Source organism: Streptomyces sp. NPDC057682 (assembly GCF_042799575.1).
Classification (GTDB): Bacteria; Actinomycetota; Actinomycetes; order Streptomycetales; family Streptomycetaceae; genus Streptomyces.
This window is the reverse complement of sequence record NZ_JBHVIN010000005.1, coordinates 54,639-109,129: the sequence shown is the minus strand read 5'-3', so window position 1 is coordinate 109,129 and position 54,491 is coordinate 54,639. Positions and strand designations below refer to the sequence as shown.

Here is a 54,491-nt window from a genome sequence, read left to right as displayed (position 1 = left end):
CGCTCTCGGTCAAGGCGGCCATGCTCAGCGTAGCCGCGCACGGCCAGGAGCTCCTGGTGGGGCGGGACGCGCACAAGTCCGTGATCTCGGGGCTCATCCTGTCCGGCATCCGCCCCGTATGGGTCGAACCGCGGTGGGACGAGGACCGGCATCTCGCGCACCCGCCGACCGCCGACGCCTACGACCGCGCGTTCGCCGCGCATCCGGACGCGCGGGGCGCGCTGATCACCAGCCCGACGCCCTACGGGGTGGCGGCGGATCTGCGTGCCGTCGCCGAGGTGTGCCACCGCCGCTCGCGCCCGCTCGTCGTCGACGAGGCGTGGGGAGCGCATCTGCCGTTCCATCCGGCCTTGCCGACCTGGGCGATGGACGCCGGCGCGGACGTCTGCGTCACGAGCGTCCACAAGATGGGCAGCGGACTGGAGCAGGGTTCGGTGTTCCATCTGCGGGGCGATCTGATCGATCACGACACGCTGGCCTCCCGCGCGGACCTGCTGGGGACGACCAGCCCGTCCGTGCTGCTCTACGCGGGCATCGACGGCTGGCGGCGCCAGATGGTCCTGGAGGGGCACACCCTGATGTCGCGCGCCCTCGCGCTGGCCGCCGCCGTACGCGAGGAGATCGAGGCCGTCGACGGCATGCACGTCAACGACCGTGCCGACTTCTGCGGGCCGGACGCCGGCTGCGAGTTCGATCCGCTGCCGGTCGTCATCGACATCCGGGACCTCGGGATCTCCGGGTACCGCGCGGCGGACTGGCTCCGCGAGCACCACCACATCGACATGCATCTCATGGACCACCGGCGTATCACCGCCCAACTCACCCACGCCGACGACGCGGAGACGGCCGACCGTCTGCTCGCGGGGCTGCGGGACCTCGCCCACCGGGCGCCCGCGCTGCCGCGCGGCCCGGAGGTGTCCGTTCCCGCCCCGGCCGAACTGCGCATGGAGCAGGAGTGGCTGCCGCGCGACGCCTACTTCACCCCCACCGAGGACGTCCCGGTGGAGCGGGCCGCCGGGCGGATCGCCGCGGAGATGATCACCCCCTATCCCCCGGGCATTCCCGTCGTCCTGCCCGGGGAGCGGCTCACCGAACCCGTGCTCCGCTATCTGGTGACCGGTCTCGCGGCCGGCATGAACCTTCCCGACCCGGCCGACCCGAAGCTGCGCACCGTCAGGGTCTGTGCCGGCGACCAGGGTTGACGCCCCGGCTCATGAGGAGGACCCGGGCGGGTGCGTCACCGCTCCCGGACACCGAGCTGGTGCGCCGCGGCCTGCACGGTCTGCGCGAGGAGGACGGCGATCGTCATCGGTCCGACGCCGCCGGGCACCGGGGTGATCAGCCCCGCCCGCTCGCGCGCGGTGTCGAAGTCCACGTCCCCCACGTTGCCCGCGTTGTACCCGGCGTCGATCACCACCGCCCCGGGCTTGACGTCCTCGCCCCGGATCAGCCGGGGCCGCCCCACCGCCGCGACCACGATGTCCGCCTCCCGCACGTGCGCCGACAGGTCCGCCGTCCGCGCATGGCAGTACGTCACCGTCGCGTCCCTCGCAAGAAGGAGCATCCCGGCCGGCCGTCCGAGAATCGCGCTCCGGCCCACCACCACGGCGTGCTTCCCGGCCGGGTCCACGTCGTACTCCTCCAGGAGCCGCATGATCCCGCCGGGGGTGCAGGAGACGAATCCCGGCAGCCCGAAGCCCATCGCGGCGAAGGAACGCATCGTGACCCCGTCGACGTCCTTCGCCGCATCGATCGCCTCGAACGCGGCCCGCTCGTCGATGTGCGGCCCGCACGGATGCTGGAGCAGGATGCCGTGGACGTCCGGATCGGCGGACAGCCCCGCCAGGGTGCCGATCAGTTCGGCGGTCGTGGTCGCGGCCGGCAGAGCGATGTGCCGGGAGCGGATTCCGGCCTTCTGGCACCGCGCCCGCTTCATGCGCACATAGGTGACCGACGCGGGGTCCTCCCCCACCAGCACCGTCGCCAGACACGGCGCGGTGCCCGTACGCCGGGTGATCTCCGCCGCCGCTGCCGCCGTCTCCCCGAGCATGCGTCGGGCGGGAGCGGTGCCGTCCATGAGCCGGGCCGTACGAATCGAAGACATCTGCGCCCTCCAGGCGTGGTCAACCACTCGCCCAGGCGCACGGCAACGACATCTCGTCGGACCGCTCCCCGGTGGTACTCCACCTCAGCGCCAGTCACGGCCCGCTCGTCACCCTAGGGCAAACCGTCGTGTCGCGGGGCCGGATCGCGGTCCGCAGGGTCCCGTTCCGTGCCGGCCGACGGCCTCCCCGCCATGGCACGGCGCAGTCCCGGGCGGTTGCCCGGTTCGCCCGTGCGGCAGAGAGTGGAGGGGAGGGACAAGGGCTCGCCCCGGTGTCGGCCGGAGCGGCCGGAAAGCCTCCATCGAAGGGCGCCCGTATGAGCACCGACGACGTGAGCAAACGGAAAGTACTGGTGATCGTCACCAACTACGGTGTCGAGCAGGACGAGCTGCTCGTCCCCCAGCGGCATCTGGAGGGCTGGGGCGCGGAGGTGACGCTCGCCGCGGTGTCCAAGGACGAGATCCGGACCCTGGTGGGCGACGAGAAACCCGGCAGAACGGCCCGGCCGACGCTCACGCTGAGCGAGGCGGACCCGGAGGGCTACGATCTGCTGCTGATTCCGGGCGGCACCCTGAACGCCGACGCGTTGCGCCAGCAGTCGGACACCGTGCGCATCGTCCGCTCCTTTACCTCGTCGGGCCGGCCGGTCGCCGCGATCTGCCACGGGCCGTGGGCCCTGGTGGAGGCGGACGTCGTGGCGGACAAGAAGCTGACGTCCTACCCGTCGTTGAAGACGGACATCCGCAACGCGGGCGGCGAATGGACCGATGCCGCGGTCGTCACGGACGACGAGAACGGTTGGCGTCTGATCACCTCGCGCACCCCCGGGGACCTGGACGACTTCCTGCGTGCGGTGGACACCGCCCTCACGGTGGACACCCCGTGAGAACGAACGCGGCCCGGACCCCCTGAGCGCCGTCCTGCCCGGACTGCCGCCGGAAGGAACACCATGGTACGGACGGTCGGTGTGGAGGAGGAGCTGCTGCTGGTCGATCCGCGCACCGGGGAGCCCCGGGCACGGTCGACGGCGGTTCTGGCCGTCGCGGAGCGCAGATCGGCGGGGCCTTCGGCCTTCGAGGAGGAACTGCAGCACGAGCAGCTGGAGTTCGCCACGACTCCGCACACGCGGATGCGGGATCTCGCGGAGGAGATCCGCCGCACGCGCGCCGAGGCCGCCCAAAGCGCGGCGGCCGCCGGTGCCGCCGTCGTCGCGCTCGCGACCTCGCCGGTGCTCGTCCAGCCCTCGCTCGGCGACGGGGAACGGCACACCTGGCTGGCCGACCGGTTCGGTGAGACCACCCAGGAGCAACTGACCTGCGGGTGCCATGTGCACGTCTCGGTGGAGTCGGACGAGGAAGGCGTCGGCGTCCTGGACCGCGTGCGCGTGTGGCTGCCGGTGCTGCTCGCGCTGAGCGCGAACTCGCCGTTCTGGCAGGGCCGCGACACCGCGTACGACAGCTATCGCAGCAGGGTGTGGGGGCGTTGGCCGTCCGCCGGGCCCGTCGAGGTGTTCGGGTCGGCGCGAGGCTACCACGACCAGGTGCGGGCGCTCATGGAGACGGAGGTGCTGCGCGACCCGGGGATGCTGTACTTCGACGCGCGGCTCTCGCACCGGTATCCGACGGTCGAGGTCAGGGTCGCGGACGTCTGTCTGGACCCCGACGACACCGTGCTCCTGGCCACGCTGGTGCGCGGCCTGGTCGAGACCGCGGCGCGCGCGTGGCGCGCGGGCGATCCGCCGGACGCCACCGGGGTGAGCCTGCTGCGCATGGCGGCCTGGCAGGCGGGCCGTTGCGGACTGGGCGGGGATCTGCTCCATCCCGCCACCATGCGGCCGGAGCCCGCCCGTGCCGTCCTGGACGCCCTGCTCGCCCACACCGCCGATGCCCTGGAGGATTCCGCCGACCGCCGGGCCGCCGAGAAGGCGCTCTCCGCCGTATGCGAGCGGGGAACGGGGGCGCGCACCCAGCGCGAGGTGTTCGCGCACACCGGCGGTCTGGGCTCCATGGTGGCCGAATGCGTGAGCCTGACACGGGGCTGATCCCGGCGCCCGGGGGACCGGGATCTTCCCTGTGCCCCGGTTCAGGGAAGCGGCGTGCCCCCGGTCGCGTTCACGATCTCGCCGGGGACGTAACTCGCCTGCTCGGAGGCGAGGACGGACGTCGTGTTGATGATCGAGCCGCCGGCCGGGATGTGCGGCAGGGCCGTCTTGCAGAGCCAGAACATCCCGTACAGGTTGGTCCGCACGACCCGGTCGAACTGTTCCGTGGAGATGGCGGAGACGCCGTCGGGCTGTGCCCTCTGGTACGCGGCGTTGTTCACCAGCACGTCGACGCGGCCGAACTCCCCGACGGCGCGGCCGACCAGTGCGCGGCACTGCTTGTCGTCGCGGATGTCGCATGTCTCGGTCAGGGCCTGCCGGCCGGCTTCCTCGACCAGGCGCGCGGTCACGCGCGCCTCGTCCCGCTCGGCGTCGAGGTGGGTGACAAGGACGTCCGCGCCCTCGCGGGCGAAGGAGAGGGCGACGGCACGGCCGATGCCCGAATCGCCGCCGGTCACCACGGTCTTGCGGTTCAGCAGGAGCCCGTGGCCCCGGTAGGAGTCCTCTCCGTGGTCGGGCGGCGGGTCCATGGGCCCGGTCCAGCCGGGGTGTTCCTGGCTCTGCTCCGGGAACTCCGGGCGGGGAAGCGGTCGGTGGGGTCGGGTGCGGACGCGGGGTCGGTCATGGCGGGCCTCCTTGCGCGGGATGACGGGCCCGCCCCCGCACCGCGCCCTCCTCGCGTCGGGGCGCGGACGCTTCGCGGGCGGTCCCGTGCCCGCGCGGTCCGCGCGGGCACGGGCCGTCACTGGACGCGGGGCCGTTGCGCGGTCTCGTCGTCGTCGGCGTCGTCGCCCGGAACGTGGACGTCGAGCACCCGTATGTTGATCTCGACGACTTCGAGTCCCGTCATCGTCTCCACGGCGTCGGTCACCCGGAACCGGATGTCCTTCGCGGTTTCGAGGATGGAGACGCCGTATTCCACGACGATGTCTACGTCCACGGCGGTCTGCTTCTCGCCGACCTCCACCTTGACGCCGCGACCGGCGTCGCTGGAGCGCGACACCTTGTCCTTCACGGCCCCGAAGGCCCGAGTGGCGCTGCCGCCGAGCGAATAGACGCCGTCGGTCTCGCGTACGGCGATGCCCGCGATCGTCGCGACCACCGAATCCGCGATGGTGGTGGTGCCCCGGGGGCCGCCGTCCGAACCTTCCGTACCCAGTGCTGTTCCGCCGAGCGTTTCGTTCGTCATGAGTGCCTCACACAGAGTTCTCCGGGAGGGGCGGATCGGGGCCGGCGCGGCTTCGTCGGCGCCGGCCCGTGCCCTCTCCCACGGTCCTCCGGATCCCGGGTGCCCGCCATTCGGGTGGCGGTGGGCGGGCCCGGGTTCACTCGCGGTGAGGGGCGCTCACCGTTGCGGGCGTTTCCACTCGAACATCAGGATGGTCGCGTCGTCGCGCAGGCCGGTGGTCTCCGACTCCAGGAGGGAGTGGATGAGCCGGCGCAGCGTCTCGGGCGCCAGTTCTCCGCTCGCGGCGGCGCGCACGACGTAGTCGACGAAGCGTTCGAGGCCGAATTCCGTTCCGTTGCGCATCCGGGACTCGGTCGCGCCGTCGGTGTACATCAGCACCGGGTCCCCCGGCTCCAGGGCGATCCGGTGGACCTGGCGCGGGCCGGGCACGAGGGTGGAGGGGAAGCCCATCGGCGGGTCCGCCTCCTTCTCCATCGCGTGCGGAACGAGCGCCTGGACGCGGATGAGCAGCGGTGCGGGATGACCGCAGTTGCTCCAGCGCAGCAGGCCTGAGGAGACGTCCAGTTGGGCCAGGACGCCCGTGCAGAACTGATCGGGGAGCCACCGTGCCAGGGCCGCATCGACGTCCTCGACGAGCTGGGGGAGATCGGCACCGACGCGCCGTGCGTTGCGGCAGGCGGCCAGGGTGACCGAGGTGGCGAGGCCGGAGGTCAGGTCGTGCCCCATGGAATCGAGGATGGACGCGTGCAGCGTCGTACCGGTCAGCGCGTGGTCGAAGCCGTCCCCGGCGATCTCGTAGGCGGGTTCGAGCACGGCGGTCGAGACGACGTCGGGCGTCCCGATGGTGCGGGGCGGCAGGAACGCCCGGAGCAGTTCGGTGGGCAGCTGCATGGTGTCCGTCCGGGTCCTGCGCACGAACGAGTCCTTGTAGTGCCGCTTCGAGGTGACCATCATCGCCAGCAGGGAGGCGAGGGCCCGCGCACGGCGCAGCAGCACGGCGTCCAGGGCCGGGGCCCGCACCGCCACCACGCCCAGCCGTTCGGCCCCGTCCAGCAGGGGGAGACAGACCAGCGACTGCTGGAGCCCGAGGGCATGGGTGCAGCGCTCCACGGCCGTGGTCATGTCGAGGGCGGCGTTGTGCGGATCGGCCAGGAATGAGCCCAACAGGTCGTCGCCGGTCGCCTGCGTCATCCCGGGACCTTCCACTCCACGCCGGTCTCCCCTTCGTGAGCAGTCTGGCCCCCGGCCGTGCCGTACGCGCGGTGGGACGGCGCACACGCGTGGCGGGAGGCCGGCGGCCTCTCGCCCGCAGGACGGTCACGGGTGACAGGAGGAGTATGGACAAGGGAGGGCACACCGATGCCCTCGGGGCCGGGAGGGCCCGTAGGGGCGGGGCCGGGGCGGTGCGGCGCACGGCCGGCCGGCCGCCGAATCCGAGAACGCACGATCAACGGAGGAGATGACTCATGCGCGCACTGACCTGGCAAGGCAGGCGGGACGTCCGCGTCGAAACCGTTCCCGATCCGGTCATCGAGGATCCGCGCGACATCATCATCGGCGTCACCTCGACCGGCATCTGCGGATCCGATCTGCATCTGTACGAAGTGCTCGGCCCCTATCTCGACGCGGGGGACATTCTGGGGCACGAGGCGATGGGGATCGTCGAGGAGACCGGCCCGGAGGTGACCGCCCTGGCACGCGGTGACCGGGTGGTGGTCCCGTTCAACGTCTCCTGCGGCACCTGCTTCATGTGCGACCAGGGGCTGTACTCGCAGTGCGAGACCACGCAGGTGACGGAGTACGGCACCGGGGCCTCGCTGTTCGGCTACACGAAGCTCTACGGCCAGGTGCCCGGCGGGCAGGCGGAGTTCATGCGCGTCCCGTTCGGCGACACCCTGCCCGTCAAGGTCCCCGAGGGTCCGGAGGACGACCGCTACGTCTATCTGTCGGACGTCCTGCCGACCGCCTGGCAGGCCGTCGAGTACGCCTCGGTGCCGCCCGGGGGCAGCGTCACGGTCCTCGGCCTCGGACCCATCGGCGACATGGCGGCCCGGATCGCGCTGCACCGCGGCGCCGGTCTCGTCGTCGGCGTCGATCTCGTCCCCGAACGGCTGGCCCGCGCGGCGGCGCGCGGCATCCAGGTGATGGACCTGGGCCGGTACGGGAAGGACCTCCCGCAGGCGATCCGCGACCTCACCGGCGGCCGGGGCACGGACGCGGTCATCGACGCCGTCGGCATGGAGGCCCACGGCGCGCCGCTCGGCAGGGCGGGCCAGTGGGCCACCGGGCTGCTCCCGGACGCGGCGGCCCGCAAGGTGATGGAACGGGCGGGCGTCGACCGGCTGACCGCGTTCCTCACGGCCATCGACGTGGTGCGGCGCGGTGGCACGATCTCCGTCTCCGGCGTCTACGGCGGCGCCGTGGACCCGCTCCCCCTGCTCACGCTGTTCGACAAGCAGATCCAGCTCCGGATGGGCCAGGCGAACGTCCGGCGGTGGGTCCCCGACCTCCTGCCGCTGCTCGGCGACGACGATCCGCTGGGCGTGGACGGTTTCGCCACGCACCATCTGCCGCTGGAGGACGCGCCGCAGGCGTACGCCGCCTTCCAGGCGAAGGCCGACGGCATGGTCAAAACCCTGCTGCGGCCCTGAACGGCCCTGAACTGTCAGGGGCAGCGGACAACGGAAGGAATCACGGTGAACGCATCGCATCGGCTGCGCGTCGTCGTCACGGGCGCGACCGGCAATGTGGGCACGAGCCTCGTCCGGGCCCTGTCCCGGGACCCGGACGTGGGATCGGTCCTCGGCCTGGCCCGGCGGCTGCCCGACCTCACGCTGCCCGGCGTCGCCTGGCACCGGGCGGACCTTTCCCTGCCGGACAGCGAACAGGTCCTCGGGGACCTGCTGGCCGGCGCGGACGCCGTCGTCCATCTGGCCTGGCGCTTCCAGCCGACCCACGACCCCGTCGTCACCTGGCGCAGCAACGTCGAGGGGTCGATGCGGGTCTTCGACGCCGTGCGCGCGGCGGGCGTCCCGGCTCTGGTCCACGCCTCGTCCGTGGGCGCGTACTCGCCGGGGCCGAAACAGGAACCGGGAGTGGACGAGGGATGGCCGACCCATGGCTGGCCCGACGCCGCGTACTGCCGGGAGAAGGCGTATCTGGAGCGGGTCCTGGACACGTTCGAACTGCGCAATCCGGGAATCCGGGTGGTGCGCATGAGGCCGGGCTTCCTGTTCAAGGAGACCTCGGCGTCCGAACAGCGCCGCATCTTCGGCGGCACCCATCTGCCCGGGATGCTGATCCGCCCCGACCTGCTGCCCCTCGTACCGGATCTGGACGGCCTGAGGTTCCAGGTGCTGCACACGGACGACGCGGCCGAGGCGTACCGGCTCGCCGTGACGGGCGACGCGCGCGGCCCCTTCAACCTCGCCGCCGACACCGTCACCGACGCCCGCGCGCTCGGCGAACTCCTCGACGCGCGCGTGGTACGGGCACCGGTCCCGGTGGTGCGGGCCGCCCTGGCCACCGCGTGGCACGCCCGCGCGGTCCCCGCCTCGCCCCATCTCTTCGACGCCGTGCTGCGCCTGCCCGTCATGGACTGCACCCGGGCGCGCGAGGTCCTGGGCTGGCGGCCCCGCTACTCGGCGTCCGAGGCGCTGACCGCGTTCCTGAGCGGTGCCGTCCGCGGCAGCGGTGAGCCGACCGCCCCGATGGCCGGCAGCCGGTGGTCCTGATGCCCGATTGGGCGGCGCCCTCTCGGGACGAGCCGCTGCGGGCCAAGTCCCGTACGGCGCTGGTCGTCATCGACATGATCAATCCGTACGACCACGAGGACGCCGACCAGTTGCTGCGCTCGGCCGAGCGGGCCGTGCCCGTCATCGCCCGGATGCTGGAGGCGGCCCGGAGCGGCGGGACACGGGTCGTCTACGCCAACGACAACTTCGGCGACTGGCGCTCGCACCACGGGGAGATCGTCGAGGCGGCCCTGGCCGGAGCCCGTCCGGATCTCGTCGAGCCGCTGCGCCCCGACGAACGGTCGCTCTTCGTGGTCAAGGCCCGGCACTCGATCTTCTACGAGACCCCGCTGCCGTATCTGCTCCACCAACTGGGCATCAACCACCTCGTCCTGACCGGCCAGGTGACGGAGCAGTGCATTCTCTACTCTGCGCTCGACGCCCACATCCGGCATCTGGACCTGACGATCCCCCGGGACGGGGTGGCCCACATCCACGCGGACCTGGCCGAAGCCGCGCTGCGGATGACCGAACGGAACATGGGTGCCCGGGTCTGCGCCGCCGAGGACATAGCGCTGTGACACCGACACCGACACCGACACCGACACCGGCACCGGCACCGGCACCGGCACCGGCACCGAAAGGACACTCATGACACGCGCCGCGCTGTTCGACGTGGACGGGACCCTCGTCGACACCAATTACCTGCACGTGACCACCTGGTGGGAGGCGTTCCGCCAGGCCGGGCACACGGTGGCGATGCCCGCGATCCACCGGGCGATCGGCCTGGGCTCGGACGACCTCGTCGGCCATCTCCTGGGCCCCGGAAGGGACACGAAACAGGACGCCCGGATCAGCGCCGCGCACTCCGCGCTCTACGCGACGTACTTCGACCGGCTGTCGCCGCACGACGGAGCGGCGGAACTGCTGCACACCCTCGCGGAACGCGGGTGGACGGTCGTCCTGGCGACCTCGGCGTCCGGAACCGAACTCGCCGCCCTGCGCCGGGCGCTCGACGCGGACGACGTCATCTCCGGCACGGCCGGTGCGGATGACGTGGAGCAGGGCAAGCCCGCGCCGGACCAGATCCACCACGCGCGGGAGATCGCGGGCGCCGACAGCGAGGAGAGCGTGTACATCGGGGACTCCGTCTGGGACATGAAGGCCGCCACCGGGGCATCCGTGGCCGCGGTGGGCCTGCTGTCGGGCGGCATTCCCCGGGCGGACCTGGAGGCGGCCGGAGCCGTGGAGATCCACGACTCCCCGGCCGCTCTCCTGGCCCGGATCGATTCCGGAGTCATCGGGCGGCTGCACCCCTGAGTCCGCGCGGTCCGCGCCGCCGGGCGGGCGTTCCCCCGGGGGTCCGTCCGGAACGCCGCCGCACATCGGGCTGCCTCAGCCACCGACCGCCTTGCGGAGCTGCTCCTTGTTCATCGTGGAACGGCCCTCGATGTTCTTCTTCTTCGCCTCTTCGTAGAGCTGGTCCTTGGTGCGGCCCTGGGCGCCCTTGTGCGAACGCTCCCCGCCGCGCTGGGAGGCGGACTTGGGGTCGTGGGTGGACGTCCTGCTCGCCGTCTTCGACTCCCCCGCGCGGGCGCGTTCCTTGTTGACGGTGCGGGCGGCGATCTCCTTGGCGCGCTTCTCCGACTCGCCGCGGCTCTTCGCGCTCTCCTTCACATGCTCGTACTGGCGCTCGCGCTTGCGGTTGGACCCTGCCGGCATGACGGTGACCTCCTGGTCGCTCTCGTGGGTGTCGGTCGGCCCGGTTGCCCGGGGTTCATGCGCTCCGCCCCGGTTCGGCGGGGCCGTCTCCGCAACATCGCACCGCCCGTACGGGCCCGCTCACCGGGCCGTGCGCTCGGGTGACGGGGTGGACCGGTGCGGTCCCCGGCCGGGACGCATCCGCGCGAACTCACGCGCTTCCGGCCCGGGACGGCCTTCATGGCCCGCGGTGGACGAGGGTGAAGAGTGCTCCGTCGGGGTCGAGCAGGGTACGGCTGAACCCCTGGGGCGTCCAGGGTTCCGCCGGGGGCCTGGGTCTGCTTCCGCCCGCCGACAGGGCCGTCACCATGGCGCGTTCCACGTCGTCCACGGCGAAGGTCACGAGCCAGCGCGACCGCAGGCGGGGGTCCGGGGCGGCGTGGGCGCCGCCGTCGCGGAGGCACAGGGCGGAGTGCTCGCCGTGCCGGACCCGGATGCGGTCGTTCTCGTAGGTGACGCTGATGTTCCCGCTCTCGCTCCAGCCGAAGACCTCGCCGTAGAACACCGCCGCGTCGAACGCGTTGGGTGACCGCAGATCGAGGCGGACGAGGGCGTCGCCGCCCAGGGCCCAGCACGGCGCGGGCCCCTGCCAGTATCCGAAGGCCGCGCCGTCCCGGTCGGCGGCCAGGCAGGCCCGCCCCCGGCCCAGGGGCACGGGCCCGACGGCGACGGTGGCGCCGCGTTCCTGGACGCGTGCCGTGGTGGCGTCGGCGTCGGACACCGCGAAGTAGGGGGTCCATTCCGGTGCGGGCGCCAGCCCCGGGCGGCTCATGCCGATGCCCGCCACCGGTCTGCCGTCGGCGGAGGCGGTGAGGAATCCGTTGCCCAGGGTGCTGGGTTCGAAGGTCCAGCCCAGGACCGCTGCGTAGAAGGCCCGGGTGACGTGGATGTCGCCGACCATGAGATTGACCCAGCAGGGCATGCCCGGGACAGGTGCCACGGGCTGTGTCCCTTGAGGGGACATGGGGTGCCTTCCGTCGCTTCTCGTTCGTTCCCGCGGCAGGGTTGCGCGCGGGCCGCTCCATGGAGGTTCACAGGCTGGTGAGCACCTGGGGTGACAGCGACTTCAGCATGGTGTTCGTCCATCGCATCTGTCGCAGGGTCCGCGGATGGCAGGACGTGGCCAGATCCAGGAGGCTCGACTCCCCGGACGCCTGCGCGACCTGCCCGAGCATCTCCCACAACAAGGAGTTGCCACAGGCCCCGAGGTGCAGCTCGCGAAGATCGAGCAGCAGGAGAAGCCCCTCTTCCGCAGGGTGCTCCTCCGCCAGGGTGCCTTCCTCGTCGGCCGGGGGCAACCCGCGCGGGCCGGGCTCGGGCGGCGGGTCGAGAGCGAGGCCGTACCGGGCGCCCGCGTCCGCCAGCCGGCGGCCGTGCTCGTTCGACCAACCGAGGAGGATCTGCGCCACGTGCCGGACCTCGTGCTCCGCGCTGTGGCGTGCGGCCGCCTCGGCCCATTGGCCCGCCAGCGCGCACTCACCGTCGTGGAGGGCTTCGAGGGTGTAGACGATCCCTTTCACTGTGCGTCGCCCCCTCGGGTGTCGTGGAAGGGTCCCTCGTCGACCTCGGCCGCTGCTCCCCCCTCGGTCGGACGGACGGCGCCGCCGGTCCTGGCGGGTGCCGAGGCGGCCGTGGTGGGGGCGACCGACGCCTCCGCCGAGCCCCTGGCCACGAGCCGGATGTCCGCCGTCGCGATCTTGAACAACGGCTGTTTGCTCACCGGGTCCCAGTCGGTCACGGTCGTCTCGTTCGCGGCGCGTCCCGGTGTGGTTCCGTCCGGTCCCCGCCCCGCGGGGGTGTCCCAGTAGCCGTAGTGGAACGGCACGAACAGCAGACCGCGCCGGATGCCGGTGAGCCGCAGCCGGCCGCGCAGGGCGCCGCGCGGACCGGTGACCTCCACGAGGTCGCCCTCGCCGAAGTGCAGGGCGTCCGCGTCCTCGGCGTTCATCTCGACCCAGACGTCGGGGGCCGCCGCGTTCAGCTGCGGGGCGCGGGCCGTCTTGGTGCGGGTGTGGAAGTGGTAGACGGTGCGTCCGGTCGTCAGCTGGAACGGGTGGTCGCCGTCCGGCTCCTGGAGGGGCGGCAGGTATGCGGCTCCCTTGAGCATGGCCCTGCCCTCCGGATTGAACGCCCGGTACGCGGTCTCGGACACGGAGGCACCGGTGACGAGGTCCTTGCCGTAGGTCTCGCACATGGACGGATCCGCCCAGGCGGCGCCCGCCGTGCAGAGCCGCTCGGTGCCGCCGGGCGCGTCCGCGGTGACCGGCCACTGGATGCCGCTGCCGCCCCGCAGAGCGGCGTAGGAGAGCCCGGAGTAGTCACAGGGCCGGCCCCTGCTGCACCGCTTCCACGCCTCGAAGGCGGACTCGGGGTCACGCCGGGGGATCAGCGGCGCACCGTCCTTGTCGCGGAAGTCCATCCGGGCGGCGTAGTCCAGGAAGATGTCCAGATCGGCCCGTGCCTCGCCGGGTGGCTCGATCGCCCGGTCCGACAGGTGAACCGTCCGGTCCGCGTTGGTGAACGTGCCGGTCTTCTCGCCCCAGGTCGCGGCCGGCAGGACCACATCGGCGAACCGCGCGGTCTCGGTCAGGAAGAGGTCCTGCACCACGGTGAAGAGCCCCGGCCGGTCCAGGACCGCGCGCACCCTGGGCAGCTCGGGCAGCGACACCGCCGGGTTCGTCCCGCTGATCCAGAGCATCCCGATCGAGCCCTGCTCGGCGTAACGGAAGATCTGCAGGGCGTGCGTCGGCGGGGCGTAGTGCGGAATGGTCGAGGGCTCGACGTTCCACACCCGCGCGAGATCCGCGACATGGGCGTCGTTCTCCCAGTTCCGGAAGCCCGGGAGGTCGCCGTTCGCACCGCACTCACGGGTGTTCTGCGCGGTCGGCTGACCGTTCATCTGGAGGACTCCGGCGCCGGGCCGGCCGAGCATGCCGCGCAGCAGATGGAGGTTGTTGACCTGGACGGCACAGGCCGTGGCCTGATGGGACTGGTAGACGCCCTGAAGGACCGTGGACAGCAGCCGGTCGGCGGTGCCGATCGTCTCGGCGGCCTCCTGGATCGCGGTGCGCGGGACGTCGCAGATCCCGGCCGCCCACGCGGGCGTGCAGTCCTCGACCGTACGCGCCAGCTCCTCGTACCCCACGGTGTGCGTCCGTACGTAGTCCTCGTCCACGCGGCCGGTCCGGATGATCTCGTGGAGCAGGGCGTTGAGCAGCGCCAGGTTCGTGCCGAGGCGGGGGGCTAGATGCACGGTGGAGTGCCGGGCGACGGGGGTCGGGCGTGGATCCACGCACAGCAGACGGGGCGGATCGGCACCCTGCAGCCGGTCGAGGACCCTCATCCACTGGACGGGCTGGGTCTCGGCGATGTTGTGGCCGTAGAACGCGAGGGTGTCGGCATGGTCGATGTCGTCGTAGCTGCCGGGCTGGCCGTCGCAGCCGAAGCTCTCCTTCAGCGCCTCGGCCGCCGTGGAGGTGCACAGACGGGTGTTGCCGTCCAGATGGCTGGTGCCGATCCCGGCGCGGGCCAGAACCGCCAGCGTGTAGTACTCCTCAAGGAACAACTGGCCGGAGGTGTAGAACCCGATCGAGCCGGGCCCCCGGTCCGCCAGCAGTTCCCGGGAGCGCGACACCACCAGCCCCATCGCGGTGTCCCAGTCCGTTTCGGTCAGTTCGCCGTCGCGGCGGACGAGCGGGCGGGTCAGCCGGTCGCCGGAACCGTTGGCCTGCCAGCCGAAGAGGTCCTTCGGGCCGAGCCGCCCCCGGTTGACGCGGTCGACCGCGCACACCGACCAAGGCACCGTCCTTCACCGCCACGTCCATCGCGTCGCCGTCGGAGTGCAGGACGGACGCCGTCTGGACCCACCGGTCCACCGCCTCCGCGTCCACCCCCGGGGCCAGGAACGTGTCCACCCGTTCCGGCCACGGCTCGTGCCGGCCGTAGGAGGTACGGCTCCCCCAGGGCTCCGCGATCCGGTCCACGGACATGCCCATGTGATCCTTTCGTCGGGCGCGGGTGCGCGCCCGGGTCGGCGACCGGTCCGAGTGCCCGGTCCGGTGAGCGGCCGGGCTCCTCCTCAATCGAGTTCCGGCCTCCCCCAGTGCCGGTGGGCGGCCACGGCCGAGGCGAACGTGGTGGCGAAGCCGCCGTCGCCGCCGGTCGCGGTCACCACGCCGAGGTTGTCGACCGGTCCGCGCTCCTCGGACGCCGGACGGTCCGTCACCGTGCCGGGCAGCAGTTCGGCGAGCGCGGTCATGCCGTCCCCGTAGCCGCCGATGGGCTTGGCGTGGCGGTAGGCGTTGCGTACGAAGCGGCGCACGGCGTCCTCGGTGAACCGGGCGCCGTCGGGCAGGAGTACGGCGTCGTAGAGGACGGCCGCCACGGTCGGCAGCGCCCGGTCGACCTCCAGCGTGCCGCCCTGGCCGGTGGTGACGGTGCCGTCCTGCGGGGCCAGGAGTTCCACGATCGCGCCGTCGGCGGTCAGCGGACCCCTGACCGCTTCGATCTGCGTCGCGTCGACGCCGTCCGTGACGAGCACGGCGATCTGGCGGGAGAGGATGGAGCCGTCGCCCCGCAGGTTCTCCAGGCTCAGCGCCGGGGACGGCTGCGGCTCGGGCGTCGAGGACGCCTCGGGGGCGGGGACGCCGATGCCCTCGGCGACGGCGCGCGCGAGCTCCGTGTCCACCTGGCTCAACTGGGCCACGGCGCGGGCCCGTACGTCCTTGGCGGTCACCTTGCCCAGTTCGAAGCGGAAGGCGTCGACGATGTGCGTGCGCTCCCAGTCGGCCATGCTGCGCCAGAACAGGGCGGCTTGCAGGTAGTGGTTCTCGAAGCTGGGGCTGCGTCGGCGGATCGTGCTCCCCTCCACCCGTTCGGTGAGGTGGCGGTAGGCGCCGGACCCGACGTCCGCGAGCACCGGGCAGCCGGCGCCCAGGGTGTTGGGGGTGTAGTTCGTGCCGGTGTGGATCTGTTCCTGGTGGAAGCCGTCGCGCTGGTTGTTGCGTACGGGGACGACGGGGCGGTTGACCGGGATGTGGGCGAAGTTGGGGCCGCCGAGCCGCAGCAATTGCGTGTCGAGGTACGAGAAGTTCCGCACCTGGAGCAGGGGGTCGTTGGTGAAGTCGATCCCCGGCACGACGTTGGCGGTGTGGAAGGCGACCTGTTCCGTCTCGGCGAAGAAGTTGTCGGGGTTGCGGTCGAGGACCATCCGGCCGATGGGGCGGACGGGGACGATCTCCTCGGGGACGATCTTGGTCGCGTCGAGGAGGTCGAAGTCGAAGCTGTGCTCGTCCGTCTCGGGGATGAGCTGGACGCCCAGCTCCCACTCCGGGTACTGACCGGCCTCGATGGCGTCCCAGAGGTCACGCCGGTTGAAGTCGGGATCGCGGCCCTGGACCTCCTGGGCCTCGTCCCAGACCAAGGAGTGCACGCCCAGCTTCGGAGTCCAGTGGAACTTCACGAACGTGCCACGCCCCTCGGCGTCCACGAAGCGGAAGGTGTGGACTCCGAAGCCCTGCATCATCCGGTAGCTGCGCGGAATCGCCCGGTCCGACATCAGCCACATGATCGTGTGCAGGGTTTCGGGCTGGAGGGAGACGAAGTCCCAGAGCGTGTCGTGGGCGGAGGCGCCGGTCGGAATCTCGTTGTGGGGCTCGGGCTTCACCGCGTGCACGAAGTCCGGGAACTTGATGCCGTCCTGGATGAAGAAGACCGGGAAGTTGTTGCCGACCAGGTCGTAGTTGCCCTCGCTCGTGTAGAACTTCGTCGCGAAGCCCCGCACGTCGCGCACCGTGTCCGCCGAACCGCGCGGGCCCTGCACGGTGGAGAACCGGACGAACACCGGCGTGCGGACGCCGGGGTCCTGGAGGAAGGCGGCCCGGGTGAACCGCGCGCACGACTCGTACGGCTCGAAGTATCCGTACGCCCCGGCTCCCCGGGCGTGCACGACCCGTTCCGGGATGCGCTCGTGGTCGAAGCGGGTGATCTTCTCTCGGAGGTGGAAGTCCTCCAGGAGGGTGGGGCCCCGGTCACCGACGGTCAGCGCGTCGTCGGTGTGCTCGACGGCGACCCCCCTGATCCGTGGTCATCGGCCCGTCCGCCGGATCGGCGGCCCGGACGCCGTCACGCTGGATCTGTTTGCCGTCGGTCATCGGATTCTCCCGTGCTCATGAGCGCTCGTGCCGGTCCGCCGGGCGGGCGGCGGCTGCCGGATCCGTCTCCCATGCGGGTAACCGATGCCCACGGGCGGAAACACGGTCCGCCCCGTACTGACTCCAACGGCCCCGGCAATCGGAGCAGCGACGGGGCCATTGGGCCGGTGCACACCGCACACAATTCGTGCCGGCAGGTGCCCTCCTGTGCGCCGGCGGCGCGGAAGGCGAAGTTCCGCCGATTCCGCCGCACGCCACCAAGGAGCGGGCCGGGGCGCCGGGACGGCGCCGTCGGCCTCGCCGGGCGGTGGCCACGCCGAGCCCCAGTCCGGCCCCGGTCCAGTGCGCCGGCTCCACGCACGCCGCACCGCACCCGCGTGCGCACGGGTGACCGGAATCGTTCGGGGCGTGGGCGGCCCCTCCTGACGACGACGGATCCGGGGCACGGCACGGGCCGGGTGGAACGTTCACGCGGGGCCGCACGCGCGAACGGCCGCAGAACGTACCGCAAGAACCGATCCCGCGGCGGTCCGGCGGACAACGGCGTCCCGGGCCGCCGCGGATGCGGGAACGCCCGTTCACGGGGAGCATCGGAGGTGGAAGGTGCCTCACGACGGGCTCGTCCGGGCCCGGTACGGAGGGAAGTACGGGATGCCCGAATCCAGCACCGCGCCGCTGTTGCCCCGTCCCAGGGGCGTGCTGTCGGCGGCGGTGACGGAGGCCCTGCGGGACGGCTCCCCACCGCCCGCTCCTCTTCCGGTGGGTCCGGCCGATCCGTACGGTGACGATCTGCACCTCGCCCTGTACAGCTGTTACGAACTCCATTACCGAGGCTTTCGGGACGTCGATCCGGAGCGCGAATGGGATGCCGCGCTACTGTCGCTGCGGGCCGCCCTGGAGGAGCGCTTCCTCACCGCCCTGCGGCGGGACGTCCCCGCTCCGAGCTCGTTGGACGAGGTTCTGGCGGACCTCCTCGTGCAACCCGTCCACTCCGACGGAGTGCCCCACTTCCTCGCGCGGCGCGGCACCTTGGCACAGGTGCGGGAGTACGCGCGACAGCGTTCGCTGTACCACCTCAAGGAGGCCGATCCGCACGCGTGGGTGCTGCCCCGGCTGAGCGGCCGGGCCAAGGCGGCGATGGCCGCCGTGGAGTTCGACGAGTTCGGCGGCGGCCGAGCGGAGCGCGTGCACGCCCGGCTGTTCGCCGACCTCATGGCGGACCTCGGGCTGGACACCGGATACGGTCACTATCTGGACGACGGGTTCTCCGAGATGCTGGCGCTGGTCAACGCCATGTCGCTGTTCGGGCTGCACCGGAGCATGCGCGGCGCGCTGGTCGGGCACTTCGCGGCCGTCGAGATCACGTCCTCGCCCGCGTCCCGGCAGCTCGCCCGCGCGATGGCCCGCACGGGCGCGGGTCCTGCCGCCACGTTCTTCTACGACGAGCACGTCGAGGCCGACGCGGTGCACGAACAGGTGGTGCGCAAGGAGGTCATCGGCGGGCTGCTCGACGACGCTCCCGAGCTGGAACCGGACGTCGCGTTCGGCGTCGCCGCCACGTCCTTCCTCGAAGACCGCCTCGGCCGACGCCTCCTCGCCCGGTGGGCGGCCTGACAGACCGGCCACGGCCCCGCGGGTGCCCCTGCCCGAAGGAGAAGACCGCATGGTTACCGTCACCGGCGCACGACCGTATGCACAGCCCTTCCTCGTCACCCCTCCCGGGGTCTACGCACCGCAGAGCGACACCCAACTGCTGCTGGCGGCCCTCGAACAGGAACGCACCGGCCCGGACACCTCCGTGCTGGACATCGGCACGGGCAGCGGCGCCCTCGCCGTACGCGCCGCGCAGCTCGGCTGCGAGGTGACGGCCGTGGACATCACGCTCCGCGCCGTCGTCACCGCCCGGCTCAACGCGCTGCTGCACCGCCGTCGCATCACGGCGCACCGCAGCGACCTGACGTCCGCCGTGGCGACGCGTGCGTACGATCTCGTGCTGTGCAACCCGCCCTATGTCCCCGCCCCGGGCGTTCCGCTGCGCGGCGCCTCGCGCGCCTGGGACGCGGGGGTCGACGGCCGGGCCGTCATCGACCGTCTCTGCACGGGGGTGCCGTCCGTGCTGCGGCGCGGCGGCGTCCTGCTCATCGTGCACTCCGGGCTCTGCGACGCCGGCGCCACGCTCGACCGGCTCGGACGCGCGGGGCTGGACGCGGGGGTCAGCAGCCGGGTCCGCATCCCTCTGGGCCCGGTGCTGCGCTCCCGACTTCTCTGGCTGCGCGAACGCCGGCTGATGTGCGCCGAGGACACGAGCGAGGAACTGGTGGTCATCCGTGCCGAACGCCCCTGACTCCCCGTGCCACGTCACACTGACCGCGCAGGGCCCCCTCCTCGTGGAGGGCCCGGTGGAAGTCACCGCACCGGACGGGTCCGTGCACATCTCCGACCGTTTCGTGGTCGCCCTCTGCACCTGCCGGCGCAGCGCCATCTACCCCTGGTGCGATACCAGCCACCGGGCGCGCCCGCGCACATGAAGGAGTGCGAGCGCCATGGCCCGCCCTCCGTGGAGCGGACCGCTGTCCTTCGGTCCGGTCTCCCTTCCCGTCCGGATGTTCACCGCCCCGGAGACCCGCACCTTCCACTTCCGTCAGCTCCAGCGCGGCACGTCCGACCGTGTCCGCAGCAAGCGGGTGAACGAGGGCGACGCGTACGCCCTCGTCGAACAGAACGAACTGGATGAGATCATCCCGAGACGGTCCAGAACGATCGACATCGAAGGCACGCGCTGCTGCGAACGCCGGACCACCTGACGGCCTCGCCCGGCCTTGTGAAGGGGGCCGCGCATGTGCTCGATACGGCCTGTGGCGAGATCCGACTGCTACGTTGACCCCCATGACGGTGGCATTGATCGATTCAGGATGTGGCCTTCTCCCTACCGCCGGCTGGCTTCGGCACCTTGCCCCGGAACTCGATCTGCTTCTGCTTCTGGATCCCGAGGGGGCCCCTTGGGGTCCGAGGACCGCCTCCTTCGTCACGGACCGTCTGCTCAGTGCCGCCCACCTGGCCATTCAGCGGGGCGCGGAGGCCATCGTCGTCCCTTGCAATACCGCCACCGTCACCGCGATCGACGCCCTGCGCGAGAGTTTCGAGCCTCGCATTCCCGTGATCGGAACCGTCCCTGCCGTGAAGCCGGCCGCGGCAACCAGTCAAAACCTCGCCGTATGGGCGACCGTCCGTACCACCACAAGTGACTACCAGGATCGCCTGATCGCGAACTTCGCGAACGGCATGCCGGTCGCACGGGTCGCGTGTCCCGGCCTGGCCGAAGCGATCGACCACGGTGACATGACTGCCGCCGCGGAGGCGATCGCCGATGCGACCGAGCGAACCCCGCGGAATTGCGACGCCGTGGTACTGGGGTGCACGCACTACCCCCTGATGGCTCCACAGATTCTACAGAGCCTGCCTGCCGGAACCATCCTGTACGACAGCGCCGAAGCAGTCGCCCGCCAAGCGCTGCGACGCTTGAACCGCACCAGGGAATCAGGCCTCGCCCCAGGCTCCGTCGACGTGGTGCTCAGTGGTCGCCCCGGCCACCTCCCGGCAGGCGCGCACGCCTATCCGGTGGGCCGTGCGCTGGCCGCCGCGGCGCGAGTGCCTCGCGAAGCCCTCATCTCCGCAACCACTCGGGCCTCGGTGACAGCTCCGGCCGTCTGAGCGAACCCCGTCCGCAACACTCGCCCATCTGCGCGAGCTCTCAGCAACTCGGCGGGTACGAAGAGCCCTCGAGCAACCCCGCGAGGTGGGCCGCGTTGACGGCCAGGGTGCGGGTCGTGGCCGCGACGGCGTCGGGGGTCTCGTCCAGGTCCTGGTAGTCGGTGCCGTGCTGGGCCTCGCCGACCCAGTACGTCACGGCGCCCGGGGCGAGGGTGAAGCCCAGGTCGTTGAGTCCCTGGAACAGATCGGCGCTCACCTTGTGCGCGCCGTCCTCGTTGCCGACGACCGCCACGGCCGCGACCTTGCCGTAGGGCAGTTGGCGGCCCGCGTCATCGGATTCGGAGATGTCGGCGTTCAGCCGTTCCAGGACGCGCTGGCACACACTCGACGGGTGCCCCAGCCAGATGGGCGTGGCCAGAACCAGGATGTCGGAGGCCAGCACCTTCTTCCGGAGCTCCGGCCAGGCGTCGCCCCCGCCCATGTCCTGTGCCACCCCCGCCTTCACCTCGTGGTCGACCACCCGTACGGTCTCGCCCTCCACCCCCAGCCCGGACAGTTCGGCCATGATCTGACCGGCCAGCAGATGACTGCTGGAGTCGTTCGGGGAGGGGGACAGGGTGCAGACGAGTGCGAGTGCGCGTGTCACGTGTACCAACTCCTTGTCGATCCGGGCGCCCGTCGGCCACGCCGGCCCAGGGCGTCGGCGCGGGCCGCGGCTCGCCGGCCCCGTCGTACTCCTAGGTCCGCGCTCAGTCTCTGCCCCTGCCGGTCAGCAGGTCGCGGGAGCGGTCCACGAGGCCGATGCCGGGTCCGAGGAGCTTGTTGCCGGGAGGCGTGTCCGGGGCAGACGGATGCGGGCGTGTGGGCCCTGTCTTCTTCGCGGCCCGCACCTTGTCACCCAGCTCGTCCAGTTCCTCCGGGGTGCACGAGCGCGCGAGAAGCGGGAAGAGCGTCCCCTCCTCCTCCCTTACGTGCGCGGCGACTTCGAGCTTCAATTTCGCCACGAGGTGGTCGAACTGCGAGTCCCCGGCCGAGAGCCCTTCCAGTTCCTTGAGATGCCGCTCCACCGTCGCGTGCTCGGCGATCTCGTTGTCCGCGAGGTCACCGCCGCCGGCGACCCGGTCACGCACCGCCGGATAGAGGTACATCTCCTCCGCCACGGAGTGACGTACCAGTTCGATGGTCAGGTGGTCCACCAGCTCCCGGCGCCGGGCGTCACCGACCGGCTGCACCTCGATCTCCGCGAAGAGTTCGTCCACCTCCCGGTGGTCGGTCGTCAGTTCCGCGATCACGTTGCCGCCGTGCCCCATGGGAGAACCCCTTTCCACGCGCGCCGTATGCGCCGGTGACGACTCACGCTGTCACAGCCGCGGAACCTCGGGTCGGCCAACACGCACAGGGGGGCGTCGACTGGGCGGACTGGCCCAACGACGTCCGGGGGTATCCGTTCCACGTGCGCACAGGCGCCGCTCCGCCGCCGCGAAGGGCGGCCTGGGTCCCGGTCCGCTCCACCGGATACGATTGATCCTGGTCGACGTCCGCTCACGCACCCCCGAGAAGCATCGCGACGGCCGCGCGCGCATGGCGGGCCGGGGCCGGGTCGCCGGTGATGCCGGCGGTGACGATGGCCCCCTCGGCAAGGAGGAGGACCGGCTCGGCCGCCGGCAGTCCCGCGGCCCGGGTCCAGTCCGCGATCTGATCGTGGAACGCCTGTTTGTGCGTACGGACTTCGGTGAGCACCGCCTCGGACGAGGTACCCAGTTCGCCGTGGGCGTTGATCCAGGCGCAGCCGCGGAAGCCGGGTTCCGCGAACCATGCGGCGAGCCAGTCGAAGACCGCGAGAACCCGCTCACGAGGGTCCGGGACCTCCCCCACGTACGCGGCCAGGGCCCCTCTCCACCGCCGGTCACGGCGTTCGAGCACCGCCACCACCAGGTCCTCCTTCGCCGGGAAGAACCGGTAGATCCGCTTCAGGGGCAGGCCGGACGCCGTACGGATCAGGTCCATCCCGACCGCCTGGATGCCTTGCTCGTAGAAGAGCCCCTCCGCGGCGTCGAGCAGCGCCTCACGGTCCAGACGGTGCTGCTCGTCGGTGATCGGGGCGGGCATCCGGGACTCCTTGACATCGAGAACGATCGTTCCCTACCTTAGGCCACCTTGATGGAGAACGTACGTTCTCAATGCGGTCTCCATGCTGTCCCACTGCGTTCTCGACGATGTGGAGGATCCCGTGACCGACGATCGCCCGCCCTTTCCGCCGTTCACCCACGAGACGGCGCTCCGGAAGGTCCAAGCCGCCGAGGACGCCTGGAACACCCGCGACCCCCGCCGCGTGGCCTCCGCGTACACACCGGATTCGGTCTGGCGCAACCGTGACACCTTCCTCCGCGGCCGCGACGAGATCGTCGCCTTTCTGACGCGGAAGTGGGAGCGCGAACAGGCATACGCGCTGCGCAAGAACCTCTGGGCGTTCCACGAGAACCGGATCGCCGTGCGCTTCCAGTACGAGTGGCACGATGCCGAGGGCCAGTGGTGGCGCAGCTACGGCAACGAACTGTGGGAGTTCGACGGACACGGCCTCATGCGGCGCCGCGAGGCGAGCATCAACGACGTCGCCATGTCCGCGTCCGACCGCCGGATCCACGGCCCCCGGCCCGCGGACGAGCGGGGAGTCGAGTTTCCGCTGCAGTAGTACCCGCGCCGCATCGCGAGGGGGCACGCCGTCGGTGTTCGCCGAGGGCACGGGACGCCGGTGACGCGGCGTGCCCCCGAGCGCTCAGGAGAGGAACTCGACGGCGGGGAAGGCCGGTGACGGTCCGTCCAGGAGATGCCCCCGGCGGTGGCGCAGGTGGGCGTCGAAGAAGGCGAGCGGGTACGCCTGCTGGATCCGCACCGCCTGACCGGGATCCAGCGTGCCTATGGCCTCCTGGAGTTGCTGCGCACTCCATCCGAGGATGCCCGCCACCTGCGGGTACAGGGCCTCGTTGTCGCCGTACGAGACGTGGACGGCGCCCTCGGCCCGTATGTCCCGCCGCCACCCCCGCAGAAGCGACCAGAACGCGGCTGCCTCGGGGTCCGTGGCCCGGGTGAACTCGGCGGACATCATCATGAACGGCCGGTCCAGGGCACCGGCGAGCGGCGGCCTCATCTGCATCGGCCCGTCGAGGCTCAGGCCCGCCCGGATCCGGGTGTCCGCGAGCATGGCGCAGGCCGTGGCCGTACCGCCCTTCGACCAGCCGAACGCGCCCATGCGCCGCGGGTCGAGGGAGCCGAGGAGCCCGGCCGGCAGCTCCCGCCGGTCCACGTCCGGATGGTGTCCCGCCGCGATCTGCTCGACGCAGTCGAGGACGAAACGCACGTCGGCCGCGAAGTCCCCGGGCAGCGTCGGTGTGTCGGGGCCCTGGAGCGGGGTGGCGATCCGCCCGTCGGGGAACACCGTGTACGTGTCGTACTGGTGGGCCACCGTCACCACCGCATAGCCATGACTGGCCAGTTCCTGGACCACGACCGTGTGGTCCCCCTGGTGGCTGTGCGCACCGTGGGAGAACACCACGACCGGCAGCCGCCGGCCCAACCGCATCAGCGGGGCCCCCACGTGTCCGGCGGTGACCGGCGCCAGCGGCGCCATCTCCCCGAACCCGGCATCCGTGAGGAACGCCTCCAGGGCACCGGCCGGAATCCAGGGCGCCCGCGGGTGGCCCTCCACGTTCCGGGCCGGATACCACACGGTCGCCATCAGCTCCCGGAAGTGCCCCGGGCCCGCGATCCCGTCCGGCCGTGACCGGTCGACCAGATGCAGCGGGACCGTGCCCACCGGATACGGCCCGGTGGGCTCCGGCAGTGTGAGCCGTCCCGGGGCCGGTCCGCGCCCCTCCGGAACGGCCCACGCGGGACCCACCACCGCGCCGAGCGGTAAGGCGGCCCCCGTGGCCAGCGCGGCTCCCAGCACGCGGCGACGTGTCGGGCTCCGGTGTGCGGTGAACGGCGGGACGGCCACGGGTCCTCCATGTCATGGGTCGTCAATCGTGCCGTCACGGCCGGTCCGTGGGCACAGCACAACGCTGTCACACGCCCTCCCGTCCGACATCGGCCCACGGGTTTACACCCGTGGGTTGATGCGGCGGGCGGTGGCAGCGACCGACGCGCGCACTCCGGGCTCGCTGGGACGTGTGGCCCTGCCGACGCTCGACGCTATGGAAGCGTTGCGCCCGGACCGACGTTCGCCATGATGCTGCGGGCTTCCTCGGGCCAGATGTCATCGGGGACGACGAAGGCCTGCTCCACGGTGCTGTCGGTGGCGTTGCTGAAGTGGTTGGGAACGTCGGAGCAGGTGTTCCGAACGTGGGCGTCGTGCATGGCCGGCGTCCACATCCTGATCCAGTTGGCCCCGTTCACGTACCGGACGACATTGTCGTGGATGTCCCAGTGGGAGCTTCCCTCGTCCGGGTAGAGGCTCTTGTCGGTGGGGGCGGTGCTGCGGTTGCGGATCTCCACGAAGTTGCCGGAGGCGCCCGACCGGCGGGTGCCGCCGCCCTGGCCGCCGAGGGTGTGGATGAAGCCCCGTCGTCCAGTACCCGGAGGATGTCGTGGACGTGGTTCCCGGTGAAGCTGATGTCGGTGCCGCGGCTGATCCGGACCGCGGCGGGGATGCGGGCGGGGTTCAGGGGCCGGGGATCCCAGATCACCCCGCCCTGGCTGTCGACGAGGCCCTCGTCGGAGACGGCGGCCCAGGTGGTACCGGTGAGGGTGAGGCCCTGGAACACCAGGCCTCGCACGGTTCTGAGGGCGGTGGGGACGACCGTGTAGGCGTCCAGGCGCAGGGTCTTCGCCGTCATGTCGGTCACGGTGACCGTGTGGCATCCGCGGGAGGCCCCCGCGTGGTGAACAAAATCTCGCGGGCGAGGCGCGCGGTGCCCAGGGTTGCTGACGGTGACGGGCGGTCCGCCGTCGACGCGGACCTCGATGTCCCCGCCCTCGACCTGTTTCTCGCCCAGGACGTCGACGCCCGTGCCGGTGAAGGCGTAGCCGATGGAGTCGTACGTCCTGGGTGAACGTCCAGGGGGCCCGGTCGCCCGGGAGCTGGGCCGGAAGGCCCCTTGGCCGAACGGTCCATCCGGAACTTCACCACGGGCGGCCCCACCACCCCGCCGGCGCACCACAGGGTTCATGCACCGGCATCGCGCTTCGGGCGATACAGCAGGTGCCGCATGCCGTCAGGAGTGATCTCGCCCGCGCGCCCGGCCAGGGTCCAGCAGCCTTCCTCAGCAGGTCGGACAGCGGGCCCAAGACCAACACCGCGGACCGGCGGCGCGGTTCGCCCCAGGAGAGCCGGCCTCACATCAACCGTCGCACAGGCACTACGCCGCGACCTGGGCGAAGCATCGTCACACCCATTGTCGACTACGGCGACACTCGCTATGTTAATGAGAAATCACATGAATCTAAAGCAGCTCCAAAGAGGATGGCTCACAACTGTCGCTTTGTGAGGGTCAGTTGCATCCGTGGCGACCTCTCGGAAGGCACATAAGTCAATGATGAATCACAGGCGTCTTCAGGGGTCGGCAGTCAACGCGAGGTCTGCCGTCACGAGCGAGTGACGGTGCCGCACCAAACAACGCACACCTCAGGACCGTACGGGCTTCAACACTCCAGACGAGCCTCACCCCATGTGCACGCCGAGTGGGAACCCCCGCATGCCCCCGCGAGGCCTCTGGACTTCGACCGGGTGCGGCAGGGCTCCGCAGAACCTCGGCAACACCTCGACGGACGCAACAACCCACAGCCACAGAGGAGTTCGATCAGATGGACGGGCTGAGCAGACGAAAGATGTTACTGGCCGGCGGAGCCCTCGGCGCCGCCGGAGCGCTGAGCATGGCTTCCCCCGCAGGGGCCCGGCCCCTGTGGACCTGGTCGCCGGCCGGCTCCGTGGCGGGCGCGGGCGCCGGCGTGGATCCCGAATGGGTGTGGGACGACGAAGCCGACCCGGTCCTGGCAGCCGTCATCGACCGGGGCGATGTGGCCAGGGTCAACGCCGCACTCGCCAAGTGGACCCGCAACGACCAGGCCCTCCCCGCAGAACTGCCCTCAGATGTACGGGACTTCATGGAGGAGGCCCGTCGGCTCCCGTCCTGGGCCGACCGTACGAAGCTCGACCGCGGTTCCCGGTTCAGCAAGACGAAGGGGATCTACGTCGGGGCACTGTACGGCCTCGGCAGCGGCATGATGAGTACCGCCATCCCCCGCGAGGCACGCGCGGTGTACTACTCCAAGGGCGGGGCGGACATGAAGGACCGCATCGCCAAGACCGCGAGACTCGGCTACGACATCGGGGACGTGGACGCGTACCAGCCGACGGGCTCGATGATCGTGACGTGCGTGAAGACCCGGATGGTGCACGCCGCCGTACGGCATCTGCTCCCCCAGTCTCCCGGGTGGACGCAGACGAGCGGCGGCCAGACGATCCCCATCAGCCAGGCGGACATCCTCGTCACCTGGCACAGCCTGGCCACGTTCGTGATGCAGAGGCTCAAGGACTGGCGTGTGAGGGTCGGCACCGCCGACTCGGACGCCTATCTGCATGTGTGGCAGGTCAGCGCCGCCATGCTCGGCGTGCGGCAGGAGTACATCCCGGCCACCTGGGACGCGGCCAACGCCCAGTCCGCTCAGGTCCTCGATCCGATCCTGGCCGCGAGTGACGAGGGGGTGGCACTGACCGAAGTCCTCCTCGACATCGTGGCCGAACTCGATCTCGGCCTCACCCGCCCCCTGATCAGCGCGTTCGCCAGGTACACGCTCGGCGACCGGGTCGGGGACATGATCGGGCTGTCCAAGGAGCCCGTCCTGAAGCCCCTGATCGCAGCCGCCTGGCCCCTCCTGGTCGCCTTCCGCGAGGGACTGATCTCCTTTCCCGTCATCCCGTCCGTAGCCTGGACCCTGGAAGAGGCGATCCGCCAGTTCGTCCTGCTCTTCCTCGGCGAGGCCAAGCCGATCGCCATCAGCATCCCGGACACGAACCGTCCGTCCTGACAACCGCACCCCCCGGTGGACGACGTACGGCGGCGCACCCCGGATCAGGAGGGTGCCGGGGCAGCCGGCCGCGCCTGCCCCGGCACTCAGGGTTGGGCATCCACCTCTGCGATGAGCTCCATCGCCGTGGCTCCCGGCTGGACTCGAACATCGAAGTAATATCCCTGATCGCAGAACACCAGCTCGACGGAATCCGGCATCAGCCGGCGAAGCAAGCAGGCGACCTGCGCCGATTCCGCCAGGGGCGCGTCCACGTACAGGCCCGTCCCGCCCTCCGGCAGAAAGACCTCGCCCGGCCCCTCATCCGTGCAGAAGCTCCAACTGAACGCACATACCTCACTGCGTTGCGTCGGATCGGCTTCCACCTCGGCCCAGAGATCCGTGATCCCGGAAGTCACGGCGGCTGAGCTGACCCGCCAGGTGGTGGTCGAACCATCGAAGAACGCCATGAACGCAGCCATGCCGCGTGTCTACCACGCCCGCTCACGCAGCCCCCAACCGCCTCGGGAGGGCCCCCCGGACGAAAGCCATGAACCTGTCTCGATTCTCCGTAACCTGCCCGCACCGTTGTAACGCCCAGCGGCGGGCGCCGAACGCATCGAAGACGCTCTTCGGCGTCTGCGCCTGCGCCGTTCCACATCCGTGATCCAGTCCCTCGGTAACACGGCGCCATGCGCCTTGCCGAGATCGACGACGTGACCGGCATGGATGCCAGTACCACGTTCCAACGGATGAAGCGGCTTCAGAAGGACGGTCTGGTCACCCGCACCGGCTCGCGCTGGGGCGACCCCTATGTCCTGACCGAGGCCGGACAGGCCCTGGGCCCCGTCTACGCGGCCGTCGGCCGTTGGAGCGCCCCGGTCCCGCACCGGGCATCCACATCGGCCGCCCCGCCCGCGCCGACCGCGCACAGGGAAGCGCCGACGAGCGTGGGTCGAACGGCTGCGGCGCTCGGTCGCAGTCCGGCCGCCCCGCCCTCCCTCTTCAGCCACGCACCCCAGCCCCAGCCGCGGGTGCCGCCTCCGTCACCGTGCGTGCGTACAGGGAACGTCTACTGGCGCAGAGCGGTTGTTTCGTTGCTGTTGCATTCCTGTGGGCGCAGTCCCGTCAGTGGTTCGCCGAACTACGTTGTCGGAGAAGCGAATTCATCCACTCGAACCTTGGGCTGGGATCTGAGTACGTGTACTCATGCATCTGGCCCGTACCTCATCGGAAGGTGGGGCAGGGGTGCGGAGATGAAGAGGACCACGGCGGCCCGGCCGCCCCGGAGCTACGGGCGGTGCAAGCTAGCGGGCGGCACCGTGACCTACGCACTCAAGTACCACCGCGCTCGTGGCAAGTACCCGGACGGCACCCTGATGCCTGGGCCAGCGCTCAAAGCCCCTGGGCTCCGGCTCGACTGGGACCGGCCGGACCTGCCACTCCCGAGTCGGGTCGAGGAGCCCGCCCCACGCCCCGAGACCGGGTCCGAGGTGATCTATTGGCGCTGCTCGATCACTCCAGAAGACCGGATGACCGTGGCAGTCGCACGAACCCGCCATGCCACCGTTCTCACCCTCAGTCCTGGCCTGTGGAACTCTTCCGCAGACAACTACTTCACCGTGCTACGCCGAGAATGATCTCGCGAGCGCCGGCGGTGAGTCGACCGTAGAAAGCGCGAGGCCGAGCTCGACCCCACCCCACCAGCGAAAGGACCCCCCTCCATGCCCAACGGCCTTACCTGGATAGGCGCTCACGCCCACACCGCCACGCCCGTCCCCGGAATGCGTGGCGGCATCTCCCTCACCGTCGCCCGAGGCATCGACCCTGACGAGTTCCTCATCAACCTCGGGGCCGACCTCGATGAGCTCGCCGCACGCACCCCGCTGAACGAACTGCGCAGCCAGACCACCCCGCCCGGCCACGACCCCACCCGATACGCCTACGCGATGTACGGCAGCGAGGGTGAGTGGACGTACGTGCTGGAGAACCACCACGCCGCGACCTGGGCAACCGGGTTCCGCCGTGTCCCTTCGATGAGGCCCGGCCCGGGTGACGAGATCCTGTGCGCCAGCCGGAACCTGTACAGCCCGCCCGCCGTGATCCTGCACGTCGAGGGCGACGAGGTGATACGGCGCGCAGAGTTCGGCACCACCACCGGCCACGCGTCGGCGTTGGACGCGGCGCTCACCGCCGCCGGTGCCGTCTTCCCCTCCATCCCCGACGCCACCGCCGACGAGGTGACCGTCTACTACGAACAGCACGGCGCGCGCCTGCCCGCCCTGGTGTTCACCGCGCTGGGCGCGTACACGGGGCTGAGCGTCGACCGGGATGCCGCACAGGCCGGGAATCTCCCCGCCGTCCACCTCCTCACTCCTTGAGCCGCACGCGTTGATCAGGTTCATCCACGTCGCCCCGGCCCGCCGCCCGCCTCCGCCGCCTGTCGAGGCTCTGAAGTACTTCGAATTCGGCCGGGCGTACACCGAGCGCACCGTGGCGGCCAAGGTCGGAGGTAGATCATCGGCCTCCGCTCATCTCCACGCAGGCATACGTGGACCTCTCCCGTGCCTGCCTGCTGCGAGGTGAACTCGACGGCATGGAAGCCGCTCTCGAACCCATGCACCGCACCTCATGAGCACGGCACAGGTGTCCTCGATCGCGCGTAGGGCCGACACGGCCATCGCCAGGCTGCCAACCTCCTGCACCCACCAGCGAGGGACATCGACAGCGGCACTCGACTCATACCTGACAGGAAGTCAGTAAAGTCAGCAAAAGGTCAGCATCCGTCCTGACACACCTGGTCGAACAAGGTCACACATGACCACGCAGCCATACGCGAACGCCCAGGACCAGGCCCCCTCCGTCTCCCCCTGTGGAGGCCCTCCTCCGCCCGCACGTGACCACGGGTGACGAGAACCCCCACCGAAGGGAAAGAGCAGGTCAACGCACCCGACCGCGCGCCTTCAACGGCACCGGCGGCAGGGCGGGCGCGGGGATCGGAGCGCCGTCGTAGCCATGTACGGTGCCGAACCGATCACCGTTCATCCAGGCCACACGCGCCTGCGCGATCTCGTCCTGGGTGCGGCCCACGAAGTTCCACCACATCATGATCTCCTCCTCGAACGGCTCGCCGCCGAGCAGCATCAGCCCCGCGTCGGACTCCGCGCGCAGCGGGAGTTCCGTGCGGCCGCAGCCGAGGTAGAGCATGGAGCCGGGGAGGACGGGGACGCCGTCGACCTCGGCCTCGCCGGACATGGAGAGCACGGCGTACTCGAAGTCGGGGTCCAGGGGGAGCCGGGCCTCGGTTCCGTGGGTGAGGGCGAGGTCGGCGCCGACGATGGGGGTGTAGGCGGTGCCGGGGGAGGTGGCGCCGTCGAGGGTGCCGAGGATGACCGTGGCGGTGAGGCCGGGGGCGACCACGGTGGGCAGGTCCGTGTGGTGCTGGAAGTGGGGTTCGACGTCGCGGTGGGCGTCGGGGAGGGCGACCCAGAGCTGGGCGCCGTGGAGCAGGGCGGCGTGCTGCCGGGGGCTCTCCTCGGAGTGGCTGATCGCGCGGCCGGAGGTCATCAGGCCGAGTTCGCGGGGACGGATCGTCTCCAGGCTGCCGAGGCTGTCGCGGTGGAGGACCTCGCCCTCGTGCAGCCAGCTCACGGTCTGCAGTCCCATGTGCGGGTGGGGCGGCACCTGCATCCCGGGCTCGTCGGCGATGTCGTCGGGGCCGTAGTGGTCGACGAAGGCCCAGGCGCCGACCATGCGGCGGCCCAGGTTCGGCAGCAGTCTGCGGACCTCGGTCGACTCACCGAGCCGGACGTGGCGCGGGGTGAGGAGTTCGCGTACGGGCTCGGCGACGACGAAGCCCCTCCCTCCGCAGACGGAGAGTGCGGCCTGGCGATCGAGATTGCTCATGGCGCTCAACCTATTCCCGTGCGACTCCGGCAGGCTGGAATCCACGCCGAATATTTAGTGGAATGTTAAACCATCTATCGGTGTTGTGGCGTACGGACAGGTACGGGACCGGCCCGGCCGCCGCCTTCGACCGAGGGGGTCACATGAGCGACGCCTACTACGAGTTCGGCACCGCCGCCGAGCGCTGGGAGCGGGCCCTGTTCTTCTTCGAAGCGAAGGAGTACACCACCGCCGCCCGGATCCTGACCGGTCTCGTCGACGAGGTTCCCGAGCAGGTCGCGCCGCGGCTGCTGCTGGCCCGCGCCTACTACCACTCGGCGCGCCTCGTCCGGGCCGAGACGGAACTGCGCGCCGTCCTGGAGCGCGACCCCGTCGAGGAGTACGCCCGGCTGATGCTCGGACGCACGCTGGAGCGCCAGGGCAGGCAGGCCGAGGCCGACACCCATCTGCGGATGGCCGCCGCGCTCGCCGGGGACTTCCCGTCGAAGGGTGACGCCTGAGGTCCCGGGCGTGTCCGGCGCCCCGGCCCCGGCCCGTGACGGGACGCACCTCCGGTGCCGGGCCGGGCCCGCTCCCCCCTTCTATTGGGGTGCGGGCCCGGCCCTGCGCGTGATACGCCACCGGCATGAACGATCTCTCCACCGCGCGTCTGCTGCTCCGTCCGATGACCGTCGCCGACGCCGAGCGGGTGGCGGCGGGCGGCCCCGCCGCCGGGGAACGGTGGGCCCCCGGCTTCCCCTCCCCCGGCGAGCGTGCCGCCGCCACCCGCTTCCTCGCCGACTGCGCGACGAGCGGTGACCCCACACCGTTCGGTTCGTACGCGATACGGCTCCGCGCGGACGGGCTGGTCGTCGGGGGCATCGGCTTCCACGGGGCGCCGGACGGCCGGGGTCACGTCACGGTCGGATACGGGCTCGTCCCCTCCGTACGGGGCAGGGGGTACGCCTCCGAGGCGCTGCGCGCCCTCCTCCGGTTCGCCCGGGAACAGGGCGTCGTCTGCGTGCACGGGGACACCGACCTCGACAACACCGCGTCCCAGCACGTGATGACCGCGGCCGGCATGCGGTTCGTGAAGCAGGACGAGCGGCTGAAGCACTACCGGGTCGACTGGGACGGCCGCGTCGACGACCACGGTTGAGCGGGGCACCCGTCCCGCGCACCCGTCCGACAGATCCGTTCAACGCGCCCGATCAACACACCCGATCAACGGAACGAGCCCGCCGGGAACGGTCCGGCGGGCTCCTTCCGCGTCCGGTCGGGCGTCAGCCGGTCATGGCCGCCGTCCGGTTCGCCTTGCCTTTCCGGGCCGCCTCGCGGTCCGGGGACGGCACGAGCAGCCGTTCCGCCAGAGCGCCGAAGACCAGGCCGAAGGCGGTCCACAGGGTGACCTGGACCGCCAGCGTGGCCAGGCGGAACTCCCAGAGCAGTGAGGCCGGGAAGTCCCCGCCCACCTCGTTGTACGAGGGGAGAAAGGCGTACGCGAGGCCGATGACCAGGACATAGCCGGCGCCCGCGGCGATGCTCGCGTTCCAGTTGCCCAGGCGCGGGGCCAGCCGTCTGCCGATGATGACGGCCGCCGCGGCCAGCAGCACGCTGAGAGCGACCATCAGGAAGAACAGCGTGGTGCGCTCTCCGATGGTGTCGGGGTTGCCGACGGCCGGCGGGTTCGCCGGGTACTTCAGGAACGGCACGACGTACACCGCGAGCAGCGCCGCGCCCGCGATCAGTGCCGCCGTGGCCCTCGGCCCGAACCGGCCGGCGCGGCCGAGCGCGTAGCAGAAGACGAGTGCGGCGATACCGCCCACGGCGACCCCGAAGACGAGGACGCCGGTGGCGAGACCCGCGGTGGACTGGAGGGTGCGGCTGACGAGTTCCTCGCCGCCGCCGTGGTCGTGGCCGTGCGCGTGCGCCTCTTCGAGCGCGATGGCCGCGTCGACCCGCGACTCACCGAGGAAGTAGGCGACCAGCAGGGCGCAGGCACCGGCGATCAGGCCGGCCAGCATGCCGCGGACCAACAGGGCTCGTACGGATATGGAGTTCATGGGTGTCCCCTGGACGGTGCGGCCGGATCAGTGGCAGGGGAAACCGAGGAGGTGGCGTCCGTCGTGGACCCACTCGTGCACGCCCTCGCCGGAGATGAGCGCGGTGGCGCCCTGCTCGGCTCCGACGAAGTAGAGCAGGACCAGCATGAGGATGCCGAAGAAGGCGGCCCAAGGGGCCAGGGCCTTCAGCGAGATGGGGGTGATGGCGGGTGCGCCGGTGGTGGGGGCAGCAGAGTGTGCCATGGCAGAACCTCCTGGGGGAACACGCGTCCCGATCGTGGTGCCTGAGACGAAGGTGCCGGGTCTGACTTCCCGCACGCGTGCGGGTACACAGTGGCGCGACCGTGCCGGATTCCCACCGGACTTCCATCACACCCTCGTCATGTCGTCGCGACGATACAGCCTGTGCGCGGGCACCGCCACGGTGCCCGAAGGGGGTGCCGGGGAGGCCGGATGCCAAGGTGGGCACGGGCGAGTGACCCTTGTTCAGGGAGAGGAGAGCGGTGGAGACGGTACGGGTGATGTTGATCTCACCGGCGATGAACCAGGGGCTGCGCGAGGCGCGTTTCGCCGGGGACGGGCCGCTCGACGCGGCCGGGGTCCGGCAGGCGCGGGCGGCCGCCGCGCAGGTTCCGGACGCCGACCGGTACGTGGCCGGTCCCTCCCGGCGCTGCGCCGCGACCGCCGACGCCCTCGGCATCGACTGCGTCGTCGAACCAGCTCTCCGGGACTGGGAGTTGGGCGGCTGGGCCGGGGAGCGGCTGGACACGGTGGCCGCGCGCGAGCCCGACGCCGTGGCCGACTGGCTCGCGGACCCCGGAGCCGCTCCGCACGGCGGTGAGTCGCTGCTCGCCCTGTGCGCGCGGGCCGGGGCCTGGCTCGACGCCCTGGCCGCCGACGGGGCGGCCGCCCGGGACCGGATGCTGGCGGTCGCGGAACCCGCCGTGGTACGGGCCGCGGCCGTCCACGCGCTCGGCCTACCGGTGGCCGCGTTCTGGCGGCTCGATGTCCCGCCGCTCACCCTGACCGAACTCGGTGGCCGGCCGGGGCGGTGGAACCTGCGCTGCGGGCGGCCCCTCGCACCCCGGTAGACACCGCCGCTCAGCTGTCCCGGTACGTCTCCAGCAGCCGCAGCCAGATCTCACTGATCGTCGGGTACGCGGGCACCGCGTGCCACAGCCGGTCGATGGGAACCTCCCCGGCCACGGCGACCGTGGCCGAGTGCAGCAGCTCGCCGATGCCGGGGCCCACGAACGTGACCCCGCGCAGGATCTCCCGGTCGAGGTCGACGACCATGCGGGCCCGGCCGCGGTAGCCGTCCGCGTACAGCCCGGCTCCGGCGACGTCCGCCAGGTCGTAGTCGACGGCGCGGACGCGGTGGCCGGCCCGTTCCGCCTCGGCCAGCGTGAGGCCGACGGAGGCCGCCTCGGGGTCGGTGAAGACGACCTGGGGCACGGCCGCGTGGTCCGCCGTTGCCGTGTACGGGCCCCAGGGGGACGCGTCGGGGCCCGCGCCCTCCCGGCGCGCCCCGGCGGCGATGGCGGCGCCCGCGATCCTGGCCTGGTACTTGCCCTGGTGCGTCAGCAGGGCGCGGTGGTTGACGTCGCCGACCGCGTAGAGCCAGGGCGTGCCCTCGACGCGGCAGCTGTCGTCGACGGTGAGCCAGGAGCCGGGCTCCAGGCCGATCGTTTCGAGGCCCAGGTCGTCGGTGCGCGGGGCGCGGCCGGTGGCGAAGAGGATCTCGTCGGCCTCGACGGTCTCCCCGTCGTCGAGCGTGACGACAACGGGTCCGTCGGGGGCGGCCCGCCGTACGGAGGTGGCGGAGACACCCGTACGGAGGTCGGCGCCCGCCTCCCTCAGCGCCTCGGCGACCAGCTCTCCGGCGAAGGGCTCCATCCGGGGCAGCAGCCCCCGGCCGCGTACGAGCAGGGTGACCTGGGATCCGAGGGCGCCCCAGACCGTGGCCATCTCGACGCCCACCACTCCCCCGCCGACGACGACCAGGCGGTCCGGCACCGCCTTGGCGCTCGTGGCCTCCCGGCTGGTCCAGGGGCGGACCGTGTCGATGCCGGGCAGGCCGGGGACGACAGCCCGGCTGCCCGTGCAGAGGGCCACGGCGTGCCGGGCGGTGAGCGGGTGCTCCGTGCCGTCGGGGGCCGTGACGGTGACCGCCCTGGGGCCGGTCAGACGGCCGTGTCCGCGGTGGACGACCGCCCCGATCCCCTCCAGCCAGGCGACCTGTCCGTCGTCCTTCCAGTGCGAGGCGTAGGCGTCCCGGTGGGCGAGCACCGCCGCGGTGTCCAGCGGGCCCCGCACCGCTTCTGCGAGGCCGGGGACGCGGCGGGCGTCGGCACGGGCCACGACGGGGCGCAGCAGGGCCTTGCTGGGCATGCAGGCCCAGTAGGAGCACTCACCGCCGACCAGCTCGGACTCCACGACGGCGGTGCTCAGTCCGGCGGCGCGGGCCCGGTCCGCCACGTTCTCACCGACCGGGCCCGCCCCGATGACCACGACGTCGTACGCGAGGGGCTCCACAGCAGAGGCAGATGTCATGGGCCCATTCTGGCCATGGGTGTGCGGGGCGGCCACATGGGCAGGCGGAATACCGGACGCACGGACACCGTTGTGCCGGACACGTCGATACGGACACGGAAAAGAGGGAGCAGAGCATGAGCACGGTTGAGCTCACCAAGGAAAACTTCGATCAGGTGGTCAGTGACAACGAATTCGTCCTGATCGACTTCTGGGCTTCCTGGTGCGGCCCGTGCCGGCAGTTCGCGCCGGTCTACGACGCGGCGTCCGAGCGTCACCAGGACCTCGTGTTCGCGAAGGTCGACACCGAGGCGCAGCAGGAGCTGGCGGCGGCGTTCGAGATCCGGTCCATTCCGACGCTGATGATCGTCCGTGACAACGTGGCCGTGTTCGCCCAGCCCGGCGCGCTGCCGGAGGCGGCCCTGGAGGACGTGATCGGCCAGGCCCGGAAGCTGGACATGGACGAGGTCCGCAAGTCCGTCGAGGAGCAGCAGAAGGGCCAGAAGTAGGCCCCACACCGCCGTAGTGGCCCTGCGCGGGGCGGTTCAGCCCCCGACGCTCCGCTCGGAGAGGCGGACCGAGAGTCCGTAGTCGAGTTCGGCGCCGTCGACCAGCAGGGCCTCGACGGTGTGCGTCGCGGGGTCGATGTCCGCGACCATTCCGTCGCCCGCGTAGCGCGGATAGCCCGACTCGCCGATCTCGCCCGTGGCGGCGACGACCGCCGAGCGGATGGCGGGACCGGGGCCCAGATTGCCCGTGTCCCCTCCGGACACGCGGGTGGCGCCCGTGGGCGTGCCGGAACCACCGGCGGAACCGGTGCCGGACCCGCCGTGCGTCGTCGCACGGGCGGAGCTGTCGGAGCCCTCCGGGCGGGCGGTGGCCTCTGCGGCGCTGCCGGACGCCTTCGCTCCGGAATCCTCCGCCGCGGTCCCGCCGCCGGGCCCCTTCGTTCCGGAATCCTCCGCCGCGGTCCCGCCGCCACCGCCGCCCTCGGGTGCGTCCGTGCCGGTCTCCTGCTCCACCACGGGCCTGCCGTCGGTGAAGGCGGGGACGATCAGGATCTCGTAACTCTGCGGATGGCTCATGGTCACGACGCTAAGCACGAGTGGTCCACCCCGCACGTCGCGCCGTCGGGCGGTCCGGTCAGCTGGATTCCCGGGGGACGGTCCGGGCCCTCAGCAGATCGTGCCGTTCGGGCTCGGTGCCGGGGTGGCGTACGAGGCGGTCGACGAGGTCGGCCAGCGGCTCCACGGTGGCCAGTTCCATCCGTACGCTGCTCAGCCGCGGCCTCAGCAGCCGCCCCAGCACGGAGTCGTCCGCACCGACGAGGGCGGTGTCTCCGGGTACGGAGACTCCGGCGTCCTGCAGGGCGCGCATCAGGAGCATCGCGTAGGTGTCGTCGTACGCGAAGACGCCGTCCAGGCCGAGTACGGGCCAGCGGGCGGCGAGTTCGGCGGCCGATTCCTCCGTGTAGCGCAGGGGGAGGACCTCGACCGCGGCCCCGTCGGCCTCGGCGGCCCGGCGGGCGCCGGCCAGCCGGGGCTCGGCGAAGAGCGCGAGTTCCGGTTCCTCGGGCATCACCACACCGATCCGGCGCCTTCCGCGTCCCAGAAGGTGACGGGTCGCGCTGTCGCCGACCTCGCGCTGGTCCATGATCAGCGCATGGGCTCCGGCGACCGGCTGCGGGCCGAGGGTGAGGATGGCCTTCGCGCCGGAGCGTCGCAGCAGGGCGATGCCGGACGGGGTGAGCGGGACCGAGCCGGGGGCGATGACGGCGACGGGCCGCAGTTCGGCCCATGACCGGGCGGCGTCCTGCGGACCCAGGCCCAGCGATCCGTACTGGACGACGGTGTAGTCGAGACGGCGCAGACCGGCTTCGAGGCCGTGCAGGAAGCGCTGGTGCAGGGGTGCGGACGGGAAGTGCGCCGTCGGCAGGAGCACCATGCGCGAATGTCCGGCACGCAGACTCCGGGCGGCCGCGTGCGGGACGTAGCCGAGTTCGGTGGCCGCCTCCCGCACCCGTCGGCGGGTCGGATCACTGATCCGTACGGCCGTGTTGTTGTTGAGGACGTACGACACGGTGGCCCGGGAGACGCCGGCGAGCCGCGCCACATCGGCGCTGGTCGGAACGGGGCCTTCGGCGGGCTGCTTGGGTAACTGACTCATGGCGTCGGGCAGTCTCCCAGACCGGTGCGACGGGCGGGCGCCCCGGGGCGGGTGTTGGGCCCCGGTTCCACCGGCCGGACCCGGTACGCGCCGGCCGGGGCACGCGTCCTACGGTGTGGCGATGACCTTCCAGCACCGCAGCGACAGCACCGACGACCCGGCCGCCTTCCCCGGCCGTACCGGCTCCTCCGCCACCACCGAGGCCGATCCGCAGGCCGTGGGGCCGGTCCGCACCTCGTACGCCCCCGACCGCGACGGCGACCCCGATCCGGGCGAGATCGTCTGGACCTGGGTGCCGTTCGAGGAGAACGACGGGCGAGGCAAGGACCGGCCGGTGCTCGTCGTCGCCCGCGAGGCCGCGGGCACGCTGCTCGCGGTCCAGCTCTCCAGCAAGCAGCACGACCGGGACCGCGAGTGGGTGGCGCTGGGCGCGGGGCCCTGGGACAGCTCGGGACGGCCGTCCTGGGTCGATCTGGACCGGGTGCTGCGGGTGCACGAGGACGGGATGCGGCGTGAGGCGTGTGCGCTGGACCGGGACAGGTTCGACCTGGTGGCCGGGCGGCTCCGGGAGCGCTACGGCTGGCGCTGACGGCCGAGACGGCCGTACGTCCGCCCCGGGGTGACCGCCGGTCACCGACCCGAACGGCCGAGCGGGGCCGTCCGGGCCGGGGCGGAACGGCGCCCGCCGCGCCGCGCCGTGACCTCGACCTCGACCTCGACTTCAGGGTGAGACTCGCGTCTGCTCCGCGAACGTGCGGGCGAACGCGGCCCGGGTCGGCGAGTCCTCGTTCCGGTCGAGGATGCCGAAGACGATCTGCTCGAAATGGCCCGCGAACCGCCCGCCACCGGTGAGCAGGGCGTGGAAGGCCCCCGCCACCTCGGCCGGGTCGTTGCGGAAGACCCCGCAGCCCCAGGCGCCCAGCACCAGCCGCCGGTAGCCCCGGACCGCCGCGACCTCCAGCACCCGTTCGGCACGCGAGGCGAGCGCGGCCGGGACCCGGTGGGCCTTCTCCGGGGTCTGCGCGCGGATCACCCCCGCGTTGGGCGCGGGCGAGGTGAGGAACCCCGCCGTGTACGGGACGTCGAGGAGCCGGCCCCGGTCGTCGCGGAAGACCGGTACGCCGGGCGAGTGGATGACCCGGTCGGTGTAGAACGCGCTGCGTTCCGCGCGGTGGTGGGCGTAGTAGTCGGGCGCTCTCACCAGCGTCGCGTACAGCGCCGAGCCCCGGCAGAGGGCCTCCTCCTGCGCCTGCGCCCCGTTGAGATAGCCGCCTCCGGGGTTGCGCGCGGACGCGTAGTTCAGCACGGCGACCTTGCCCGGACCTTCCCGGGTCATCCGGGCGGCCGCCGCGAGGCTGCTCTCCCCGGTGACCTCGAAGGCCGGGGTGCGGTCGCGGTCGAGGACCGCGACCGGAACGGGATCCGGGCCGTAGAGCCTGGTTCCGGACAGGGCCGCCGTCAGGGCCCGTTGGATGCTGACCTCGCGGCCGTCGGCGGTGCGATAGCCGCCCTCCGCCACGATGGTCTCGGTCTCGCGCGCGATGCCGCGCAGCCGGGCGCTCACGGCCCGTCCCCCTTATGGTGCATACGGGGCATCGTCGGCCCCCGGGCGGCTCGGCCGCAAACGAATTTCCGTCGCACAGGGGCACCCTTGTGCGATCCCCCGGCAGGGGTTTGGGTAGGACGGACGCACCGGAACAGGAGGCCCGGCATGTCATCCGACACACCCGGCGGCCACGGTCCGCCCGGCCAGAGCACCCCGCTCGGCGAGGGCGAGGCGGAGGATTTACTGCATGGCATCTGCTTCAAGACGGGACCGCCCAGGATCGTGGGCGTCGAACTCGAATGGCTGCTCCACGACCGTGAACAGCCGCGGAAACCCGTTTCGCCCCACCGACTCCGGACAGCCGCAGAGGCCGTCCGGGCGCTTCCCCTCAACGCGGCACTGACCTTCGAACCCGGTGGCCAGCTGGAACTCAGCTCGCGCCCCGCCGCCTCCCTCATGGCGTGCATCGAGGAAACCGCCGCCGATCTCGTCGCCGTCCGCGACACCCTCGACACCTTGGGCCTCGTCCCCGCGGGGCTCGGCGTCGATCCCTGGAATCCGCCGTACCGGACGCTGCGCGAACCCCGGTACGACGCCATGGAGGCCGCCTTCGACCGGTGCGGCCCGTCGGGCCGCGCCATGATGTGCACCAGCGCGTCGGTCCAGGTCTGTCTGGACGCCGGGGAGGAGGAGCCGGGACCGCTCGGGTACGGGCGGCGCTGGCAGCTCGCTCATCTCCTGGGCGCGGTCCTGGTCGCGGCGTTCGCCAACTCGCCCTTCCGGCTGGGGCGGCCGACACCCTGGCGGTCGACGCGCCAGTCGCTGTGGGCCGATCTGGACCCGCTGCGCACCCTGGCGCCCTCCGGGCAGCTGCCGCCGCGCGAGGCCTGGGCGGCCCACGCGCTGGACACCCCGGTGCTGTGCATCCGGGGTGAGAAGGGGCCGTGGGAGGTTCCCGAGGGGCTGACCTTCCGGGACTGGATCCGGTCCGGACACCCCCGGCGCCCGGACCGGGCCGATCTCGACTACCACATGACCACGCTGTTCCCGCCGGTACGGCCGCGCGGGCATCTGGAACTGCGCATGATCGACGCCCAGTCCGGCGACGACGGCTGGCTGGTGCCGCTCGCCGTGACCGCCGCCCTGTTCGACGACCCGGAGGCCGCCGAGACCGTGTACCGCACCGTCAAACCCCTGGCCGAGACGGCGGGCGCGCCGTCCGCCCCGCGCAATCCGCTCTGGGTCGCCGCGGCCCGGGACGGCCTGGCCGATCCGGAGCTGCGCGCGGCGGCCGCCGTCTGCTTCGACCTCGCGCTGGAGGCCCTGCCCCGCAGGGGCGCGACCGCGCGCGTGCAGGACGCGGTGGCCGGCTTCCGCGACCGCTATGTGGCGCGCGGGCGATGTCCCGCCGACGATCTGCGCGTCCTGCTGACGACCGGCCGGGACCGGACTCCCGCCCATGCGAAGGGGACCCTGTCATGACCGAATCCCCCGGTGCCGCGCCCGGACCGCACGGCACGGCGACAGACGCGGAGCCCGAGGCGCTGCGCGCCCGCGCACTCGACGCGCTGCTCACCGCCCGTACCCGCACCACGCTGCTGACCGACAGCGTGGACGACCACGAACTGACCGCCCAGCACTCCCCGTTGATGTCGCCGCTGGTCTGGGACCTGGCGCACATCGGCAACCAGGAGGAGCTGTGGCTGCTGCGCGGTGTGGCGGGCCGTGAGGCCATGCGCCCGGAGATCGACGGCCTGTACGACGCCTTCGAGCATCCGCGCGCCACCCGCCCCTCGCTGCCGCTGCTGCCGCCCGCCGAGGCGCGCGCGTACGCCCGCGAGGTACGCGGGCGCGCGCTGGACGTCCTGGGGTCCGCACCCCTGGGCGGCCGCCCGCTGCTGGAGTCCGCGTTCGCCTTCGGGATGATCGCGCAGCACGAGCAGCAGCACGACGAGACCATGCTGATCACCCATCAACTGCGGTCCGGACCTGCCGCGCTGGACGCTCCCGAGCCGCCCCGGGCGGTGGACTCCGCGGCGCTGCCGGCCGAGGTGCTGGTCCCGGGCGGCCCGTTCACCATGGGGACGTCCACCGAGCCGTGGGCGCTCGACAACGAACGCCCCGCGCACCGCCGCGAGGTGCCCGGATTCCACATCGACACGGCGCCGGTGACCTGCGCCGCGTACCAGGCGTTCATCGAGGACGGCGGGTACACGGAGCCGCGCTGGTGGGCCCCCGAGGGGTGGGCCATGGTCCGTGGGCACGGGCTCTCGGCGCCGCTGTTCTGGCACCGCGACGCCGGACAGTGGCTGCGCCGCCGCTTCGGGGTCACCGAGCCCGTCCCGGCCGACGAACCCGTGCTGCACGTGAGCTGGTACGAGGCCGATGCCTACGCCCGCTGGGCCGGGCGCCGGCTGCCCACCGAGGCGGAGTGGGAGAAGGCCGCCCGGCACGATCCGGTCTCGGGGCGCTCCCGGCGCTATCCGTGGGGCGACGAGGACCCGACGCCCGAGCACGCCAATCTCGGGCAGCGCCATCTGCGTCCGGCGCCCGCGGGCGCGTACGCGGCGGGGCGGGCGCCGTCGGGCGCGGGTCAGCTCATCGGCGACGTGTGGGAGTGGACGTCCAGCGACTTCCTGCCGTATCCGGGGTTCGCGGCGTTCCCGTACCGCGAGTACTCGGAGGTGTTCTTCGGCCCGGAGCACAAGGTGCTGCGGGGCGGATCCTTCGCGGTCGACCCGGTGGCCTGCCGGGGCACGTTCCGCAACTGGGACCTGCCCGTGCGGCGGCAGATCTTCTCCGGATTCCGCACCGCCAGGGATCTGTGATGTGCCGTCATCTCGCCTATCTGGGACCGCCGGTGACGCTCGGCGTGCTGCTGACCGAGCCGTCGCACTCGCTGGTGCGCCAGTCCTGGGAGCCGCGCCGGCAGCGGTACGGGACGGTCAACGCCGACGGGTTCGGTGTCGGCTGGTACGCGGAGGGCGATCCGGAGCCCGCCCGCTACCGGCGGCAGGGGCCCGTCTGGGGCGACCAGACCTTCGCCGATCTGGCGCGCGTGGTGCGCAGCCACGCCCTGCTGGCCGCCGTCCGGGACGCCACCGAGGCGGATCCGGACGGTGAGGCGGCGGCCGCGCCGTTCCGCGCGGACGGGGTGCTGTTCAGCCACAACGGTGCGGTGAAGGGGTGGCCCGGCTCTCTGACGGGCCCCGCCGCCGCGCTCGCCCCGGCCGAACTGCTGAGCCTCACCGCCCGTTGCGACTCCGCGCTGGTCTGGGCGCTCGTCCGCCACCGGCTGGCGGCGGGCGAGACCCTGCCCCGGGCCGTCGCCGCCACCGTGAAAGAGGTCGACGAGGCGGCTCCCGGTTCCCGGCTCAATCTGCTGCTCACCGACGGCCACACCATCGTGGCGACCGCCTGGGGAGACACCCTGTGGCACCTGTCCGAGCCCGGCCGGCACACCGTCGTCGCCTCGGAGCCGTACGACGACGATCCGCGCTGGCGCGAGGTCCCCGACCGCACGCTGCTGACCGCGACCCGCTCCGAAGTCCTGCTGACCCCGCTCAAGGAGCCCACCGAGTGAGTCCCTTCCTGCTGACCCGCACCCTGCCGGAGGACGCGACGGACGCGGCGCTGCGCGCCGATGTGCTGCACGGTCTGACCCGGCATCCCAAGACGCTGCCGCCGAAGTGGTTCTACGACGCACGGGGCAGCGAACTGTTCGAGGAGATCACCCGGCTGCCCGAGTACTACCCGACGCGCGCCGAACGGGAGATCCTGATCGACCGCGCCGAGGAGATCGCGGCGGCCACCGGGACCCGCACCCTGGTCGAACTGGGTTCGGGCTCCTCCGAGAAGACCCGGCATCTGCTGGACGCGCTGCCGGAGCTGCACAGTTATGTGCCCGTCGATGTGAGCGAGAGCGCGCTGCGCGGGGCGGCGAAGGCGCTGCTGGCGGAGCGGCCCGAGCTGTCCGTGCACGCGCTGATCGCCGATTTCACCGCGCGTCTGGAGCTGCCCGCGACGCCGGGGCCCCGGCTGGTGGTGTTCCTGGGCGGCACCATCGGCAATCTGCTCCCGGACGAACGGGCGGAGTTCCTGACCTCGGTGCGCGCCCTGCTCTCCCCCGGCGACGCGCTGCTGCTGGGGACGGATCTGGTGAAGGACGAGGAGGTGCTGGTCGCGGCGTACGACGACGCGGCGGGGGTGACCGCGGCGTTCAACCGGAACGTGCTGTCGGTCGTGGACCGGGAGCTGGGCGCCGATTTCGTGCCGGAGGACTTCGCGCACGTGGCCCGGTGGAATCCGCGCGAGGAGTGGATCGAGATGCGGCTGCGGGCCCGGAGGGCGCTCACCGTGAAGATTCCGGAACTGGATCTGGTGATCCCCTTCGAGGAGGGCGAGGAGGTGCGGACGGAGGTGTCGGCGAAGTTCCGCGAGGACGGGGTGCGGGAGGAACTGGCCCGCGCCGGGCTGCGCCTGGCTCAGTGGTGGACGGACGCGGCGGGCCGGTTCGCGCTGTCGCTGGCGACCGTGGACTGAGCGCGGGCGGCCAGCGCGCGGCGGCCGGGCACGCTGCCCGCCGGGATCGGCGCCAGGACGTGGATCTCGGCGGTCAGCCCGGCCGCCCGCGCCACCCGCCACAGCGAGGCGGTGAGCGGGTCGTCCCCCACGAAGGCGGCGGCCCCGGCGGGCACCGGGCCGCCCCCGGCCGGCCCGGGTGTCAGATAGCGGATGCGCAGCGGCAGGACGGCGGCGCGGGCGTCGATCGCCGCCTGGAACGGGGCGGGCCTGAACCGGCCGCCGGATCCGCGCCCGCACCAGGTGCTGCCCTCGGGAAAGACGATCACCCGGTCTCCCCGCCCGAGCGCCCCGGTGACCGTGCGCACGGCGGCGGGCAGGGCCCGCAGCCGGTCGCGTTCCACGAAGAGCGTGCCGCCGAACGCGGCCAGCGGTCCGAGGAGCGGCCAGTGCCGGATGTCGCTCTTGGCGAGCATCCGGCCGGGGGCCACGGCGGCGACCAGCGGGATGTCGAGCCAGGACACATGGTTGGCGACGACGAGGGTGCCGGGGCCCGGCAGCCGTCGAGGGGGCGGGCCTGTGATCCGCACCCGTACGCCGAAGGCACGGATCACCGCGTACGCCCAGGTCCGGACGAGCCCCGCGCGGGCGGCGGGGCCCAGGAGCAGGGCGAGCGGGGCGCCCAGCACTCCGGTCAGGACGGCCGCGCACCCGGTGAGCAGCAGGGCCGCCGCGGCGAGCGGGTGGCGGGCCGGGCCGGTGCGGGTGGCGCAGCCGGCCGGGGTGCAGGGCGAGACGGGCAGCCAGACGCTCACTGCTGCGGGGCGAGCGAGAGGAAGTGGCGCAGGTAGCGGGGGTCGGTCGCGCGCAGCGAGAGCAGGACGTAGAGGTCGGCGGTGTGGAAGTCGGGGTCGTGGGCGGGGGCGCCGCAGACCCGGGCGCCGAGCCGGAGATAGCCGCGGAGCAGCGGCGGCAGTCCGGCGAGTCCGGTGCGGGTGCCGGGGAGCGCGGCGGGGGTGGGCCAGAGCCGGTGCGGGGAGACCCAGTACTCCTCGGGGGCCAGGTGCGCCGTCCGTACGGTGTCCCAGGCAGCGGCGGCGGCCGCGCCGCCGTCGGAGAGCGGGATCGAGCAGCAGCCGGCCAGCCAGTTGTGTCCGGTGCGCTCCATGTAGCGGGCGAGTCCGGCCCAGATGAGGGCGATGACGGCGCCGTCGCGGTGGGCGGGGTGGACGCAGGAGCGGCCGACCTCGACCAGGTCGTCGCGGAGCGGGGCGAGGCGGGTGAGGTCGAATTCGGTCTCGGCGTAGAGGCGGCCGGCGATGCGGGCGCGTTCGGGCGGCAGCAGCCGATAGGTGGCGACGACCTCGTCGGTGGCCGTCTCGCGGACCAGGAGGTGGTCGCAGTAGGCGTCGAAGGCGTCGGTGTCCAGTCCGGGTTCGGGGCCGTCGAGCCGGGCGCCGAACTCGGCGGAGAAGACCTGGTGGCGCAGGCGCTGGGCGGCGCGGATTCCGGCCTGGTCGGTGGCGAGGCAGACCCGGTAGCGGGGCGGTTCCGGTGCGGTGGTCCGGGTGTGCCGCTGGGCCGGGAGGGAGGGGGTGGCGGTGGGCGGGTCGGAGGGCAGCACATGCATGACGGACTCCGGGGACGGGTCGGCAAGGGCGGCTGCCGGGCGCCCGCGGGTGTGCGGGGCCCGGCTCCTTACTTCTTCCGTGACCGGCTGGATTCGACGTGTCCGCCATGGAGCGTCCGGATGTGCGACGGCTGAATCCCGTGGTGCGGTGCGGCCCCGCCGGGGTGCGGCGGGGCCGTTCCGCGGTGTGTCAGCTGCCGGCGAGCAGGGCGGTGATCTTCTCGGAGGCCCGCTTCGCCGCGGTCCTCGGGTCCTCGCCCTGGAGGACGGCCGTCATGTACGGCTTGATCGGGTTGTCGGACTCGACGGACACCCACTGCGGCGAGTTGGGGGTGGCGTGGCCGCGCCTGGCTCCCTCGGCCATGGCCGCGGTGCTCTCGTCGCCCTCGACGACGTTGGCGAGCGAGTGCTTGTTGGGCACGTAGTTCATGGTCTTGGCGAGGTCGGTCTGCCACTTCTCCCCGGCGAGGGCCCTGATGACCTCGAAGCCGGCGCTGCGCTGGTCGGCCTTCTGCGGGACGATCAGGTCGGAGCCGCCGGTGAAGACGGAGCCGGGTGCCTTGGCGGTCTTGCCCGGGATGGGGAAGAAGCCCAGCTTTCCCTTGAGTTCGGGGTTGGCCTTCTCGATCAGCGGGACGGAACTGGGGGTGGAGATGATCTGTGCGACATTCCCCTTGGCGAACACATCGGTCTGCGGGGGCTTTTCCTCGTCGGCGTCCTTGGGGCCGTCGCCCATGGCCTGGAGCCGGGAATAGAAGTCCATGCCGCGCAGCGCCGCGGGGGTGTCGAGCTTGCCCTGCCAGTCGCCTTCCTTGTCACTGGCGAGTTCGCCGCCCTCGTCCCAGATGAATCCGGAGAGCACGTACCAGTTCTGGCCGGGCAGATACATGCCCTGATTGCCGTCGCGGTTCAGCTTCTCGCTGTCCTCGATCCACTCGTCCCTGGTCTTCGGCGGGGCCTTGATGCCCGCCTCCTCGAAGAGGTCCTTGTTGTAGATCACCACGCGGTTGGCCGCGTACCAGGGTATTCCGTACTGGACGCCGCCGATCCTGCCGGGCTCGGCGAGACCGGGGATCCAGTCCTCGCTGCCCAGGTCACGCATGGACTCCAGGGTGAGATCGCGCAGGTTTCCGGTCTGGGCGTAGGTGGCGACCTGGGTGTTGCCGACCTCGATGACGTCGGGGGTGTCCTTGCCCGACAGCGCTTCGAGAACCTTGGGTCCGATTCCGCCCCACTCCTGGATCTTGAACTCCAGTTCGATCGAGGAGTGCTCCTCCTCGTAGGACTTCTTGAACCGGTCCAGGAAGTCGCTGGTCGCGCTGTCCTTCATCAGCCAGATCGTGACCTTCTTGCTGCCCGAACCACCCGAACCGGGAATCAAACCGCACCCGCCCAGGGCGAGGGAGGAAACCAGGGCAAGGGATCCGACGAGCACACGGTTTTTCACGGGGTCACCTTCTGCGGAACGGCTCGACAATATGTGAGGACCCGGTGTGGGGGACTGCGGGCTGCGCTCGCACGGGCGTGGCTGGATTTTGGTATGTACCAAATCCTTTGGTCAAGGCGCTCGGGGACGGCGCGTCGGCAGTCGATCACTCGCGAACCTTGCCGTGGTGGGGCACCTTGGTAGAGGCGAGAGGAGACAAAAGGTGTCAAACCATACGTATCGCGTCACAGAGATCGTAGGAACCTCCCATGACGGGGTGGACGCGGCCATTCACAACGGCATCACAAGAGCTTCGGAAACGTTGCACAATCTCGACTGGTTCGAGATCACAGAGGTACGCGGCCAGATCAAAGATGGCCGAATCGAGCACTATCAGGTCGGCCTGAAAGTGGGGTTCCGGCTCGACGATCCGACCTGACCCGGCCGGGCCCGAGGGCCCGGCATCCGTCGGACCCTCAGGTGCGCCCCTGGCGCTCCTGCGCGTCCTTCAGGGCGGGCGAGGCGACCGCCCAGCGGGCGCGTACCACGGTGAATCCGGCCTGCTCGGCGGCGTCGCAGACCAATTCGTCGTCGTCCACCAGCATCCGGACCGGGCGCTCGCGCCCCATCCGCCGCAGGATCTCCAGCTTGGTCCGCCGGGCCGGGCGCCGGTCGTGGTTGGCGCGCATGTGCAGCCGCCCCTCCGGCAGCCCGTGCCGGGCGAGCCAGGCCACGGTCGCCCGGCGACAGCGCTCCGGCCGGCCGGTCAGATAGACGACCTCGCACTCCTCGGCGCTGCCGACGGCGAGGGAGACCCCCTCGGGCAGCGGCGGATCCTCGGACGCGGCGGCGAAGAAGCCGTCCCAGTCGCGCGGGGATCCTTCCAGGAAGTGCTGCCGGTGCGCGGTGTCCGCGAGCGTGCCGTCCAGGTCGAATACGGCCAGCGGCCGGGCGTCGTCCGTCATGGCCCCAGCAAATCAACTCCCGGCCCCGTCCTGCCACCCGGAGCGGCGCGCCGGCCCGCGCGGTATCGTCGGCCCGCCCTGGAATCGGCCCCTTTGCCCCGGTCAGCCCATTCGAACCGTACGGAGCCCCGCCCCCATGACCACCCCCCACGATCCGTACGTCCGGGTGCGCGGCGCCCGCGAGCACAATCTCCGGGACGTGCGGGTCGACATCCCGCGCGACACCCTGACGGTCTTCACGGGCGTCTCGGGCTCGGGCAAGTCCTCGCTGGCGTTCGGCACGATCTACGCCGAGGCCCAGCGCCGCTACTTCGAGTCCGTGGCGCCGTACGCCCGTCGGCTCATCCACCAGGTGGGAGCACCGAAGGTCGGGGAGATCACCGGACTGCCGCCCGCCGTCTCGCTGGAGCAGCGCCGCTCGGCGCCGGGGGCCCGCTCCTCGGTGGGGACGGTGACGACGCTGTCCAACTCCCTGCGGATGCTGTTCTCCCGGGCCGGGCGGTATCCGGAGGGGGCCGAACGCCTGGACTCGGACGCCTTCTCGCCCAACACGGCCGCCGGGGCGTGCCCGGAGTGCCACGGCCTCGGGCGGGTGCACCGCACCTCCGAGGAACTGCTCGTGCCCGATCCGGGCCGGTCGGTCCGGGACGGGGCCATCGCCGCCTGGCCGGGCGCGTGGCAGGGCAAGAACCTGCGCGATGTGCTGGACGCGCTCGGGTACGACATCGACCGGCCGTGGCGGGACCTCGACCCGGCGGACCGGGAATGGATCCTGTTCACCGACGAGCAGCCGGTGGTGACCGTGCATCCGGTGCGCGACGCCGGGCGGATCCAGCGCCCGTACCAGGGCACGTACATGAGCGCGCGGCGCTATGTGATGCACACCTTCGCCGACTCCCGGAGCCGGGCGCTGCGGGCGAAGGCCGAGCGCTTCCTGACGAGCGCGCCCTGTCCGGTCTGCGGCGGGAGCCGGCTGCGGCCGGAGGCGCTGGCGGTGACGTTCGCGGACCGGACGATCGCCGAGCTGGCGGGTCTGGCGCTGACGGAGCTGGCGGACGTCCTGGCGTCGGCCGGCGGTGACGATGCGGCCCGGGTACTGACGGCGGATCTGCTGGCCCGGATCGGGACGGTGACGGAGCTGGGCCTGGGGTACCTGAGTCTCGACCGTACGGCTCCGACGCTCTCGTCCGGCGAGCTCCAGCGGCTGCGGCTGGCCACCCAGCTGCGGTCGGGGCTCTTCGGTGTCGTCTACGTCCTCGACGAGCCCTCGGCCGGGCTGCACCCGGCGGACACGGAGGCGCTGCTCGGGGTGCTCGGGCGGCTGAAGGAGGCCGGCAACACGGTCTTCGTGGTGGAGCACCAGCTGGACGTGGTGCGCCGGGCGGACTGGCTCGTCGACGTGGGGCCGCTGGCCGGGGAGCACGGCGGGCGGGTACTGCACAGCGGTCCCCCGGCGGGGCTCGCGCAGGTCCCGGAGTCGGCGACGCGGCGCTTCCTGTTCGACGACTCCCCCGCCCCGGTGCGCGAGGTCCGCCCGCCCACGGGGTGGCTGCGGCTGCGCGGGGTGGAGCGGCACAATGTGCGCGGCGTCGACGCGGCGTTCCCGCTCGGGGTGTTCACGGCCGTGACCGGGGTCTCCGGTTCCGGGAAGTCGACGCTGGTGGGCCAGGTGCTGGCCGGGGCGCTCGCGGACCGGCGGGCGGCCGGTGACGACGAGGCGACCGAGGAGCGTCCGGCGCCGGGGTGCGCGTCCGCCGAGGGGCTGGAGGCGGTGGACCGGCTGGTCCAGGTGGACCAGCGTCCGATCGGCCGGACGCCCCGCTCCAATCTGGCGACGTACACCGGTCTGTTCGACGTGGTGCGGAAGCTTTTCGCCGCGACGGACCTGGCCCGGGAGCGGGGGTACCGGGCCGGCCGGTTCTCGTTCAACGTGGCGGGCGGGCGGTGCGAGACCTGCCAGGGCGAGGGGTTCGTCTCGGTGGAGCTGCTCTTCCTGCCCAGTACGTACGCGCCCTGCCCGGACTGCCACGGTGCGCGGTACAACCCGGAGACGCTCGACGTCACGCTGCGGGGGCTGACCATCGCCCAGGTGCTGGATCTGACGGTGGAGTCGGCGGCCGGCTTCTTCTCGGGCACGCCCACGGCCGAGCGCAGTCTGCGGACGCTGCTCGACGTGGGGCTCGGATACCTGCGGCTCGGCCAGCCGGCCACCGAGCTGTCGGGCGGCGAGGCGCAGCGGATCAAGCTGGCCGCGGAGCTCCAGCGGGCCCGCCGGGGCCGCACCCTCTATCTGCTGGACGAGCCGACGACGGGGCTGCATCCGGCCGATGTCGAGGTGCTGATGCGGCAGTTGCACGGGCTGGTCGAGGCGGGCGGCACGGTCGTGGTGGTGGAGCACGACATGGCCGTGGTGGCCGGTGCCGACTGGGTGATCGACCTCGGCCCCGGGGGCGGTGACCGGGGCGGGCGGATCGTCGCCCAGGGCCCGCCGTCCGAGGTCGCGGGGGCGGCGGAGAGCCGCACGGCCGGGTATCTACGGGCCGCGCTGCGGCTGTGACGCACTGCGGACGAGGGGTCCAACCCTCATCAACTCCCCTAATTGCCGTATGAGTTGCCCTTAGGGTCGGCGCAGGGCATGAAACAGTAAAGTTTGTTGACAGTTACCTGGTCCAGACCAATCATGGGCATGCCTCACGGCGCACATGGCCGTGCGGCATGTGACCCCGGCCGGGAATCACAGGAACGGACCGCGTCCCCCACGGGCGCGGCAGAGCCGTGCGATCCGCCCGTTGTCTCACCCCGCTGGGAGCTGCCCCATGAGACGTCCACGAACAGTCGGCGCCGTCCTGAGCGCCATGGCCACCGTCGTCGCCACCGCAGGTCTGGTCCTCGGATCGGGCTCCGGCGCGCAGGCCGCCGCCACCGCCGCCACCCCCCTTCCCGCGCACGTCTTCGCCCCGTACTTCGAGGCGTGGAACGGCGACAGCCCGGCCGCGCTCGCCCAGGCGTCCGGGACGAAGTACCTGACCATGGCCTTCATCCAGGCCGCCACCAAGGGCTCGTGCACCGTCTACTGGAACGGCGATTCGGGCTCCCCGATCGCGCAGTCCGAGTTCGGCGCCGACTTCACCACCATGCGCTCGCGCGGCGGTGACGTCATCCCCTCGTTCGGCGGCTACACCGCCGACAACACCGGCACCGAGATCGCCGACAGCTGTACGGACGTCGACGCCATCGCCGCCGCGTACGAGAAGGTCATCACGACCTACGACGTGTCCCGCCTCGACATGGACATCGAGGACAACTCGCTGGAGAACAGCGCCGGGATCGACCGCCGCAACAAGGCGATCAAGAAGGTCCAGGACTGGGCGGCCGCCAACGGCCGCTCGGTGCAGTTCTCCTACACCCTGCCGACCACCACGCACGGGCTCGCCGAGAGCGGACTCGCCGTGCTGCAGAACGCGGTGTCCAACGGTGCCAAGGTCGACGTCGTCAACCTGATGACGTTCGACTACTACGACGGTGCCTCGCACAACATGGCGAACGACACCCAGACCGCCATCACCGGGCTCAAGGGCCAGCTGGCGAGCCTGTACCCGTCGAAGACCGACGCCCAGCTGTGGGGCATGACCGGCATCATCGAGATGCCCGGCATCGACGACTACGGCCCGGCCGAGACGTTCACCACGGCCGACGCCGTCCAGGTCTACAACTGGGCGGTCTCCAAGGGCGTCAGCACCCTGTCGTTCTGGGCACTCCAGCGCGACAACGGGGGCTGCCCCGGCACCGGCGGCAGCGACACCTGCTCCGGGATCGCGCAGGACACCTGGTACTTCAGCCACACCTTCGCCCCGTTCACCAGCGGCGGGTCCGGTCCGGTGACCGACGACTACTCGGTGGCGGTCAGCCCCGGGTCGGCGACGGTGGCACCGGGCGGTTCGGCCACGGCGACCGTGAAGACGGCCGTCACCTCGGGCAGCGCGCAGACCGTCGCGCTGAAGGCGACCGGCGCCCCGGCCGGGGTGACCGCGACGCTCAGCCCCGCCTCGGTCACCGCGGGCGGCACGTCCACCCTGACGCTCGCCACCACCTCCTCGGTGGCGCCGGGCACGTACACCGTCAATGTGACCGGCACCGCGGGCACGCTCAGCCACTCGGCGCCGTACACGCTGACCGTGTCCGGTCCGGGCGGGGGCACCGGGGCGCTGGTGAACGGTGACTTCGAGAGCGGCGCGCTCGGCCCCTGGACCTGTGAGTCCGGCGGCGCGGTCGTCTCCACGCCGGTGCACGGCGGTTCGCACGCCCTGGCCGTCGCGGCCACCGGCTCGCAGACCGGTGAGTGCACCCAGACGCTCACCCTGTCGCCCAACACGAAGTACACGCTTCAGGGGTACGTCCAGGGCAGCTACGGCTACCTCGGCGTCCGGGGCGGCGCCACGGCCGGCACCTGGGGCTCGTCGAGCGGGTACGCCAAGCAGTCGGTGGCCTTCACCACCGGGGCCTCCGGCAGCGTGACGGTCTATGTGCACGGCTGGTACGGACAGGGCACGGTCTACGCGGACGACCTCTCCGTCACCTCCTGACCCACCCGGCACGGCGCGGGACCTCCCGGTCCCGGAGGCGGGCGGCCTCCGGGACCGGGAACCGGCGCGTCCGGACCCGGTTCAGCGACGGACCTTGCGGGTGGCGCGCAGCCACTCCTTGTTCATCGCCGAGATCGACGGCAGCGGGATGCCCTTCGGGCAGGCCGTGGCGCACTCCCCGGTGAGGGTGCAGCCCCCGAAGCCCTCGCTGTCCATCTGCTCCACCATGTCGAGCACCCGGGTCTCGCGCTCGGGGGCGCCCTGCGGCAGCACGTTCAGATGGTTGACCTTCGCCGAGGTGAAGAGCATGGCCGAACCGTTGGGGCAGGCCGCGACGCAGGCGCCGCAGCCGATGCACTCGGCGTGCTCGAAGGCGAAGTCGGCGTCCGGCTTCGGCACCGGGGTGGCGTGCGCGTCGGGCGCGGTGCCGGTCGGTGCGGAGATGTAGCCGCCGGCCTGGATGATCCGGTCGAAGGCCGAGCGGTCCACGACCAGGTCCTTGACGACCGGAAAGGCCGAGGCGCGCCAGGGTTCGATGTCGATGGTGTCGCCGTCCTCGAAGGACCGCATGTGGAGCTGGCACGTGGTGGTGCGCTCCGGGCCGTGGGCGTCGCCGTTGATGACGAGGCTGCACGCGCCGCAGATGCCCTCACGGCAGTCGTGGTCGAAGGCGACGGGGTCCTCGCCGGCGAGGATGAGTTCCTCGTTGAGGGTGTCGAGCATCTCCAGGAAGGACATGTCCCGGGAGATGCCGTCCACCCGGTAGGTGGACATGGCGCCGGGGGCGTCGGCGTTCTTCTGGCGCCAGACGCGCAGGGTGAGCTTCATGCGTAGCTCCGCTGGGTGGGGTGGACGTACTCGAAGACGAGGTCTTCCTTGTGCAGGACGGGGGCTTCGCCGGTGGCGGAGAACTCCCAGGCCGCGGCGTAGGAGAACTCCTCGTCCCGGCGGGCGGCCTCGCCGTCCGGGGTCTGCGACTCCTCGCGGAAGTGGCCTCCGCAGGACTCGGCGCGGTGCAGCGCGTCGAGGCACATCAGCTCGGCGAGCTCCAGGTAGTCGACGACGCGGTTGGCCTTCTCCAGGGACTGGTTGAACTCCTCGCCGGTGCCCGGGACCTTGATGCGGCGCCAGAACTCCTCGCGGATCCTCGGGATCCGGTCGAGCGCCTTGCGCAGGCCCTCCTCGGTGCGGGCCATCCCGCAGTACTCCCACATGAGTTCGCCGATCTCCCGGTGGAAGGAGTCGGGGGTGCGGTCGCCGTCGACGGCCAGCAGCAGGTTGAGCCGGTCCTCGGTCTCGGCGACGGCCTCCTCCACGGCGGGGTGCGAGGCGTCGATCTCGTCGTGGTGGGGGTTGCGGGCCAGATAGTCGTTGATGGTCGACGGCAGGACGAAGTAGCCGTCCGCGAGCCCCTGC

Annotated in this window: 53 protein-coding genes, 3 pseudogenes and 2 riboswitches (2 of these 58 cut by a window edge); of the genes and pseudogenes, 28 read left to right on the top strand and 28 right to left on the bottom strand. The window is 71.8% G+C overall.

Going from position 1 to position 54,491, the window contains the following annotated elements; all coding sequences use genetic code 11:
- Positions 1 to 1,202 carry the 3' portion of an aminotransferase class I/II-fold pyridoxal phosphate-dependent enzyme gene (locus ACFVDM_RS10365; protein WP_383635790.1) on the top strand. Its footprint begins 277 nt before the window's first position, so only the last 1,202 of its 1,479 coding nucleotides appear in the window; its start codon lies off the left edge, out of view; it ends in the stop codon at positions 1,200 to 1,202.
- A gap of 35 nt (positions 1,203 to 1,237) precedes the next feature.
- On the opposite strand, the gene ACFVDM_RS10360 is transcribed toward ACFVDM_RS10365, so the two are convergent.
- The gene (locus ACFVDM_RS10360) at positions 1,238 to 2,104 is read right to left on the bottom strand and encodes a bifunctional 5,10-methylenetetrahydrofolate dehydrogenase/5,10-methenyltetrahydrofolate cyclohydrolase (RefSeq protein WP_383635787.1); all 867 of its coding nucleotides are present in this window, start codon (positions 2,102 to 2,104) and stop codon (positions 1,238 to 1,240) included.
- Positions 2,105 to 2,126: 22 nt separating this feature from the next.
- Positions 2,127 to 2,212, bottom strand: a riboswitch (ZMP/ZTP riboswitch).
- A 209-nt stretch (positions 2,213 to 2,421) separates the two neighbouring features.
- Here ACFVDM_RS10360 and ACFVDM_RS10355 point away from each other — a divergent pair.
- On the top strand, positions 2,422 to 2,991 hold the full coding sequence (locus tag ACFVDM_RS10355) for a DJ-1/PfpI/YhbO family deglycase/protease (protein WP_383635784.1): 570 nt from the start codon (positions 2,422 to 2,424) through the stop codon (positions 2,989 to 2,991).
- A 63-nt stretch (positions 2,992 to 3,054) separates the two neighbouring features.
- Complete coding sequence (locus ACFVDM_RS10350; RefSeq protein WP_383635781.1) at positions 3,055 to 4,146, top strand: glutamate--cysteine ligase; 1,092 nt, start codon at positions 3,055 to 3,057, stop codon at positions 4,144 to 4,146.
- Between the two features lie 56 nt (positions 4,147 to 4,202).
- On the opposite strand, the pseudogene ACFVDM_RS10345 reads toward ACFVDM_RS10350, so the two are convergent.
- The 3 genes and pseudogenes from ACFVDM_RS10345 to ACFVDM_RS10335 form a co-directional block, all read right to left on the bottom strand.
- Positions 4,203 to 4,853, bottom strand: a pseudogene (locus ACFVDM_RS10345) (SDR family NAD(P)-dependent oxidoreductase); the annotation flags it as partial.
- A gap of 95 nt (positions 4,854 to 4,948) precedes the next feature.
- The gene (locus ACFVDM_RS10340; protein WP_383635778.1) at positions 4,949 to 5,395 is read right to left on the bottom strand and encodes an Asp23/Gls24 family envelope stress response protein; all 447 of its coding nucleotides are present in this window, start codon (positions 5,393 to 5,395) and stop codon (positions 4,949 to 4,951) included.
- Between the two features lie 156 nt (positions 5,396 to 5,551).
- Complete coding sequence (locus ACFVDM_RS10335) at positions 5,552 to 6,586, bottom strand: PP2C family protein-serine/threonine phosphatase (RefSeq protein WP_383635776.1); 1,035 nt, start codon at positions 6,584 to 6,586, stop codon at positions 5,552 to 5,554.
- 275 nt (positions 6,587 to 6,861) lie between these two features.
- On the opposite strand from ACFVDM_RS10335, the gene ACFVDM_RS10330 reads away from it, so the two are divergent.
- The 4 genes from ACFVDM_RS10330 (at position 6,862) to ACFVDM_RS10315 (ending at position 10,449) form a co-directional block, all read left to right on the top strand.
- Positions 6,862 to 8,046: an alcohol dehydrogenase catalytic domain-containing protein gene (locus ACFVDM_RS10330; protein ID WP_383635773.1), complete on the top strand. Its 1,185-nt coding sequence runs from the start codon at positions 6,862 to 6,864 to the stop codon at positions 8,044 to 8,046.
- Between the two features lie 45 nt (positions 8,047 to 8,091).
- On the top strand, positions 8,092 to 9,129 hold the full coding sequence (locus ACFVDM_RS10325; protein WP_383635770.1) for an NAD-dependent epimerase/dehydratase family protein: 1,038 nt from the start codon (positions 8,092 to 8,094) through the stop codon (positions 9,127 to 9,129).
- Positions 9,129 to 9,710 carry an isochorismatase family cysteine hydrolase gene (locus tag ACFVDM_RS10320; RefSeq protein WP_383635767.1) on the top strand — a complete coding sequence of 194 codons (582 nt, stop codon included), beginning with the start codon at positions 9,129 to 9,131 and terminating at the stop codon, positions 9,708 to 9,710. Before ACFVDM_RS10325 ends, ACFVDM_RS10320 begins: the two co-directional genes overlap by 1 nt.
- A gap of 70 nt (positions 9,711 to 9,780) precedes the next feature.
- Positions 9,781 to 10,449 (top strand): HAD family hydrolase, encoded by a 669-nt coding sequence (locus ACFVDM_RS10315; RefSeq protein ID WP_383635764.1) that lies wholly within the window; start codon positions 9,781 to 9,783, stop codon positions 10,447 to 10,449.
- 75 nt (positions 10,450 to 10,524) lie between these two features.
- On the opposite strand, the gene ACFVDM_RS10310 is transcribed toward ACFVDM_RS10315, so the two are convergent.
- From ACFVDM_RS10310 to ACFVDM_RS10290, 5 genes and pseudogenes are all read right to left on the bottom strand, one after another.
- Positions 10,525 to 10,851: a plasmid stabilization protein gene (locus tag ACFVDM_RS10310; protein ID WP_383635761.1), complete on the bottom strand. Its 327-nt coding sequence runs from the start codon at positions 10,849 to 10,851 to the stop codon at positions 10,525 to 10,527.
- A gap of 217 nt (positions 10,852 to 11,068) precedes the next feature.
- On the bottom strand, positions 11,069 to 11,830 hold the full coding sequence (locus ACFVDM_RS10305) for a VOC family protein (protein ID WP_383635758.1): 762 nt from the start codon (positions 11,828 to 11,830) through the stop codon (positions 11,069 to 11,071).
- A gap of 91 nt (positions 11,831 to 11,921) precedes the next feature.
- Positions 11,922 to 12,410, bottom strand: coding sequence for a hypothetical protein (locus tag ACFVDM_RS10300; protein WP_383635755.1), 489 nt, complete (start codon positions 12,408 to 12,410; stop codon positions 11,922 to 11,924).
- Positions 12,407 to 14,885, bottom strand: a pseudogene (locus ACFVDM_RS10295) (molybdopterin oxidoreductase family protein). Before ACFVDM_RS10295 ends, ACFVDM_RS10300 begins: the two are co-directional and overlap by 4 nt.
- Before the next feature lie 83 nt (positions 14,886 to 14,968).
- Positions 14,969 to 17,042 (bottom strand): annotated as a pseudogene (locus ACFVDM_RS10290) (catalase).
- A gap of 651 nt (positions 17,043 to 17,693) precedes the next feature.
- Between ACFVDM_RS10290 and ACFVDM_RS10285 the strand changes: the two are divergent.
- The 5 genes from ACFVDM_RS10285 to ACFVDM_RS10265 all read left to right on the top strand — a co-directional run bounded on the left by ACFVDM_RS10285 (position 17,694) and on the right by ACFVDM_RS10265 (position 20,753).
- Entirely contained in the window at positions 17,694 to 18,656 is a 963-nt protein-coding gene (locus tag ACFVDM_RS10285; RefSeq protein WP_383635752.1) for an iron-containing redox enzyme family protein, read from the top strand.
- Positions 18,657 to 18,705: 49 nt separating this feature from the next.
- A complete protein-coding gene (locus ACFVDM_RS10280; RefSeq protein ID WP_383635749.1) occupies positions 18,706 to 19,386 on the top strand; it encodes a HemK2/MTQ2 family protein methyltransferase in 681 nt (226 codons plus the stop codon).
- On the top strand, positions 19,370 to 19,570 hold the full coding sequence (locus ACFVDM_RS10275; RefSeq protein ID WP_383635746.1) for a CDGSH iron-sulfur domain-containing protein: 201 nt from the start codon (positions 19,370 to 19,372) through the stop codon (positions 19,568 to 19,570). Before ACFVDM_RS10280 ends, ACFVDM_RS10275 begins: the two co-directional genes overlap by 17 nt.
- A gap of 15 nt (positions 19,571 to 19,585) precedes the next feature.
- Positions 19,586 to 19,846, top strand: a complete 261-nt coding sequence (locus ACFVDM_RS10270) for a hypothetical protein (protein ID WP_383635743.1) — start codon at positions 19,586 to 19,588, stop codon at positions 19,844 to 19,846.
- A gap of 82 nt (positions 19,847 to 19,928) precedes the next feature.
- On the top strand, positions 19,929 to 20,753 hold the full coding sequence (locus ACFVDM_RS10265) for a glutamate racemase (RefSeq protein ID WP_383635740.1): 825 nt from the start codon (positions 19,929 to 19,931) through the stop codon (positions 20,751 to 20,753).
- A 40-nt stretch (positions 20,754 to 20,793) separates the two neighbouring features.
- On the opposite strand, the gene ACFVDM_RS10260 is transcribed toward ACFVDM_RS10265, so the two are convergent.
- From ACFVDM_RS10260 to ACFVDM_RS10250, 3 genes are all read right to left on the bottom strand, one after another.
- The gene (locus ACFVDM_RS10260) at positions 20,794 to 21,399 is read right to left on the bottom strand and encodes a flavodoxin family protein (protein ID WP_383635737.1); all 606 of its coding nucleotides are present in this window, start codon (positions 21,397 to 21,399) and stop codon (positions 20,794 to 20,796) included.
- A gap of 103 nt (positions 21,400 to 21,502) precedes the next feature.
- Positions 21,503 to 22,063 (bottom strand): hemerythrin domain-containing protein, encoded by a 561-nt coding sequence (locus ACFVDM_RS10255; protein WP_383635734.1) that lies wholly within the window; start codon positions 22,061 to 22,063, stop codon positions 21,503 to 21,505.
- 232 nt (positions 22,064 to 22,295) lie between these two features.
- A complete protein-coding gene (locus ACFVDM_RS10250) occupies positions 22,296 to 22,862 on the bottom strand; it encodes a TetR/AcrR family transcriptional regulator (protein ID WP_383635731.1) in 567 nt (188 codons plus the stop codon).
- A gap of 121 nt (positions 22,863 to 22,983) precedes the next feature.
- Between ACFVDM_RS10250 and ACFVDM_RS10245 the strand changes: the two genes are divergently transcribed.
- Positions 22,984 to 23,445 (top strand): DUF1348 family protein, encoded by a 462-nt coding sequence (locus ACFVDM_RS10245; RefSeq protein ID WP_383635728.1) that lies wholly within the window; start codon positions 22,984 to 22,986, stop codon positions 23,443 to 23,445.
- Between the two features lie 84 nt (positions 23,446 to 23,529).
- Here ACFVDM_RS10245 and ACFVDM_RS10240 read toward each other — a convergent pair whose 3' ends face one another.
- Positions 23,530 to 24,750, bottom strand: coding sequence for an alpha/beta hydrolase family protein (locus ACFVDM_RS10240; protein ID WP_383635725.1), 1,221 nt, complete (start codon positions 24,748 to 24,750; stop codon positions 23,530 to 23,532).
- A 194-nt stretch (positions 24,751 to 24,944) separates the two neighbouring features.
- Positions 24,945 to 25,247 (bottom strand): hypothetical protein, encoded by a 303-nt coding sequence (locus ACFVDM_RS10235; RefSeq protein WP_383635722.1) that lies wholly within the window; start codon positions 25,245 to 25,247, stop codon positions 24,945 to 24,947.
- A gap of 1,308 nt (positions 25,248 to 26,555) precedes the next feature.
- Here ACFVDM_RS10235 and ACFVDM_RS10230 point away from each other — a divergent pair.
- Positions 26,556 to 27,779 carry an oxygenase MpaB family protein gene (locus tag ACFVDM_RS10230; protein ID WP_383635719.1) on the top strand — a complete coding sequence of 408 codons (1,224 nt, stop codon included), beginning with the start codon at positions 26,556 to 26,558 and terminating at the stop codon, positions 27,777 to 27,779.
- 86 nt (positions 27,780 to 27,865) lie between these two features.
- On the opposite strand, the gene ACFVDM_RS10225 is transcribed toward ACFVDM_RS10230, so the two are convergent.
- Complete coding sequence (locus ACFVDM_RS10225) at positions 27,866 to 28,240, bottom strand: hypothetical protein (RefSeq protein WP_383635716.1); 375 nt, start codon at positions 28,238 to 28,240, stop codon at positions 27,866 to 27,868.
- A 210-nt stretch (positions 28,241 to 28,450) separates the two neighbouring features.
- Between ACFVDM_RS10225 and ACFVDM_RS10220 the strand changes: the two genes are divergently transcribed.
- Entirely contained in the window at positions 28,451 to 29,398 is a 948-nt protein-coding gene (locus ACFVDM_RS10220) for a hypothetical protein (RefSeq protein WP_383635713.1), read from the top strand.
- A gap of 84 nt (positions 29,399 to 29,482) precedes the next feature.
- Positions 29,483 to 30,139 carry a hypothetical protein gene (locus ACFVDM_RS10215; RefSeq protein WP_383635710.1) on the top strand — a complete coding sequence of 219 codons (657 nt, stop codon included), beginning with the start codon at positions 29,483 to 29,485 and terminating at the stop codon, positions 30,137 to 30,139.
- 559 nt (positions 30,140 to 30,698) lie between these two features.
- On the opposite strand, the gene ACFVDM_RS10210 is transcribed toward ACFVDM_RS10215, so the two are convergent.
- A complete protein-coding gene (locus tag ACFVDM_RS10210; RefSeq protein ID WP_383635707.1) occupies positions 30,699 to 31,664 on the bottom strand; it encodes a pirin family protein in 966 nt (321 codons plus the stop codon).
- A 143-nt stretch (positions 31,665 to 31,807) separates the two neighbouring features.
- On the opposite strand from ACFVDM_RS10210, the gene ACFVDM_RS10205 reads away from it, so the two are divergent.
- The gene (locus ACFVDM_RS10205; protein WP_383635704.1) at positions 31,808 to 32,164 is read left to right on the top strand and encodes a tetratricopeptide repeat protein; all 357 of its coding nucleotides are present in this window, start codon (positions 31,808 to 31,810) and stop codon (positions 32,162 to 32,164) included.
- Between the two features lie 125 nt (positions 32,165 to 32,289).
- Positions 32,290 to 32,802 carry a GNAT family N-acetyltransferase gene (locus tag ACFVDM_RS10200; protein WP_383635701.1) on the top strand — a complete coding sequence of 171 codons (513 nt, stop codon included), beginning with the start codon at positions 32,290 to 32,292 and terminating at the stop codon, positions 32,800 to 32,802.
- 124 nt (positions 32,803 to 32,926) lie between these two features.
- On the opposite strand, the gene ACFVDM_RS10195 is transcribed toward ACFVDM_RS10200, so the two are convergent.
- Positions 32,927 to 33,706: a CbtA family protein gene (locus tag ACFVDM_RS10195; protein WP_383635698.1), complete on the bottom strand. Its 780-nt coding sequence runs from the start codon at positions 33,704 to 33,706 to the stop codon at positions 32,927 to 32,929.
- 27 nt (positions 33,707 to 33,733) lie between these two features.
- Positions 33,734 to 33,949, bottom strand: coding sequence for a CbtB-domain containing protein (locus tag ACFVDM_RS10190; RefSeq protein WP_383635695.1), 216 nt, complete (start codon positions 33,947 to 33,949; stop codon positions 33,734 to 33,736).
- Positions 33,950 to 33,994: 45 nt separating this feature from the next.
- Positions 33,995 to 34,088: riboswitch (adenosylcobalamin (AdoCbl) riboswitch) on the bottom strand.
- A gap of 139 nt (positions 34,089 to 34,227) precedes the next feature.
- On the opposite strand from ACFVDM_RS10190, the gene ACFVDM_RS10185 reads away from it, so the two are divergent.
- Positions 34,228 to 34,797 (top strand): histidine phosphatase family protein, encoded by a 570-nt coding sequence (locus ACFVDM_RS10185; protein ID WP_383635692.1) that lies wholly within the window; start codon positions 34,228 to 34,230, stop codon positions 34,795 to 34,797.
- A 10-nt stretch (positions 34,798 to 34,807) separates the two neighbouring features.
- Here ACFVDM_RS10185 and ACFVDM_RS10180 read toward each other — a convergent pair whose 3' ends face one another.
- Complete coding sequence (locus ACFVDM_RS10180; protein WP_383635689.1) at positions 34,808 to 36,259, bottom strand: dihydrolipoyl dehydrogenase family protein; 1,452 nt, start codon at positions 36,257 to 36,259, stop codon at positions 34,808 to 34,810.
- Between the two features lie 116 nt (positions 36,260 to 36,375).
- Here ACFVDM_RS10180 and trxA point away from each other — a divergent pair, with 116 nt between their 5' ends.
- Positions 36,376 to 36,747: a thioredoxin gene (gene trxA / locus ACFVDM_RS10175; RefSeq protein WP_383635686.1), complete on the top strand. Its 372-nt coding sequence runs from the start codon at positions 36,376 to 36,378 to the stop codon at positions 36,745 to 36,747.
- Between the two features lie 36 nt (positions 36,748 to 36,783).
- On the opposite strand, the gene ACFVDM_RS10170 is transcribed toward trxA, so the two are convergent.
- Together ACFVDM_RS10170 and ACFVDM_RS10165 are read right to left on the bottom strand one after the other, a co-directional pair.
- Complete coding sequence (locus ACFVDM_RS10170) at positions 36,784 to 37,323, bottom strand: hypothetical protein (RefSeq protein WP_383635683.1); 540 nt, start codon at positions 37,321 to 37,323, stop codon at positions 36,784 to 36,786.
- A 58-nt stretch (positions 37,324 to 37,381) separates the two neighbouring features.
- On the bottom strand, positions 37,382 to 38,404 hold the full coding sequence (locus ACFVDM_RS10165; protein WP_383635680.1) for a LacI family DNA-binding transcriptional regulator: 1,023 nt from the start codon (positions 38,402 to 38,404) through the stop codon (positions 37,382 to 37,384).
- A 121-nt stretch (positions 38,405 to 38,525) separates the two neighbouring features.
- Between ACFVDM_RS10165 and ACFVDM_RS10160 the strand changes: the two genes are divergently transcribed.
- Positions 38,526 to 38,993 carry a type II toxin-antitoxin system PemK/MazF family toxin gene (locus ACFVDM_RS10160; RefSeq protein WP_383635678.1) on the top strand — a complete coding sequence of 156 codons (468 nt, stop codon included), beginning with the start codon at positions 38,526 to 38,528 and terminating at the stop codon, positions 38,991 to 38,993.
- Positions 38,994 to 39,125: 132 nt separating this feature from the next.
- Here ACFVDM_RS10160 and ACFVDM_RS10155 read toward each other — a convergent pair whose 3' ends face one another.
- Entirely contained in the window at positions 39,126 to 39,968 is an 843-nt protein-coding gene (locus ACFVDM_RS10155) for a TIGR02452 family protein (protein WP_383635675.1), read from the bottom strand.
- A 147-nt stretch (positions 39,969 to 40,115) separates the two neighbouring features.
- Here ACFVDM_RS10155 and egtA point away from each other — a divergent pair, with 147 nt between their 5' ends.
- From egtA to egtD, 4 genes are read left to right on the top strand one after another with little or no spacing between them, the layout of a single operon-like run.
- Positions 40,116 to 41,432: an ergothioneine biosynthesis glutamate--cysteine ligase EgtA gene (gene egtA / locus ACFVDM_RS10150; protein WP_383635672.1), complete on the top strand. Its 1,317-nt coding sequence runs from the start codon at positions 40,116 to 40,118 to the stop codon at positions 41,430 to 41,432.
- Positions 41,429 to 42,778: an ergothioneine biosynthesis protein EgtB gene (gene egtB, locus ACFVDM_RS10145; protein ID WP_383635669.1), complete on the top strand. Its 1,350-nt coding sequence runs from the start codon at positions 41,429 to 41,431 to the stop codon at positions 42,776 to 42,778. Before egtA ends, egtB begins: the two co-directional genes overlap by 4 nt.
- On the top strand, positions 42,778 to 43,533 hold the full coding sequence (gene egtC, locus ACFVDM_RS10140) for an ergothioneine biosynthesis protein EgtC (RefSeq protein ID WP_383635666.1): 756 nt from the start codon (positions 42,778 to 42,780) through the stop codon (positions 43,531 to 43,533). The genes egtB and egtC overlap by 1 nt, the downstream gene beginning before the upstream one ends.
- Positions 43,530 to 44,492, top strand: coding sequence for an L-histidine N(alpha)-methyltransferase (egtD, locus tag ACFVDM_RS10135; RefSeq protein ID WP_383635663.1), 963 nt, complete (start codon positions 43,530 to 43,532; stop codon positions 44,490 to 44,492). Before egtC ends, egtD begins: the two co-directional genes overlap by 4 nt.
- Here egtD and ACFVDM_RS10130 read toward each other — a convergent pair.
- From ACFVDM_RS10130 to ACFVDM_RS10120, 3 genes are all read right to left on the bottom strand, one after another.
- Complete coding sequence (locus ACFVDM_RS10130; RefSeq protein WP_383635660.1) at positions 44,435 to 45,286, bottom strand: lysophospholipid acyltransferase family protein; 852 nt, start codon at positions 45,284 to 45,286, stop codon at positions 44,435 to 44,437. The genes egtD and ACFVDM_RS10130 overlap by 58 nt on opposite strands.
- On the bottom strand, positions 45,283 to 46,101 hold the full coding sequence (locus ACFVDM_RS10125) for a GNAT family N-acetyltransferase (protein WP_383635657.1): 819 nt from the start codon (positions 46,099 to 46,101) through the stop codon (positions 45,283 to 45,285). Before ACFVDM_RS10125 ends, ACFVDM_RS10130 begins: the two co-directional genes overlap by 4 nt.
- Before the next feature lie 190 nt (positions 46,102 to 46,291).
- On the bottom strand, positions 46,292 to 47,548 hold the full coding sequence (locus ACFVDM_RS10120; RefSeq protein WP_383635654.1) for an extracellular solute-binding protein: 1,257 nt from the start codon (positions 47,546 to 47,548) through the stop codon (positions 46,292 to 46,294).
- A gap of 202 nt (positions 47,549 to 47,750) precedes the next feature.
- Between ACFVDM_RS10120 and ACFVDM_RS10115 the strand changes: the two genes are divergently transcribed.
- Positions 47,751 to 47,966 (top strand): dodecin, encoded by a 216-nt coding sequence (locus tag ACFVDM_RS10115; RefSeq protein ID WP_383635651.1) that lies wholly within the window; start codon positions 47,751 to 47,753, stop codon positions 47,964 to 47,966.
- Positions 47,967 to 48,003: 37 nt separating this feature from the next.
- Here the strand turns inward: ACFVDM_RS10115 and ACFVDM_RS10110 are convergent, their stop codons facing one another.
- Complete coding sequence (locus tag ACFVDM_RS10110) at positions 48,004 to 48,492, bottom strand: hypothetical protein (protein ID WP_383635647.1); 489 nt, start codon at positions 48,490 to 48,492, stop codon at positions 48,004 to 48,006.
- A gap of 136 nt (positions 48,493 to 48,628) precedes the next feature.
- Between ACFVDM_RS10110 and ACFVDM_RS10105 the strand changes: the two genes are divergently transcribed.
- Entirely contained in the window at positions 48,629 to 51,049 is a 2,421-nt protein-coding gene (locus ACFVDM_RS10105; protein WP_383635644.1) for an ABC transporter, read from the top strand.
- A gap of 259 nt (positions 51,050 to 51,308) precedes the next feature.
- Positions 51,309 to 53,075: a glycosyl hydrolase family 18 protein gene (locus ACFVDM_RS10100; protein WP_383635641.1), complete on the top strand. Its 1,767-nt coding sequence runs from the start codon at positions 51,309 to 51,311 to the stop codon at positions 53,073 to 53,075.
- An 81-nt stretch (positions 53,076 to 53,156) separates the two neighbouring features.
- Here ACFVDM_RS10100 and ACFVDM_RS10095 read toward each other — a convergent pair whose 3' ends face one another.
- Both ACFVDM_RS10095 and ACFVDM_RS10090 read right to left on the bottom strand, forming a co-directional pair.
- Entirely contained in the window at positions 53,157 to 53,903 is a 747-nt protein-coding gene (locus ACFVDM_RS10095; RefSeq protein ID WP_383635638.1) for a succinate dehydrogenase/fumarate reductase iron-sulfur subunit, read from the bottom strand.
- On the bottom strand, positions 53,900 to 54,491 hold the 3' end of the coding sequence (locus ACFVDM_RS10090; RefSeq protein WP_383635635.1) for a fumarate reductase/succinate dehydrogenase flavoprotein subunit. Its footprint extends 1,358 nt past the window's final position; 592 of the gene's 1,950 nt are visible here — the last part of the coding sequence; its start codon lies off the right edge, out of view; its stop codon occupies positions 53,900 to 53,902. Before ACFVDM_RS10090 ends, ACFVDM_RS10095 begins: the two co-directional genes overlap by 4 nt.

Excerpts from the sequence above, each read along its gene's own strand:
- ACFVDM_RS10100 (WP_383635641.1), top strand. The coding sequence starts at position 51,309 with ATGAGACGTCCACGAACAGTCGGCGCCGTCCTGAGCGCCATGGCCACC.
- ACFVDM_RS10170 (WP_383635683.1), bottom strand. The coding sequence starts at position 37,323 with ATGAGCCATCCGCAGAGTTACGAGATCCTGATCGTCCCCGCCTTCACC.
- ACFVDM_RS10250 (WP_383635731.1), bottom strand. The coding sequence starts at position 22,862 with ATGCCCGCCCCGATCACCGACGAGCAGCACCGTCTGGACCGTGAGGCG.
- ACFVDM_RS10220 (WP_383635713.1), top strand. The coding sequence starts at position 28,451 with ATGCGCCTTGCCGAGATCGACGACGTGACCGGCATGGATGCCAGTACC.
- ACFVDM_RS10255 (WP_383635734.1), bottom strand. The coding sequence starts at position 22,063 with ATGGGGCACGGCGGCAACGTGATCGCGGAACTGACGACCGACCACCGG.
- ACFVDM_RS10280 (WP_383635749.1), top strand. The coding sequence starts at position 18,706 with ATGGTTACCGTCACCGGCGCACGACCGTATGCACAGCCCTTCCTCGTC.
- ACFVDM_RS10320 (WP_383635767.1), top strand. The coding sequence starts at position 9,129 with ATGCCCGATTGGGCGGCGCCCTCTCGGGACGAGCCGCTGCGGGCCAAG.
- ACFVDM_RS10195 (WP_383635698.1), bottom strand. The coding sequence starts at position 33,706 with ATGAACTCCATATCCGTACGAGCCCTGTTGGTCCGCGGCATGCTGGCC.
- ACFVDM_RS10200 (WP_383635701.1), top strand. The coding sequence starts at position 32,290 with ATGAACGATCTCTCCACCGCGCGTCTGCTGCTCCGTCCGATGACCGTC.
- ACFVDM_RS10350 (WP_383635781.1), top strand. The coding sequence starts at position 3,055 with ATGGTACGGACGGTCGGTGTGGAGGAGGAGCTGCTGCTGGTCGATCCG.
- ACFVDM_RS10340 (WP_383635778.1), bottom strand. The coding sequence starts at position 5,395 with ATGACGAACGAAACGCTCGGCGGAACAGCACTGGGTACGGAAGGTTCG.
- ACFVDM_RS10105 (WP_383635644.1), top strand. The coding sequence starts at position 48,629 with ATGACCACCCCCCACGATCCGTACGTCCGGGTGCGCGGCGCCCGCGAG.
- ACFVDM_RS10355 (WP_383635784.1), top strand. The coding sequence starts at position 2,422 with ATGAGCACCGACGACGTGAGCAAACGGAAAGTACTGGTGATCGTCACC.
- ACFVDM_RS10180 (WP_383635689.1), bottom strand. The coding sequence starts at position 36,259 with ATGACATCTGCCTCTGCTGTGGAGCCCCTCGCGTACGACGTCGTGGTC.
- ACFVDM_RS10360 (WP_383635787.1), bottom strand. The coding sequence starts at position 2,104 with ATGTCTTCGATTCGTACGGCCCGGCTCATGGACGGCACCGCTCCCGCC.
- egtA (WP_383635672.1), top strand. The coding sequence starts at position 40,116 with ATGTCATCCGACACACCCGGCGGCCACGGTCCGCCCGGCCAGAGCACC.
- ACFVDM_RS10190 (WP_383635695.1), bottom strand. The coding sequence starts at position 33,949 with ATGGCACACTCTGCTGCCCCCACCACCGGCGCACCCGCCATCACCCCC.
- egtC (WP_383635666.1), top strand. The coding sequence starts at position 42,778 with ATGTGCCGTCATCTCGCCTATCTGGGACCGCCGGTGACGCTCGGCGTG.
- ACFVDM_RS10210 (WP_383635707.1), bottom strand. The coding sequence starts at position 31,664 with ATGAGCAATCTCGATCGCCAGGCCGCACTCTCCGTCTGCGGAGGGAGG.
- ACFVDM_RS10110 (WP_383635647.1), bottom strand. The coding sequence starts at position 48,492 with ATGACGGACGACGCCCGGCCGCTGGCCGTATTCGACCTGGACGGCACG.
- egtB (WP_383635669.1), top strand. The coding sequence starts at position 41,429 with ATGACCGAATCCCCCGGTGCCGCGCCCGGACCGCACGGCACGGCGACA.
- ACFVDM_RS10225 (WP_383635716.1), bottom strand. The coding sequence starts at position 28,240 with ATGGCTGCGTTCATGGCGTTCTTCGATGGTTCGACCACCACCTGGCGG.
- ACFVDM_RS10095 (WP_383635638.1), bottom strand. The coding sequence starts at position 53,903 with ATGAAGCTCACCCTGCGCGTCTGGCGCCAGAAGAACGCCGACGCCCCC.
- ACFVDM_RS10230 (WP_383635719.1), top strand. The coding sequence starts at position 26,556 with ATGGACGGGCTGAGCAGACGAAAGATGTTACTGGCCGGCGGAGCCCTC.
- ACFVDM_RS10165 (WP_383635680.1), bottom strand. The coding sequence starts at position 38,404 with ATGAGTCAGTTACCCAAGCAGCCCGCCGAAGGCCCCGTTCCGACCAGC.
- ACFVDM_RS10330 (WP_383635773.1), top strand. The coding sequence starts at position 6,862 with ATGCGCGCACTGACCTGGCAAGGCAGGCGGGACGTCCGCGTCGAAACC.
- ACFVDM_RS10205 (WP_383635704.1), top strand. The coding sequence starts at position 31,808 with ATGAGCGACGCCTACTACGAGTTCGGCACCGCCGCCGAGCGCTGGGAG.
- ACFVDM_RS10160 (WP_383635678.1), top strand. The coding sequence starts at position 38,526 with ATGACCTTCCAGCACCGCAGCGACAGCACCGACGACCCGGCCGCCTTC.
- ACFVDM_RS10285 (WP_383635752.1), top strand. The coding sequence starts at position 17,694 with ATGCCCGAATCCAGCACCGCGCCGCTGTTGCCCCGTCCCAGGGGCGTG.
- trxA (WP_383635686.1), top strand. The coding sequence starts at position 36,376 with ATGAGCACGGTTGAGCTCACCAAGGAAAACTTCGATCAGGTGGTCAGT.
- ACFVDM_RS10310 (WP_383635761.1), bottom strand. The coding sequence starts at position 10,851 with ATGCCGGCAGGGTCCAACCGCAAGCGCGAGCGCCAGTACGAGCATGTG.
- ACFVDM_RS10215 (WP_383635710.1), top strand. The coding sequence starts at position 29,483 with ATGCCCAACGGCCTTACCTGGATAGGCGCTCACGCCCACACCGCCACG.
- ACFVDM_RS10315 (WP_383635764.1), top strand. The coding sequence starts at position 9,781 with ATGACACGCGCCGCGCTGTTCGACGTGGACGGGACCCTCGTCGACACC.
- ACFVDM_RS10335 (WP_383635776.1), bottom strand. The coding sequence starts at position 6,586 with ATGACGCAGGCGACCGGCGACGACCTGTTGGGCTCATTCCTGGCCGAT.
- ACFVDM_RS10265 (WP_383635740.1), top strand. The coding sequence starts at position 19,929 with ATGACGGTGGCATTGATCGATTCAGGATGTGGCCTTCTCCCTACCGCC.
- ACFVDM_RS10270 (WP_383635743.1), top strand. The coding sequence starts at position 19,586 with ATGGCCCGCCCTCCGTGGAGCGGACCGCTGTCCTTCGGTCCGGTCTCC.
- ACFVDM_RS10125 (WP_383635657.1), bottom strand. The coding sequence starts at position 46,101 with ATGCATGTGCTGCCCTCCGACCCGCCCACCGCCACCCCCTCCCTCCCG.
- ACFVDM_RS10185 (WP_383635692.1), top strand. The coding sequence starts at position 34,228 with ATGTTGATCTCACCGGCGATGAACCAGGGGCTGCGCGAGGCGCGTTTC.